The sequence below is a fragment of the Pseudomonas vranovensis DSM 16006 genome (genome assembly GCF_000425805.1).
Lineage (GTDB): Bacteria > Pseudomonadota > Gammaproteobacteria > Pseudomonadales > Pseudomonadaceae > Aquipseudomonas > Aquipseudomonas vranovensis.
The window spans coordinates 283,788-338,765 of sequence record NZ_AUED01000002.1 but is presented as its reverse complement, the minus strand read 5'-3'; the positions used below and the strand labels follow the sequence as shown (position 1 = coordinate 338,765).

Here is a 54,978-nt window from a genome sequence, read left to right as displayed (position 1 = left end):
GTTCTCTTTAAGGCCGGTGGAGATGTACGGGTGGGTACCGGCATCGACGTCCGGGTTGACCCGCAGCGAAATTGGCGCACGCACTCCCATTTCGGCAGCGACCACCTGGAGGCGTTCCAACTCGTCGGTGGATTCGACGTTGAAGCAGTGCACACCGACTTCCAGCGCGCGGCGCATGTCTTCGCGGGTCTTGCCGACACCGGAGAAAACCACGCGATCGGCACGTCCACCGGCGGCCAGAACACGCTCCAGCTCGCCGCCGGAAACGATGTCGAAACCTGCACCCAGGCGGGCCAGCAGGTTCAGCACGCCAAGGTTGGAGTTGGCCTTGACGGCGAAGCAGACCAGGTGCGAAACGCCCTGCAGGGCGTCGGTGTAGCTACGGTACTGGGCCTCGATGTGGGCGCGCGAGTAGACGTAGGTAGGTGTGCCGAAACGATCGGCGATGGCCGACAAGGCCACACCTTCCGCGAACAGTTCACCGTCGCGGTAGTTGAAAGCGTCCATGGTTTACCCTTACTGATGCTGGTGCGATTGCGATTTCTTGCCGTCTTTGCTGTCGTCTGGCAGGTACAGCGGGCCCTTCTGGCCACAGGCGGAAACGAGGCAGGCAACCGCGACGAGCGCCGCGAGGGTGGAGATCAGGCGCTTCATGGCGTAATCCTTTGAAATAAGCAGTATTGCGCCCGAGTATACCGAGCACCTGGCGCCTTGCCTATGCAGGCGCCCCGCCGTCGGGCGGGGGGAGCTGCGGGGGTAGGGGCGGGGCGTTATCCTTTGCATTCGGTGCGCGGCACTCGTATCTTGCCCGGCTTGCGTGTGTGCAGACATTTTTGAGGTTCTTGCAATGAGTTTGACCGAAGCGCGTTTTCACGACCTGGTCGATGCGACCCAACAGGCACTGGAAGATCTGTTCGATGACACTGACCTGGATCTGGATATGGAGAACTCCGCTGGGGTCCTGACTATCAAGTTCGACAACGGCAGCCAATTGATCTTCAGCCGCCAGGAGCCGCTGCGCCAGCTGTGGCTGGCCGACAAGTCCGGTGGTTTCCACTTCGACTACGACGAACAGAACGGCAAGTGGACCTGCGAGAAGACCGAAGAGCTGCTGGGCGAGATGCTCGAGCGCATCGTCTGGGAGCGGGTGGGTGAGAAGCTCGATTTCGAAGAGATCTGAGATGAGTACCCCGCCGAAGCCGGCCAAGCCGCTCTACAGCAATGCCAGCCCGGCCGTGCCGTCGCCTTGCATCAGCACCTGCCGGCTGGATGAGCACAAGGTCTGTATCGGCTGTTATCGCCATGTCGAAGACATTCGCCAGTGGCGCTCTGCCGATGACCAGCGCCGCCGGCAGATCTGCCAGGAGGCCCAGGCCCGTCGAGAACTGGCCGAATTGGCGTAGACCCTTCAGCTATTGTGTATTTAATTGGCTGTGGTAGTGTCGATCTTGCTTCGGCAGTGCCGAATTCCTGCAAACCCCGCCCTTGGGCGGGGTTTTGCTTTATATCGCTCAAAAAAAGGAGTCTGACTGGATCATGAGCACCAAGCCTTCCATTATCGTCACCCGATTGGACGTACAGCGTCTCGAGCGTCTGATCGACAGCCTCGATGAAAAGACGCAGGAGTCGCCGGGTGTGCTCGCCTTGCAGGACGAGCTGGACCGCGCCGATCAGGTCGGTCACGAGGAGGTTCCGGCCGGTGTCGTGACCATGAACTCCCGGGTTCATTGCCGCGAAGAAGCCAGCGGCAAGGACTATCACCTGACGTTGGTGTACCCGAAAGACGCCAATGCCGACGAAGGCAAGATCTCGATCCTTGCACCGATCGGCAGCGCGCTGCTGGGCTTGTCGGTGGGCGAGCAGATCGACTGGCCTGCGCCGGGCGGCAAGACCCTCAAGCTCAAATTGCTGGAAGTCGAATACCAGCCAGAAGCTGCCGGCAACTTCGACCTCTGAGCTTCAGACCTGCGCCAGGGCTTCGTTGAGCGAACGCTCCAGTTCGCCCTTGTAGCGCAGGTAGAGCAAGCTCGATCCTTGCCCATCGGCGAGCAGGCCGGATAGGTCAAGGTCGGTGATATAGCAACGATAGCGCTCGGTTTCCCGGCGCTGCTCGATGATCTCCCGGGCGACCATGACATACAGCTGGTCGCCATGCTCGAGCGCTGAAAACTCCCGCTGGTTGCAGTACAGCGTAACCTGGACAGCGTCGCCGATGCCGGGTTGCACGATGGCCTGCACGTCATAGAACCGCGTCTCGACGCCCAAGCTCGGCACTGGCCGGGAGGTGGCAGTTCGAGCTTTGCCCGGGCCTGCAGGCGTCAGCTGATAGTAGAGAACCTCCAGCGAGCCCTGGCTGTGCAGGTTGGCCAGCGGCAGGCGAGCGTCACGGCGAAAGATGATCGACTGCAAGAAGCGCTGCAAGGGCAGCAGCAAGCTGCTCTCGTGATGAAACGGCAGGCGCTGTTGCCACAGGGCGTTGTGTTCATCCAGCACATAGAGATCTGCCCAGGCATCCTGAACCCGATAGAACACTTGAATGCAGTGGGGTAAACCCAGGGGCAGAACCTGCGCCAGTTCCAGCTCCTGAAGGGCGTTGGCATCCAGGTGCAACGGGCTGTAGTCGACACGCTCTTCGCACAGGTAGCCCAGCAGGGCCCTGTGGTCGTCCAGGGTTACCAGCTCGACTGCACCGGCTTGCAGTTCCAGCACGTGGGTGTGGTGCTGGACCTGCAACAGGTATCGGTGGTTCTGGCCCTGGCCGAGCAGCGCCTGGGCAGTGGTGAATACCTCTTCGACCCGCTGGGCGATGGCCTGGGCCCGGTTATGACAGAAGCAGCGCACCCGCAACAGAGGCCGATGTGCTGTGTTGTCCAGGCTGTTGAGGTAGTCGCGCAGGCAGCGCATCAGCGCATGTTCGCCGTCGTAGCGCTGGACCTGTACTTCGTTCCAGCTGTTGAGCGTGACCTGATCGAGCGTCAGCACCAGGTTTTCGCGCACCCCGGCATAACTGAGCGAATCGGTGCGTTCGGTGGTCATCAGGATATTCAGGTCGCGGTGCTGCTGCAGTGGGTCGACCCCGACGTTGACCAGCAGCAGCATCTCATCGGCTACGCTCGGTTGCAGCAGGCGCTGATCGCTGACCGCGGGCAATGGCAGGGCCAGGCTCTGTTGCAGGCTGCCGAGCAGGTTGAACAGCTCGTATTCACTCAGGTCGCTGGCACCTGGGTGCAGGGCCAGGCGAGTGCTGCTGTCAATGACGCCGTTGCGGTGGGCCCAGGTCAGTAGCTCGAGTAATTGATGGCAGCGTTTGATCGGTGTGAAGTGCTCCCACTCATGGATGCCCAGGTTGCCATTGTACAAACCCCAGTGCTGCTGCCCGGGCTGTTTGCGATTGGGCGCCTGCACCAGGGTCAGGGTGTCTTCGGCCAGGTCCGGGGCTACACCGGGATTGATGAATTCGATTTTGCCGGCACGGCGCTCGAAGGCTGCATACAAACGCCGGCCCAGCACGCTGAGGTCGCGCTGGTCGATACGGTTGATGGCGTTGCGGGTGCGGGCGAACTGGCAGAGAAAGCGGTAGCTGTAGTTCAGCTCGGCGACCAGTGCCCGCCGTTCAACGGCGACTTGGCGCACTTTCCACTGGCTGCGGCTGTCGAGCAGGGCCAACTGGCGTTCATCCCATCCCCATTCCTGGCTCAGACGCTGCAGCAGCGTGCGCTGCCAGCTGTTGGTGCGAACTGGCGCCAGGCTGCTGAGCTTTTTGTTGACCTTCAGGTACAGGCTGCGTCGTACCAGCTCCAATCGCTCATTTTCACCGCGCCCAAGCAGGTACTGCTCGATACGTCGATACACCATCATGTAAGGGTCGAGTTCATCAAGGTCCAGGCGGTTGGCAAATACCGCCTGTTTGAAGTGCAGGCTCAGGCACTGCCCTTGGGGATACTCGCTGGCATAGACCTCGATCAGCAGCAGCTTGAGCACAGACTTGTAGGGGGATTCGATGCCCTTGAACAGTTGCCACAGCCCGGCGCCGACGAACTCGCCAGGCGGAATGTGTGCCAGGTGGCCCAGGTCCAGGTTGTCTTCGGCGCGCACGAAGCGCTTTGAAAGCAGGGTCTGGATGTAATCCCGGTAGCGTGTCTCTTCATACACAGGGACCAGCCACCACAGCGGGGTGCGCCCGGCCAGCCAGATGGCGGTGCGGTAGAACTCATCGAGCAGCAGGTAATGCTGGGTAGTGCCGCAGTCGTCGGAACTGAGCTGGCTGTCGCGCTCACCTTGCACGAAGCTCTGTGGCTCGATCAGAAACAGGTGCGCTTCAGCGCCCTGGTTGGCGGCCCAGGCCTCCAGCAGCTGGCATTTTTTGCGCAGTTCGGCCAAGCCGTTTTCGTCGAGTGCGGCGTCATGGCAGACCCACACGTCCATATCGCTCTGCTCGGCCTGGGCGAGGGTGCCCAGGCTGCCCATCAGGAACAGGCCGAGGATCGGCTGTGGTGGCTTGCCGCGCCGCGCCTTGTAAGAGAACGAGCGAGTCAGGCGCTGGGCTTCGGCAAGCACCTGTGCGTCCGGCTCAAAACCCGAGACGCCCGCAGGCGTAGCACTGGAAACATAGCCGGGCAGCAGCGGGTGGTTGACGTGAAGGAACAGCGGTAGCAGCGTCAGGACCAGTTGCTGGCGGCTGGACAAGCCCTCCCTGGCACGCTCCAGGCGCCCTTGATTGAGCGTGAGGAAGCGCGTGCGCAGTTGGCTGAGCACTTTGCGGTCGATGCCCTCGTCGAGGTCGGGGCGGATTTCATGGGGGTGGTTCATGCGCGCTGGAACTGGCCGTCAGGGAAGCACCGGCGAGTTTAGCTGTTGTGGCAGGGTTTTTGACGCCATTTTACTAGCGCCGGACGCATCGCGGGGCAAGCCCGCTCCTATCGATAGGAGCGGGCTTGCCCCGCGATCTACGAATATCAGGCCGGCTGGGCGACTTTCAGGATGGTCAGCAATTGTTGTGCGTGCTCTGCCGCATCATGCCCCAGGCTGGTCAGGTAGCCGCCATCGGGCTGGTCGGTCAGTTGTTTGTCGTACAGGCGCTTGGCTGCAGCAATGAGCTCTTTGGAGGCAGTGTTATGGACCTTGATTCCTTCCTGGCTGCTATCCAGGTTGAACAGGGCAAGGACTTCAAGCTCGGCAATCAGATCGGGGGTAAACGACATAGTGACTCCGACTTCCAGACAAGGAGGGCAGCACCGTCGCCGGTGCCTGGCTTTGCAGTGTAGTCAGGGAAATCCGCTTTTGCTTCAGTCCTTTTCCGGCGGCAGCTCGGGCAGGGCGCGCAGGGCGGTTTCGTACCATTCGGTATTGAACGCTCGGTCCTCATCGAGCATGGCGTCGATCTCGATCGCCAGCACGTGGGCCATCAGGTTGAGAATGTCGTCACGTTCGTAACCCACCAGGGTCAGCTTGTTGAAGGTGGCCTTGGCCGCAGGCGGGTTGTCGCTTTCGATCTGGTTTTCGATGGCCTGGATCAGGGTCGACTCGGCGAATTCTTCTTCATCGTTGTCGATTTCGTTGTGCTCGCTCATGGGCGGACTCCTCGGGATGGATGCTCAGTTTGCCACGGCGTTATCGGCAATGCCTGGCTATCGACAATCGCCATGATGCTGGTCAGTACCTCTGGCTGGGGCTATAACTGCCCCGCCAACCCCCTTTACGGCCTGGAGGCTGTTTTCATGCTCAAGCTTCATGGATTCGCAGTCAGCAACTACTACAACATGGTCAAACTGGCGCTGCTGGAAAAGGGCATCCCGTTCGAAGAGGTGCTGTTTTTTGGCGGCCAGAGCCCGGAAGCCTTTAAGGTAAGCCCGCGAGGCAAGGTGCCGGTGCTGGAAACCGAGCACGGCTTTCTCAGCGAAACCAACCTGATCCTTGAGTACATCGAGCAGACCCAGGTGGGCAAGGCCCTGCTGCCGGCGAACCATTTCGAACAGTTCAAGGTGCGTGAGCTGGCAAAGGAGATCGAGTTGTACATCGAGCTGCCTGCCCGGGCTTGCTTCCCCGAGGCGTTTTTTGGCGCCAAGGTCGATCCGGCGATAAAGGAAAAAGCGAAGGCCGAGTTGTTGGCCGGTGTGGCAACGCTCAAGCGCAACGGCAAGTTCGCGCCGTATGTGGCGGGCAGCGAAATGACCATCGCCGACATGCTGTTCTGCTTCAGCGTCGATCTGGCCAGTGCAGTGGGCAAGGATGTCTTCGATCTGGATCTGCTGGCGGACTTCCCGGAGGCCAAGGCCCTGCTCAAGCACTTCAGGCAGAATCCCAACGTGCAGAAAATCATCGCAGACAAGGACGCGCAGATGCCCGCATTCCTTGAGATGGTGCGCAGCGGCAAGCGCTGACGGCTGATGCAACAGGCTCGCGGCAGGATGCCGACGAGCCTGGGCATGGGGCTTAGCGGCTGGCCAGCAGTGCCTGGCCGCGCGCCACGGCAGCGCGCACCTGGGCCGGTGCGGTACCGCCGATATGGTCACGTGCGTTGACCGAGCCTTCGAGGGTCAGCACGGCAAAGACGTCCTGCTCGATCTGGTCGCTGAACTGGCGCAGTTCGTCCAGGCTCATTTCGGCCAGGTCCTTGCCGGTATCGACACCATACTTGACCGCGTGACCGACGATTTCGTGGCAATCACGGAACGGCAGGCCGCGGCGCACCAGGTAGTCGGCAAGGTCGGTGGCGGTGGAGAAACCACGCAGCGCTGCTTCGCGCATGATGGCATGACGCGGCTTGATTGCCGGGATCATGTCGGCAAAGGCCCGCAGCGAGTCGCGCAGGGTGTCGGCGGCGTCGAAAAGCGGTTCCTTGTCTTCCTGGTTGTCCTTGTTGTAGGCCAGGGGCTGGCCTTTCATCAGGGTCAGCAGGCCGGTGAGGGCGCCGAACACGCGGCCGGTCTTGCCGCGAACCAGCTCCGGGACGTCCGGGTTCTTTTTCTGCGGCATGATCGAGCTGCCGGTGCAGAAGCGATCAGGCAGGTCGATGAACTGGAACTGGGCGCTGGTCCACAGCACCAGCTCTTCGGAGAAGCGCGACAGGTGCATCATCGCGACGCTGGCAGCAGCGCAGAATTCGATGGCGAAATCGCGGTCGGAAACGCCGTCCAGCGAGTTGCCGCCCACGGCTTCGAAACCCAGCAGCTGGCAGGTCAGTTCACGGTCGATCGGGTAGGTGGTGCCAGCCAGCGCAGCGCTGCCCAGGGGCATGCGGTTGGTGCGCTTGCGGCAGTCGACCAGGCGCTCGTAGTCGCGGCTGAGCATCTCGAACCAGGCCAGCAGGTGGTGACCGAAGGTGACCGGCTGAGCGGTCTGCAAGTGGGTGAAGCCGGGCATGATGGTCTCGGCTTCACGCTCGGCCTGCTCCAGCAGGCCCTGCTGCAGGCGCGTGATTTCGGCCAGGATCTGGTCGATCTCGTCACGCAGCCACAGGCGGATATCGGTGGCGACCTGGTCGTTGCGGCTGCGGCCGGTGTGCAGCTTTTTACCGGTGATGCCGATGCGGTCGGTCAGGCGTGCTTCGATGTTCATGTGCACGTCTTCGAGGTCGACGCGCCAGTCGAAGTTGCCGGCCTCGATTTCAGCCTGGATGGTCTTGAGGCCGTCGATGATAGTGTCGCGCTCGGCGTCTGTGAGCACGCCGACCTTCGCCAGCATGGTGGCGTGGGCGATCGAACCCATGATGTCGTGGCGGTACAGGCGCTGGTCGAAGTTGACGGAGGCGGTGAAACGGGCGACGAAGGCGTCGACGGGCTCACTGAAGCGGCCGCCCCAGGACTGATTGGTCTTGTCGGTGCTCATGGATTCACTCGTTGAAGGCGTGAACGGAAAAGTGGTGCCGATAATAGCAGGGTTGGCACCCGCACCGCAGGACTGCGGTCGGGGCAAATACGGGTTAATGCGGGTTTGTGTCGCAGGGGGTGGCGGGTAACAGGATATTTAACGATTGAACGGCAGCGTTCCGGCAACCGTCTACAGTTGGACAGAGGCGTGGCATGTTTCCTGCCGCGCCAGTGAATCTTTAGCCATCGTGCGAGTCTGAGCGTGGATCGCCGTGACGGTCGTCACCTCACCTGTCTACGCTATCCTTGTGCGAGACTCACGCAGGAATCCAGCGCAATATGAATGTCCTGATCGTTGATGACGAACCCCAAGCCCGGGAACGCTTGAGCCGACTGCTCGGTGAACTGGAGGGCTATACCGTGCTGGAGCCCAGCGCCACCAATGGCGAAGAGGCCCTGGCCCTGATTGACAGCCTCAAGCCCGAGGTGGTCTTGCTGGACATCCGCATGCCGGGCCTTGATGGCCTTCAGGTCGCTGCTCGTCTGTGTGAGCGCGAAGCCCCGCCTGCCGTGGTGTTCTGTACCGGGGATGATGAATTCACCCTGGAGTCGTTCAAGGACAGTACCTTGGGCTATGTGTTGAAGCCGGTGCAGCCGGACAACCTGCGCGAAGCCTTGAAAAAGGCCGAGCGCCCGAGTCGGGTACAGCTGGCGGCGCTGACACGTCCTGCCGCCGAAAGCGGCAGCGGTCCGCGCAGCCATATCAGCGCCCGGACCCGCAAGGGCATTGAGTTGATTCCACTGGACCAGGTGATCTATTTCATCGCCGACCACAAGTACGTGACCCTGCGTCACGAAGGTGGCGAAGTCCTGCTGGATGAACCGCTCAAGGCCCTTGAAGACGAGTTTGGCGAGCGATTCGTGCGTATTCACCGCAATGCACTGGTTGCCCGCAGTCGCATCGAGCGCCTGCAGCGCACGCCCCTTGGGCATTTTCAGTTGTTTCTCAAGGGCCTCAATGGCGACGCCCTGATTGTCAGCCGCCGCCATGTTGCGGGCGTGCGCAAGATGATGCAGCAGCTTTGAGGTTGCCGCGTGCGGCCAGGGACGGCCGGCTGCTCTCGTGATTTAGATCTGCAAGCGGGTTGGGTTGAACTGTTATCATCGGGCGAATCTATCTCGTACGGATCGTTCCATGTCCACTCGCGAAATCCGCATTGCCACCCGCAAAAGTGCCTTGGCCCTGTGGCAGGCCGAATATGTCAAATCCCGTCTGGTGCAGGCGCATCCTGGTCTGATCGTGACCTTGGTACCGATGGTCAGCCGTGGCGACAAGCTGCTGGACTCGCCCCTGTCGAAAATCGGCGGCAAAGGCTTGTTCGTCAAGGAGCTTGAAACCGCGCTGCTGGACAACCAGGCCGACATTGCCGTGCACTCGATGAAAGACGTGCCGATGGACTTCCCGCAGGGCCTGGGCCTGTACTGCATCTGCGAGCGTGAAGACCCGCGTGACGCCTTCGTTTCCAATACCTTCAAGAGCCTAGACGACCTGCCCGCCGGCAGCGTGGTAGGCACCTCCAGCCTGCGCCGCCAGGCCCAGCTGCTGACTCGCCGCCCGGATCTCGAGATCCGCTTTCTGCGCGGCAACGTCAACACCCGCCTGGCCAAGCTCGACGCGGGTGAATATGACGCGATCATCCTCGCGGCCGCAGGCCTCATTCGTCTTGGCTTTGAAGATCGCATCACCTCCGGCATCAGCGTTGACGACAGCCTGCCCGCTGGTGGCCAGGGTGCCGTGGGTATCGAATGCCGTAGCGCCGATACCGAGATCCACGCGCTGCTGGCGCCGCTGCACCACCAGGACACCGCAGACCGCGTGGTAGCAGAGCGCGCGCTGAACAAGCACCTCAATGGCGGCTGCCAGGTGCCGATTGCCTGTTACGCCGTGCTCGAAGGCGATCAATTGTGGCTGCGTGGCCTGGTGGGCGAACCTAGCGGCGGCAAGCTGCTGACAGCCCAGGCGCGCGCATCGCGCGCCGATGCAGAAGCCTTGGGTGTTCAGGTCGCTGAAGACCTGCTCAAGCAAGGTGCCGAAGATATTCTGAAGGCGGTGTACGGCGAGGCCGGCCACCCGTGAGGACCTGGCGCCTGCTCCTTACCCGGCCGGCTGAAGAATGTACTGCGCTGGCCCAGATACTCGCTGAACAGGGAGTGGCCAGCAGCAGCCTGCCGTTGCTCGATATCGAGCCGCTGCCGCTGGATCAACCCGAGCTCGACACGCTACGCCATCTTGATCGGTATGCCGCGATCATCGTGGTCAGCAAGCCAGCGGCCCGCCTCGGGCTGGCCGCGCTTTCGCCGTTCTGGCCGCAACTGCCGGCCCAGGCCTGGTTCACGGTGGGAGCTGCGTCTGCACAAATTCTGCAGGACCATGGCTGTCAGGTCAGTTATCCCCAGGCTGGTGACGATAGCGAGGCACTGCTAGCGCTACCGGCGCTGCACCAGGCCATTGCCTGCACAGCACCGCGGGTGCTGATCATGCGGGGCGAAGGGGGGCGTGAATTGCTCGCCGAGCGTCTCGCTGAACTAGGTGCTAGTGTCGAATATCTGCAACTCTATCGCCGATTCCTGCCGGTTTACCCGAGCAATGCGCTGTCTGCGCGCGTTAGCGGGGAACGCCTGAATGGCCTGGTGGTCAGCAGTGGGCAGGGTCTTGAACACTTGCAGCAACTGGCTGCCGGTGATTGGCCGCAGTTGGCGCAGTTGCCGCTGTTCGTGCCCAGCCCTCGTGTTGCGGCGCAGGCCCGCGATGCCGGGGCCCGGAATGTAGTGGATTGTCGCGGTGCCAGCGCCGCGGCTTTGTTGGCAGCGCTGCAGCAAACACCTGCACCTGCCCCCTGAGGCGCTAAGCTGATTGGCGACGAGCCCAATGCAAAGGATGGATACGTGAGCGAAACTGTCTTGCCCAACGATGACCTGCAATCGACGCCTGAGGCGTCTGAACCTACCGCCGCCACGCCGGGCAAGCGCTCGGGCAACGGCTTGGCGATCCTGGCCTTGCTGCTCGGTGCAGCGGGTGTTGCTGTAGGAGGGTGGGGTGTTTGGCAGGTGCGCCAGCTTCAGGGCACCGAACAGGGTCAGGGTCAGTACCTGCAAGGTCTGAGTGAGAAGACTCAGGCACTGCAGTTGCGCGAGCAGCAAATCTCTGCGCAGCTTGCCAGCCTGCCTGCTGCCACCGAACTGGAAGATCGCCGCCGCCTGGTGGCGCAACTGCAGGGCGACCAGCAGCGGTTGAGCCAGCGCCTGGAGACTATCCTGGGTGCCAGCCGCAAGGACTGGCGCCTGGCTGAAGCCGAACACCTGTTGCGTCTGGCCAGCCTGCGTTTGTCGGCCTTGCAGGACATCGTCAGCGCCCGTGCGCTGGTCCAGGGCGCCGATGATATTCTGCGTGAGCAGAGCGACCCGGGAGCATTTGCCGCCCGTGAGCAGCTGGCCAAGAGCCTGGCGACCCTCAACAGCGTCCAGCAGCCGGATCGCACCGGGTTGTTCCTCAAGCTCGCCGCCCAACGTGAGCAAGTGCAGCAACTCAGTGCCCTGTCCCCGGAATTTGAAAGCAATGCCGATGCCCTGGGTGCATTGACTGCCGACGGTGACGGTGCCAGTCGCTGGTCGCAATGGTGGGCGGAGCTGTCGAAGTACTTCCAGATCGACTTCAATGCCGACGATAACATCCGCCCACTGCTTGCTGGGCAGTCGCTCAACCAACTGCGCCTGGCCCTGAGCCTGACCCTCGAGCAGGCCCAGTGGGCGGCGCTCAACGGAGAGGCCAAGGTCTACACCCAGGCACTGGATGATGCACGCAGCGTGCTGCTGGCCAACTTCAATCCGGACAACCCGCAAAGCAAGGCAATGCTCGACAGCCTCAACGCCTTGGCCAACGAGCCGGTCTCGGTGGTGGTGCCTGACCTGGCCGACAGCCTCAGTGCGGTCCAGGCCTACCTGGAGCGTCGGCACCTGCCGGTCGAGGAGGCCAAGCCATGAAGCGCGTGTACCTGCTGATGGTGGTGGCCATTGCAGCCGCTGCCGCACTCGGGGTCGCGATCGCCAAACATAGCGGTTACGTACTGATTTCCTATGGCAACTTTCGCTATCAATCGGGCCTGTGGGCCGCGCTGGCGGCGCTGGCGGCAATCCTGTTGCTGGTATTGCTGGTGCGCTACCTGGTTGGCCTGGTGCTGACCTCCAGCGGTGTGGTCAATCCCTGGTCACGGCGCAACCGCAGCCGTCGCACCCGGTTGGCCATAGAGCAGGGGCAGCTGGACCTTGCCGAAGGGCGCTGGTCCAGTGCCCAGCGTCACCTCCATCGTGCTGCCGAGGCCGAGCGCCAACCGCTGTTGTACTACCTTGGGGCGGCGCGGGCAGCCAATGAACTGGGGCGTATCGAAGACCGCGACAAGCTGCTTGAGCGCGCACTGGAGCGCCAGCCAGAAGCAGAACTGGCCATCGCGCTGAGCCATGCGCAAATGCAGATGGACAACGGTGAAAGCGAGGCAGCGCTGGAAACCTTGCAAGCGATGCAGGAGCGTCACCCGCATAACGCCCAGGTACTGCGGCTGCTGCAGCGCTTGTACCGCGAACGGGGTGACTGGTCGGCGCTCATCCGTTTGTTGCCGGAGCTGCGCAAGGGGAAAGTGCTTCCGACTGCCGAGCTGGAAGAGCTGGAGCGGCGTTCCTGGGGGGAAAACCTCTCCCTTGCCGCCAGCCGTGAAGGGGAGGAGCACAGTGCGCGGCAGTCCCTGGAGCGCGCCTGGCAGCAATTGACGGCTGCCCAGCGCCAGGAGCCGCAACTGGTGCTGGCCTATGCCGAGCAACTGCGCCAGCTGGGCGCCGAGAGTGAGGCAGAAGAGGCGCTGCGCACGGCGCTCAAGCGTCAGTATGAAAGCCACCTTGCCAGGCTCTACGGCCTGGTGCGCGGCGCCGATCTGGCGCGCCAGCTGCAGACGGCCGAGGGATGGCTCAAGCAACATGGTGATGATCCCAGCTTGTTGCTCACGCTAGGTCGGTTGAGCCTGCAGAACCGTCTGTGGGGCAAGGCCCGTGATTATCTGGAAAGCAGTTTGCGATTGCAGCGTAATCCCGAGGCGTGTGCCGAACTGGCCCGTTTGTTGGCCGGGCTAGGTGATACGGACCGGAGTAACCAACTGTTCCAGGAAGGCCTTGGCCTGCTCGATGATCGCCTGTTGGCATTGCCGTTGCCAGACACGGTACGCGCTTGAGTAACCCTTGGGCTCGCGCCAAGCCGCGAGCCCAAGCTGTTATCGAAATATCCTACATGCACGTGAGTTTTTTCTTTAGGCGCTCAAAGAAAACTCATATCTAACATGGGATTATTCCCTTACTAATCAGTGATTTGTCTCAGTTGTAGTAGCTTGAAACAAGGCACGGACATCCTCTACCGTTGACGCCTGTCTTTCTACCCCTCCGGACTACTCATGCCGTCGGTCTCCCTGCGCTCAATGTTCCTTCTGGCCTTCGTGGTCTCGGTGCTGATGCTGGCGGCTGCGTTCTACCTTGAGTGGGAAGTGGGGTTGGAGCCTTGCCTGTTGTGCTACAGCCAGCGGTTGTTCCTGGGAGCTTTCGCGTTGGTGAGCGTGTGTGCGGTGCTCCATGGCCCTGGGTGCCTGGGGGCGCGAATCTATGCGGCGCTGGCGCTGCTGTGCGCTACCTGCGGTGCCCTCCTCGCCGGCAGGCATGTGTGGCTTCAGGGCATGCATTGGCCCGTTGCCAGCGATTGCCCGCCTGCCGTCGACAGCATGCCGCTGGCCCATCAGTTCAAGCTGATGCTGATCGGTAGCCCTGACTGCGTGCGCTTGAACTGGAGCTTTCTTGATCTGACGATTCCCGAGTGGAGCCTGTTGGCATTTGTCTTCTTGGCAGTGTTGGCTTTAGTGCGCCTGTTCGGGGGGAGGGCTGCAGTGTTCAATCGTCCGGCGAAAAACTGAGGCGGTCACTTCTGTCTGCAAACGACCGGCGGCAGGTCAGGCAGGGATTAAACACTTGTATGAACTTTGTCGCCTGCGTACCTTGAAGCCTAGGGCGCACGGGAATAATCTCCCTGCACGCATACCGAAAATACAGCTGCTCGATGCTGCCCTGCTGACGTCACCTTTGCTTGCACACTTGCGAGCGAGGAGCGGGGGCATTACCCAGAAGGGATGAGATCGCCATGCTAGATAGTTGTCAGAATGCTCAGGAACGCTGGGGTGGGGTTCATAAGCTCATTGACCGCTGGTTGGATGAGCGTGCAGAGCTGGTGACAGCCTTTCGTGAGTTACGCGATGCCAAGCCGGCCTTTGCCGACAAGGACAAGAGTCGCGACTTTTGTGCCGTGCTGATCGACTATGTATCGGCCTGGCATTTTGAAGTCAGCGAGCAGCTGGTCAGCGAAGCCAAGGCCTTTGGTGATACGCGAGGCCTGGAACTGGCTACACAGATCAGCCCGCGGATCGATGCGATCACCGAGATAGCCTCTGCCTTCAATGATCATTGCGACAAAGGCGACTGCAACGACCCGGAGCGCTTCGCAAAGAAGCTCAACGAACTGGGCAGCTTGTTGCATGAGCGCTTCGAGCTTGAAGACTGCCTGATCGAAGTGCTGCACAACGCACATAGCGAAGAAGCTGCCGTTCAGGCTTGATGGGTGTGCCGACGGTTTATTCGGCGACACCCAGCAATTCGATCTCGAACACCAATGGCGTATAGGGCGCAATCAGGTCGCCCGCGCCTTCGGCACCATAGGCCAGGGCTGAAGGAATCACCAGGCGCCATTTCGACCCTGTCGTCATCTCTGGCAATGTCAGTTGCCATCCCTCGATCACACTGCCCAGATTGAACCACTGCGCTTGCTGGTTCTGATCGAAAACGGTTCCGTCAGGCAACTTGCCGACATACCGGACCTGGACTTTTCCCTGCGCTGAAGGTTTGGCGCCAGTACCGTTGACCTGTTCGGCCACCAGAATACCTGCGGCTAATTCGCGCACGCCTGCACGTGCCCGCTCTGTGGCCATGAAGCGTTTTTCCGCAGTCTGCAACTGTTCGCTGTGTGCCTGTAACGCAGCTTGGTTGGCCTGGATTTCATGTTCGCCGAGTATTGCCGTCATACGTTCTTTGCTCAGGGCCAGGGGCTTGTTCTGGTAGGCCTGTCGCAACCCTTCCAGCAAGGCATCCAACTGCAGGTTTGGAACTTCCGTGCGCAGCCGCTCACCCAGGCTGGCGCCCAGGCTGTAGGCCAGGTCGTGATTGCTTTCAGGGGTGTTCGCAGGCGCTGCCATGAGCGACACCGGCAATAGAAAAAGAGCTAATACTAGATAACGCGACACTGGCTCACTCCTGCTTCAGCGGAAATAAAGTATGCCAGCCTTCACTCGTTACTTCGTGCAAATATCAGCAACACTTTGTGCAGCATCTACACTTGCTTCCAGCTGCAGCGATAACAACTTTGCCCAGGCATGCAACGCGGCGCCTTTAATACTGTCAACATGCCCTAGCGGCGGTAGCAGCAGAAGCATAGTATGAGCCGCACTCTCGTCAGCCAGGAGGTAAACCATGTCGGCCAATAAGAAGCCAGTAAGTACGCCGTTGCACCTGCTCCAGCAACTCTCGGGCAGCCTGCTCGACCATTTGGAAAATGCCTGCTCGCAAGCGCTGGCTGATGCTGAAAAACTGCTCGCCAAGTTGGAAAAACAACGTGGCAAGGCTCAAGAGAAACTGCACAAGTCCCGCCTCAAACTGCAGGACGCTGCCAAGTCCGGCAAAGCCAAGGCGCAAGGCAAGGCCAAGTCGGCAGTTGGTGAACTCGAAACGCTGCTCGACTCGCTCAAGGAGCGTCAGTCGCAGACACGCACCTACATTCTGCAACTCAAGCGTGATGCCCAGGAAAGCCTGAAACTGGCCCAGGGTGTTGGCAAGGTCAGGGAAGCGGCTGCCAAGGCGCTGACCCAGCGTGCAGCAAAACCTGCACCTGTCGCTACTGCCAAGCCAGCTGCCAAGGCTGCCAGCAAACCTGCCGCCAAGCCTGCTGTTAAAGCGGCTGCGGCAAAACCCGCTGCCAAGCCGGCTGCTAAAACCGCAGCTGCAAAACCTGCGGCCAAGCCAGCGACCAGAACGGCTGCTGCAAAACCTGCGGCCAAACCTGCAGCGGCAAAATCGCCTGCCAAGCCAGCGGCTAAAACCGCCGCCGCCAAACCAGCTGCCAGAACGGTAGCCGCCAAACCTGCAGCCAAACCTGCAGTTGCCAAGGCCCCGGCAAAACCTGCCGCCAGGCCTGCTGCAGCAAAAGCACCTGCCAGGCCTGCAGCCAAACCTGCCGCCGCCAAGGCTCCGGCCAAACCTGCCGCCAAGCCTGCTGCAGCAAAAGCACCTGCCAGGCCAGCAGCCAAACCTGCTGCCGCCAAGGCCCCGGCAAAACCTGCGGCCAAGCCTGTTGCGGCAAAGGCGCCTGTCAAGCCAGCAGCCAAACCCGCTGCCGCCAAAGCACCGGCCAAGCCAGCCGCAAAACCGGCTGCCAAACCTGCGGCGCAGCCCGTAGCGGCCAAGCCTGCAACCCCTGCGGCGCCCGTCGCCCCAGCCACAACGCCAGCCGCGACTACGCCACCGGCAACTACGCCGTCGACGGCCACCGCATCGTCGGTAACGACTTCTCAGACGCCGTCTTCGGCATCCTGAGTGGTCAGCATCACGGCGCGCAGCTTTTGCAGCGCGTCGTGATGCAAGCGGGCGCCTGAGGGCAGCGCCCATTGCAGCCAGTCTGCATGAGATGGGCTCTCTGCTTCCCCGCCTTCGCTGACTGCCTCCAGGCGTTCCAGCAACACGCGCTCTGCCGCCAGCTCCAAGCCCTTCACTTGATCACGCAAGCTCGCCAGTTGCGCATCGTGTGCCGATGCCATTCGCCATTGCTGGCGCAAACTGCGCAGCGGCTTTACCACCTCTGCCTGCCAGCTTCGAGCCTGTGCATGCAATGCGCGGGCACGCTGCTCGTTCGGAATTCTGCCGCGCTCGCGAAGCCAGGCTGCACACAGCAGCAAGCAGACATCACCGCCCTGGTCCTGCCATTGCAGGCAGGCCGCTTCGACGCCTGGGCGGGCGTACAGTTTCAAGGCAAAATTCCACAGGTCGGTGTGCATGGTCCTACTCGCGCCAGTTGCCGACGAAGCTGGTAGACTCCGCGGCCATTATGATCAGACTATCGAACCTCACTTTACAGCGTGGTCCCCAGCGCCTGCTAGAAGGCGCCGAGATGACCCTGCACGCCGGTCAGAAGGCCGGCTTGATCGGTGCCAACGGCGCCGGTAAATCCAGCCTGTTCGCCTTGCTGCGCGGTGAGCTGACGCCCGATTCGGGCGACTGCCAGCTGCCCGCCGACTGGCGTATCGCGCACATGCGCCAGGAGGTCGATACCCTCGATCGCCTGGCGGTCGACTATGTGCTCGATGGCGACGCGCGCCTGCGCAAGGTTCAAGCCGACCTGGCGGCGGCCGAGGCAGCCCACGACGGCACGGCCCTGGCGCGCCTGCATATCGAGCTCGACAGCGCCGATGGCTACACCGCCGATGCGCGTGCGCGCAAATTGTTGGCCGGCCTGGGCTTCACCAACGAACAGATGGATCGCCGCGTAGGGGACTTCTCCGGTGGCTGGCGGATGCGCCTTAACCTGGCCCAGGCACTGATGTGCCCCTCCGACCTGTTGTTGCTCGACGAACCCACCAACCACCTGGACCTCGATGCCATCCTCTGGCTGGAAGACTGGCTCAAGGGTTATCCGGGCACGCTGTTGCTGATCTCCCACGATCGCGATTTTCTCGATGCGGTGGTCGACCATGTGGCGCATGTCGAGCAGTGCAAGCTGACGCTGTACCGTGGCGGTTACTCCGCCTTCGAGCGCACCCGTGCCGAACGCCTGGCCCAGCAGCAACAGGCCTACGAGAAGCAGCAGGCCCAGCGCGCGCACATGGAAAAGTACATCGCCCGCTTCAAGGCGCAGGCTACCAAGGCACGTCAGGCCCAGAGCCGGATCAAGGCACTGGAGCGCATGGAGGAGCTGTCGGCGGCGCATGTCGATTCGCCATTCGACTTCACGTTCCGTGAGTCGGAGAAAATCTCCAGCCCCTTGCTCGACCTGTCCGAAGGCCGCCTGGGCTATGGCGACAAGACCATCCTGGAGAAGGTCAAGTTGCAGCTCACCCCGGGTGCGCGTATTGGCTTGCTGGGCCCGAACGGCGCTGGCAAGTCGACCCTGATCAAGAACCTCGCGGGTGAGCTGGAGCCGCTAGGCGGGCGTCTGGTACGTGGAGAAAACCTGTCGGTGGGTTACTTCGCCCAGCACCAGCTCGACTCGCTGGACAACAAGGCCAGCCCGTTGCTGCACCTGCAGCGTCTGGCACCGACCGAGCGCGAGCAAACCCTGCGCGACTTCCTCGGCGGCTTCGACTTCCGTGGCGCTCGTATCGATGAACCGGTGCTGAATTTCTCCGGCGGTGAAAAGGCTCGCCTGGCACTGGCACTGATCGCCTGGGAGCGGCCGAACCTGCTGCTGCTCGATGAGCCGACCAACCACCTGGACCTGGAAATGCGCCTGGCGCTGACCATGGCCCTGCAAGAGTTCAGCGGTGCTGTGTTGGTCGTCTCTCACGACCGTCACTTGCTCAAGAGCACCACCGACGATTTCCTGTTGGTCGCCGATGGCAAAGTCGAGACGTTTGACGGCGACCTGGATGACTACACCCGCTGGCTGGTCGAATACCGTCAGCGCAACGCGCCTGTCAGCACTGCGCCGGTCAATGCCGACAAGACCGACAAGAAAGCCCAGCGCCAGGCAGCGGCAGCCCTGCGTCAGCAGTTGGCCCCGCACAAGCGTGAAGCCGACAAGCTTGAGCGCGAACTGGGCACCGTGCATGAGCAGTTGGCCAAGATCGACGCCAGCCTGGGCGATAGTGCCCTCTATGAAGTCGCGCGCAAGGACGAGCTGCGTGACCTACTGGCCAAGCAGGCCAAGCTGAAAGTGCGCGAAGCGGAACTGGAAGAAGCCTGGATGGCAGCCCTTGAGCAGCTAGAGACTATGCAGGCGGAGCTGGAGGCGTTGTCTTGATGGCGTCGTTGCAACTGCCAGTACCACCGGAGTGGATTGCACCGTTCTGGCTGGGTTTGCAGATTTTGTTGATTCTCTGCGCGGCCTTTGTACTGCAGCGCCTGGTAGGGCGATGTCTCAAGCGCCTCGGTGAGCGCTATCCATTGCCGCCGGAGCTGATGATGCCGGTGCGCGGCGGTTTGCGCTGGTTGATCATGGGCAGTGCACTGGTGTTCGTGCTGGAGCGCCTCGGGGTTTCCGCCACGGTGCTATGGACGGCGCTGTCCGGCTTCGTTGCGGTAGCGGCTGTCGCGTTCTTTGCCATGTGGAGCGTGTTGTCCAACCTGTTGTGTGCGGTACTGATCTTCACCGTCGGGCCGTTTCGTATCGGTGACGTGGTGGAGCTGGTCGAGACTATCGACAAGCCAGGCGTGAAGGGGCGGGTGGTCGCAATCAACTTGTTGTTCACCACCTTGATCGAGATGCCGGAGGCCGGTGGCGCACTGGTTCAAGTACCCAATAGCCAGTTTTTCCAGAAGTCGGTCCGACGCTGGCGCGGCGCCGAGGTCGTGCCGCTGGTGGGCGACGACAAGGTCATCGGCAAGTGATCGACGGTTGAAAATAATCGTGGTTATTTTTTCGCCAGCGCACTAGCTTAAGGTTTTGTAAAAATCCCGGGCCGAGGTGCGCGATGTCATTGGAAACATGGTTGGCATTTTTTGCCGCTTGCTGGGTCATCAGTCTGTCGCCGGGCGCCGGGGCCATTGCCTCGATGTCGTGCGGCCTGCAGTACGGTTTCTGGCGCGGTTACTGGAACGCCCTTGGCCTGCAGCTGGGCCTGGTGTTGCAGATTGCGATCATTGCGGCGGGCGTCGGTGCCATCCTCGCGGCATCAGCCACCGCGTTCCAGGTGATCAAGTGGTTCGGTGTTGCGTACCTGGTGTACCTGGCGGTCAAGCAGTGGCGTGCGTTGCCTGCCGATCTCAGCGACGAATCCGCGGTTCGTCCCATCGGCAAGCCCCTTGCCCTGGTGTTTCGTGGTTTTCTGGTCAACGTCAGCAACCCCAAGGCGCTGATCTTCATGCTTGCGGTGCTGCCGCAGTTCATCAACCCGCATGCGCCGTTGTTGCCACAGTACCTGATCATTTCGGCGACCATGGTGATCGTGGACCTGCTGGTCATGGCGGGGTACACCGGGCTGGCCGCGCGGGTTCTGCGTCTGCTGCGTACACCCAGACAGCAGCGGCGAATGAACCGGACCTTTGCCGGCCTGTTCCTGGGCGCAGCAACGTTGTTGGCGACGATTCGACGCGCGCCGGTTTGAGACCCGCACCGACAAAAAAAGAAGGCGACCTCAGAGTCGTCTTTTTTTGTCGGTGATTAAATTGTCACTAAATTTTGCCGGATTCCTTGAGCGATCGTCATTGGAAGTGAACAATGCAATACCTCGTATTGCTATTTGAGATTACCTGATGATTTCCCGTTCCCGCTTGTTTGCCTGGCTGCTGTGGCCGGTGCTGGCGCTGAGCAGCTCGATGGTGTGGGCCGACACCGTCGATGACGCCGCCAAGGCTTTGCACCTGCTCGGCTACATTGGTGCCGACTATCCGGCGACCGTGGCGGCCGGCAAGGTGGTAGACGACGGGGAATACCGCGAGCAGCTGGAGTTCACCGACGTACTGCAAGGTGTCATTGGCGCTTTGCCGGCTCGCGCCGAGCGCCAGGCGCTGGAGCAAGGCGTTGTCGACCTGCGCCAGGCGATCAACCAGCGCCAGGACGGTGCCAGTGTCGCCCGCCTGGCTCGCCAACTCGGTGCGCAACTGGCGGTGGCCTATGAGGTCAGCCAGGCCCCGGTCATCACCCCCGACCCGGCCCGTGGCGCTCCGCTCTACGCTCAGCATTGCTCGGTGTGCCATGGCGATACTGGTGCAGGTGACGGCCCGGCAGGTGTCGGGCTGACTCCGCCACCGGCGAATCTGCGCAGCAGTGAGCGTGTGGATCGCTTGAGCCTGTATGACCTGTACAACACCTTGGGCCAGGGCATCGAAGGCACCGACATGCCGTCGTTCGCCGACCAGCTCGACGATCGTCAACGTTGGGACCTGGCGACCTATATCGCCAGTTTCACCGCTGACCCTGCGCACGCTAAAAATGACACCCCCTACAACCTTGCCGACCTGGCCCGCCAGACGCCCCTGGAGGTTGAAGCGTCCCAGGGCGCCGAGTCTGCAGCTATGTTCCGTGCCCAGCGCGCCCAGCCGCCACAGGTCCAGCGTGGCCCGGCGCAGTTGCTCGACTACACCGCCAGCACCCTCGACAAGAGCCTGGCGGCCTATCAGGCCGGTGACCATGAACAGGCCTATGACCTGTCAGTGGCGGCCTACCTGGAAGGCTTCGAGCTGGTTGAAAGCTCGCTGGACAATGTCGACGCCAATGTACGCAAGGACACTGAAAAGTCGCTGATGGCCTACCGACAATCCTTGCAGGACGGCCTGCCGCTCGAGCAGGTCAACCAGCGTCTGGATGCGGCCAAGGCCAAGCTCAAGGAGGCTGCAGGCCTGCTGGGCGGGGATGGCCTGAGCTGGTCGCTGAGCTATATCTCCGGTTTGTTGATCCTGCTGCGCGAAGGCCTGGAGGCGATTCTGGTGCTGGCGGCGATCCTGGCGTTCCTGCGCAACACCGGCCAGCAGTCCGCGGTGCGCAGCGTCAACGTCGGCTGGGGGTTGGCGCTTTTGGCCGGCCTGGGAACATGGGCCCTGGCGGCCTACGTGATCGATGTCAGCGGTGCGCAACGTGAGTTGCTCGAAGGCTGCACGGCGTTGTTTGCCAGCGTCATGGTGCTGTGGCTCGGGGTGTGGATGCATGACCGCCGGCACGCGGCGGCCTGGCAGGACTACATCAAGAGCAGCCTGCTCAGTGGCGGTGGTCGCTTCGGCTTTGCCATCCTGGCGTTTTTCTCGGTGTACCGCGAACTGTTCGAGGTGATCCTGTTCTACGAAACCCTCTGGCTGCAGGCCGGGCCCGCAGGGCACAACGCGGTGCTGGCCGGGGGCGCAACGGCACTGGTGTTGTTGGTGGGCTTGGCCTGGGTGATTCTGCGCGGTTCGGCAAAGTTGCCGCTGGCACTGTTCTTCAGTATCAACGCTGCCTTGCTGTGCGCGCTGTCGGTGGTGTTCGCCGGGCACGGGGTCAAGGCGCTGCAAGAAGCCGGCGTGTTCGGCACCCGCCCGGTGGCGTTCTTCGAGTTCGACTGGCTGGGTATTCATGCCGATGCGTACTCATTGGCGGCGCAAGTGGTTGCCTTGCTGGCAATTGCCGTGCTCTACGGGCGCAGCCGACTGGCTGAGAAGCGTCGCCTGCCGGCGGGTTGATTTGAAGCCAGACGGGTGAGCGGGGATACTGTTCACCCGATTTTGTTGGAATGTTCTGTCATGCGTGTGTGGATCGATGCCGATGCCTGCCCCAAGGCGGCCAAGGATCAGGTCGTCAAGTTCGCCCTCAAGCGCCAGCTGGAGGTGGTGTTGGTGGCCGGCCAGAGCCAGATCAAGCCTGCGTTTGCCTGTGTCAGGCTGATCGTGGTGCCCAGTGGACCGGATGCGGCCGACGATTACCTGGTCGAGCATGCCGTGCCAGGTGAGCTGGTGATCTGCAGCGATGTGCCACTGGCCGATCGCCTGGTCAAGAAGGGTGTCGCCTGTCTCGATCCGCGCGGTCGCGAATTCGATGAACGCAACATGGGGGAGCGGCTGGCCGTGCGTAACCTGTTCACCGACCTGCGCGAGCAGGGGCAGGTCGGTGGTGGTCAGGCGCCGTATGGTGATCGCGAGAAGCAGGCGTTTGCCAATTCGCTGGATCGCATTCTGACGCGGCTGGCGTCATCGCGGGGCTAGCCCGCTCCTACCTGATTGCCGTGGGAGCCGGTATGCCCCGCGATCAGCGTCAGTCGTTCTCGTGGGTCAGCTCGAGCACCCGGTCAACCAGCTTGTAGATACCGCCCGCGGCTTCGCTGATGCTTTTGGCGAGCATGTAGGCCGGGGTGCTGACCAGTTTGCGCTGGGTATCTTCGACGATGTCATGCACATCGCATTCTTCATGGGTGCCACCCATCTTGACGATAGCTGCGCTGGTGTCGGCATCGCTGCCGATGGTGCAGACCACGCCCGGGCCGTAGATCTTTGCCGCCAGGGCCGGCGAGATGCAGATCAGGCCGACCGGTTTGCCGGCTTCGGCAAAGGCCTCGGCCAGGGCCAGCACGTCCGGGTTGACGGTGCAGCCGGTGCCTTCAACGGCAAAGTTGGACAGGTTTTTTGCCGCGCCGAAGCCGCCCGGCACGATCAGGGCGTCGAAATCCTTGGCGTCGGCTTCGCGCAAGTCCTTGATGTCGCCACGGGCGATGCGAGCCGACTCCACCAGCACGTTGCGTGCTTCAGGCACTTCTTCGCCGGTCAGGTGGTTGATCACGTGCATCTGCGCAATATTGGGCGCAAAGCACTGCACCTTGGCGCCGCGCTGGTCGAGGCGCAGCAGGGTGATCACGCTTTCGTGGATTTCGGCGCCGTCATAGACACCACAGCCGGAAAGAATCACTGCAACTTTTTTGGTCATGCTCACTACTCCCGAGTCGAGGCGCTAAATGTCCTCTAAATTGGCAGATGTCGCCATAGGGTCTGAGGCATTCCGGGCCTAATCTTATGCAATAGCCTGGAGATGGATGACCCATGGATCTGATCCTGTTGGCGGTACCGTTCTTCTTTGTCCTGATTGTGGTCGAGTTGCTCGCCGATCGCCTGCGCGGGATGCGTACCTATCGCCTCGCCGACGCCATCAACAGCCTCAGCACCGGAGTGTTGTCGACTACCACAGGGCTGCTGACCAAAGGGGTAGGGTTGGTCACCTACGCGCTGGCCTGGGAGCACCTGGCGCTGTTTTCGTTGCCGGGGGATGGGGTGTGGGTCTGGGTGCTTGCCTTTGTGCTGTATGACCTGTGCTACTACTGGCTGCACCGCTTCGGGCACGAGCGCAACATTCTGTGGGCTGCGCATTCGGTGCATCACCAGAGCGAGGACTACAACCTGTCCACCGCCCTGCGTCAGACCAGTAGCGGCTTCTTGCTGTCGTGGATCTTTTACTTGCCGCTGGCGGTCGTGGGCGTGCCGCCGCTGGTGTTCATCACCGTCGCGGCGCTGAACCTGCTGTACCAGTTCTGGGTACACACCCGGCACATTCCCAAACTGGGTTGGTTCGAGTGGCTGTTCATCACGCCGTCCAATCATCGTGTCCACCATGCGCAGAATCCTTTGTATTTGGATCGCAACTACGGCGGAGTGTTCATTGTGTGGGACCGGCTGTTTGGCACCTTTCAGGAGGAAGACGAAAACGAGCCAGTCATTTTCGGTGTCACCACGCCCCTGGCGAGCTGGAATCCGTTGTGGGCCAACCTGCAGTTCTATGCCCAGTTGTGGCACGACGCCCGTCATGCCGAGCGCTGGCGGGACAAGTTGCGGATCTGGTTCATGCCCACCGGCTGGCGTCCGGAGGACGTGGCGCGGCGCTTCCCGCAGGCCAAGCAGGACCTGAGCCGCTTTCGCAAATTCGAAGTGCCGCTCGGCTGGTCGCAGCAGCTGTATGTGACGCTGCAGTTCGCGGTGTATGTGGGCTTGGGCAGCTACTTGATGGAGCACGCCGACAGGCTTTCGGTGGCCTCCCTGGTGCTGGGGTGGGGGGGGATGGCGTTCGGCTTGTTCGTCTTCGGCACTGCACTGGAGAACCGGCCCTGGGCCTTCCGGCTGGAGCTGGCGCGGCTGGGGTTGAACATCCCGGCCATGCTGCTGGCCGGGATCACCGGCTTATGGCCGGTCACTGCCCTGGTCTGGGTCGGGCTGCTTGCCTACAGCCTGATCAGTTTGCTCGGCCTGTATGGCAGCCGCTTCCTTGCGGGCAACGCGCGCAGCACGGAAGCGTCGACGCAGCCACAGGCAGCCGCCGAGGGCCAGCAGGCCGCCGAGCACCCATAGCTCGTACTTTTTGACGTTGCCCAGCATGCCTTCGAGAATGGCGCCGAAGTGGTAGGCAGCGGCGCCAAGGGCCAGGGCCCATACAGCGGCGCCAATACCATTGAGCAACAGGTAGCGACGCGGCGGGTAGCCCGACAGGCCGATGGCCACCGGCATCACGGTCCGCAAGCCGTACACAAAGCGGAAGCTCAACACCCAGATATCCGGGTGGCGGCGAATGTGCTCCAGGGCGCGGTCACCCATCAACTGCCAGCGCGGTTTACGTGCCAGCAACTTGCGCCCATGCTTGCGCCCCATGAAGTACCAGAGCTGGTCCCCGGCATAGCTGCCGAAGAAGGCCACCAGGACCACCATGTTGATATCCATGTATCCGCGGAACGCAAGGAAGCCTGCGAGAACCAGGATGGTCTCACCTTCGAAAAACGTGCCGAGAAAAAGGGCAAAGTAGCCAAAATCCTGCAGGAATTGTTGGAGCATTTTCTGGGTGCTGGCGAAATGAACGCGCAGCCTAACCCTTCGTGGCCGTTGGGGAAAGTATCCAAATGTGTCTCGACGTTAACATTTCCTACAAGGACAATGACTGCGTCCTCAAGTCGCAGGGTTGTCCCAGGCTGTCATTCAAGCGTCATAATGGCCGCTTATAACTGTCGCGCCCGCCCGCCTGCGCGGGCTCAGGAGTCTGCCGTGAGCTTTACCCCCGCTAACCGTTTGTTTCCTGCCACTCGTCTGCGTCGCAACCGTCGTGACGATTTTTCCCGTCGTCTGGTTCGCGAAAACGTACTGACTGTCGATGACCTGATCCTGCCGGTGTTTGTGCTGGATGGCGAGAACCGCCGCGAAGAAGTTGCCTCGATGCCGGGTGTCGAGCGTCTGAGCATCGACCTGCTGCTGGAAGCTGCGCAAGAGTGGGTGAACCTGGGTATTCCGGCCCTGGCGCTGTTCCCGGTCACGCCGACCGAGAAGAAGTCGCTGGACGGCGCCGAAGCCTGGAATCCGGACGGTATCGCCCAGCGCGCCACCCGTGCCCTGCGTGAGCGATTCCCTGAGCTGGGTGTGATCACCGACGTCGCCCTCGACCCGTTCACCACTCACGGCCAGGACGGTATCCTCGACGAGGAAGGCTACGTACAGAACGACATTACCGTCGACGCGCTGGTGCGTCAGGCGCTGTCTCATGCTGAAGCTGGCGCCCAGGTGGTGGCTCCTTCGGACATGATGGACGGCCGCATCCAGGCCATCCGTGAAGCCCTGGAGCTGGCCGGTCACGTCAACGTGCGTATCATGGCGTACTCGGCCAAGTACGCCAGCGCCTATTACGGCCCGTTCCGCGACGCGGTCGGCTCGGCCCTGAACCTGGGCAAGGCCAACAAAGCCTCCTACCAGATGGACCCGGCCAACAGCAACGAAGCCCTGCATGAAGTGGCTGCAGACCTGGCCGAGGGCGCCGATATGGTCATGGTCAAGCCAGGTATGCCGTACCTGGACATCCTTTATCGGGTCAAAGATGAATTCAAGGTCCCGACCTTTGTCTATCAGGTCAGTGGCGAGTACGCCATGCACATGGCCGCGATCCAGAACGGCTGGCTCAGTGAAGGGGTGATCCTTGAATCCCTTACGGCCTTCAAACGGGCAGGAGCTGATGGCATCCTGACCTATTTCGCTGTTCGCGCTGCTCAATTGATGAGAGGGCAGTAACGCCCTTCAGGAACGCCAGATGAATAACGAAGTACTGAGTGATGTCGACATGAAGCAAGCCCAGCCCGTGCCCGAGCAACTGCTCGAAACCCCGCCTGAGCCTGCTGCGCTGCCTGTGGCCGAGGTCGAGGCGCCTACGCCTGCCCCGGCACCCGCGGCGCCGGCCATCGCTATCCCTGGCCTGGATGACAGCAGCCTGTACATTCACCGCGAGCTGTCCCAGCTTCAGTTCAACATCCGCGTGCTTGAGCAGGCGCTGGATGAGAGCTATCCATTGCTGGAGCGGTTGAAGTTTCTGCTGATCTTCTCCAGCAACCTGGATGAGTTCTTCGAGATTCGTGTGGCGGGCCTGAAGAAGCAGATCACCTTCGCACGTGAACAGGCCGGAGCCGATGGCCTGCAGCCGCACCAGGCCCTGGCACGAATCAGCGAAGTGGTACACAGCGAAGTGGATCGCCAATACGCGATCCTCAACGACGTGCTGTTGCCGGAACTGGAAAAACACCAGATTCGCTTCATTCGCCGTCGTCACTGGAACACCAAGATCAAAACCTGGGTGCGACGCTTCTTCCGTGACGAGATCGCGCCGATCATTACCCCGATCGGCCTTGACCCGACGCACCCGTTCCCGTTGCTGGTGAACAAGAGCCTGAACTTCATCGTCGAGCTTGAGGGTGTGGATGCCTTCGGCCGCGATTCGGGCCTGGCGATCATTCCCGCTCCGCGCTTGTTGCCGCGGGTGATCAAGGTGCCGGAGGATGTGGGCGGCACTGGCGACAACTATGTGTTCCTGTCGTCGATGATCCATGCGCACGCCGATGACCTGTTCCAGGGCATGAAGGTCAAGGGGTGCTACCAGTTCCGCCTGACCCGTAACGCCGACCTGGCGCTGGACTCCGAGGATGTCGAGGACCTCGCCCGGGCCCTGCGCGGTGAGCTGTTCTCGCGCCGTTATGGCGATGCGGTGCGCCTGGAAGTGGCCGACACCTGCCCCAAGCATCTGTCGGACTACCTGCTCAAGCAGTTCAGCCTTAGCGAAAGCGAGCTTTACCAGGTCAACGGCCCGGTCAACCTGACCCGGTTGTTCAGCATTACCAGCCTGGATAGCCATCCCGAATTGCAGTACACCCCGTTCACGCCAGCCATCCCCAAGCTGCTGCAGAACGCCGAGAACATTTTCAGCGTGGTCGGCAAGCAGGACATCCTGCTCATGCACCCCTTCGAGTCGTTCACCCCGGTGGTCGATCTGCTGCGCCAGGCCGCCAAGGACCCGCACGTCCTGGCCGTGCGCCAGACCCTGTACCGCAGCGGTGCCAACTCGGAGATCGTCGACGCGCTGGTCGACGCGGCGCGTAACGGCAAGGAGGTCACTGCGGTGATCGAATTGCGTGCGCGCTTCGACGAAGAGTCCAACCTGCAGATGGCCAGCCGGCTGCAGGCTGCCGGTGCGGTAGTGATCTACGGTGTGGTGGGTTTCAAGACCCACGCCAAGATGATGCTGATCCTGCGTCGCGAGGCCGGCGAGATCGTTCGCTACGCGCACCTGGGTACCGGTAACTATCACGCCGGTAACGCCCGCCTGTATACCGACTACAGCCTGCTGACCTCCGACGATGCCTTGTGCGAAGACGTCGGCAAACTGTTCAGCCAGTTGATTGGCATGGGCAAGACCCTGCGCATGAAAAAGCTGCTGCATGCGCCGTTCACCCTGAAGAAGGGCATGCTCGACATGATCGCGCGAGAAACCCAGTTTGCCCTCGACGGCAAGCCTGCGCACATCATCGCCAAGTTCAACTCGCTGACCGATCCGAAGATCATTCGCGCGCTGTACAAGGCCAGTCAGTCGGGTGTGCGTATCGATCTGGTCGTGCGCGGTATGTGCTGCCTGCGTCCGGGGATTGCCGGGGTATCGCACAACATCCATGTGCGCTCGATCATCGGCCGCTTCCTGGAGCACACCCGGGTGTTCTACTTCCTCAACGGTGGCGAGGAGCAGATGTTCCTGTCGAGCGCGGACTGGATGGAGCGCAACCTCGACAAACGCGTCGAGACCTGCTTCCCGGTCGAGGGCAAGAAGTTGATCCTGCGGGTGAAAAAGGAACTGGAAGGGTACCTGACCGACAATACCCACGCCTGGATCCTGCAGCCGGACGGCCGCTACGTGCGTAGCACACCGACCGGCAACCAGAACCCTCGCAGTGCCCAGGCGACCTTGCTGGAACGCCTGAGCAACCCGGTCCTCAGCGTACGCTGAGGACGAAGCCGACCCGGGTCAGCCACTCAGCCTCCAGGCCGAAGTCGGCCTGGGTCAGCTGGTTCTGTTCAAGCCAGCCTGCCGGAAATTCCACGTCCAGGCTTTCACCGGCCGCATGCAGCGTAACTTTCGGCATTTGCTGGGTGCCGCGGATGTGGTGGAAGAGGATCGCAAAGCGCAGCAGCACGCACAGGCGTATCAGCTTGACGCCTTCATCACCGAACTCGGCGAACTTGTCCTTGGGGATATTGCGACGGTGACCGCGCACCAGCAGCGCGAGCATCTGCTGGTCTTCCCGGGAAAAACCGGCCAGATCCGAGTGCTCGATCAGGTAGGCGCCGTGCTTGTGGTAATGGTAGTGGGCGATATCCAGGCCCACTTCATGCACCTTGGCGGCCCAGCCGAGCAGTTCGCGCCAGATCCCGTCTTCCAGGTCCCAGGCCTTGGCCACCTGGTCGAAGGCGTGCAGGGCCTTGCGTTCGACCCGGGCTGCTTGCCCCTGGTCGACGTGGTAGCGCTCCATCAGCGAGCTCAGGGTGCGCTCGCGCACGTCTTCATGGTGATGACGGCCTAGCAGGTCATAGAGCACGCCTTCGCGCAGGGCGCCGTCGCAGTGGTCCATGCGCTGCAGCTCCAGGGCGTCGAAAATCGCCTCCATGATAGCCAGGCCCGCGGGGAAGATCGCCCGGCGGTCCGGCTTGACGCCCTCGAAGTCGATCTTGTCGGTTTCACCCAGTTTGAACAGCTTGCGCTTGAGCCAGGCCAGGCCTTCGGCGTTGACTTCGCCATTGCCCATGCCGCCGGACTTGAGCGCCAGGCCAATGGCGCGGATGGTCCCGGAAGAGCCGATGGCCTCATCCCAGGTCAGGCGGTGCAGGGCGTTTTCGATGCTCATCAGCTCCAGGCGTGCCGCGGTGTAGGCCTGGGCGTAGCGTGCCGGGGTGATCTTGCCGTCGCGGAAATAGCGCTGGGTGTAGCTGACGCAGCCCATCTGCAGGCTTTCGCGCAGCAGTGGCTCGAAGCGCTGGCCAATGATGAATTCGGTACTGCCACCGCCGATGTCGGCGACCAGGCGTTTGCCGGGGGTGTCGGCCAGGGTGTGGGACACGCCCAGGTAGATCAGGCGGGCCTCTTCACGCCCGGAGATCACTTCTACCGGGTGCCCCAGGATCGCTTCGGCGCGGCGGATGAATTCGCCGCGGTTGCGCGCTTCGCGCAGGGCGTTGGTGCCGACGATTCGAACTGCGCCGTCAGGCATGCCACTGATCAGTTGGGCGAAACGCTTGAGGCAGTCCAGGCCGCGCTGCATGGACTCTTCGTTGAGCTGGCGCTCCTCGTTGATACCGGCGGCCAGCTGAACCTTCTCCCCGAGGCGCTCGAGGATGCGGATCTCGGTATGGTGGGCCTTGGCTACCACCATGTGGAAACTGTTGGAGCCCAGGTCTATAGCAGCGATCAAGGACAGATTCTTGGCTGTGGTTTGCGGCATGGTCATGGGGTCTCGGTCGATAACCCGGCAATCCTGCCACGATCCACGGCTGACGCCAACGCGCAGCGTATCAAGGCTTGATATGGGGCAGGTGGAACAGGAAATATGACCTTCCTGTGACAGGGTCGATATGAACCGTCATGCACAACTATAGTTACACTCAATCGTCCGCGACTTCCTGTCCGTCGCCGGTGCGGCTATGATGGGCCACGTTTTTTTTGCTTACGACCTTGGAGACTTCCATGAGCAGCGATCTTATCAAACACGTCACCGACGCCAGCTTCGAAGCCGACGTACTGAAGGCTGAAGGCCCGGTGCTGGTCGACTACTGGGCTGAATGGTGCGGCCCATGCAAAATGATCGCTCCGGTTCTGGACGACATCGCCACTACCTACCAGGGCAAACTGACCGTCGCCAAGCTGAACATCGACGAAAACCAGGAAACCCCGGCCAAGCACGGCGTGCGTGGCATCCCGACGCTGATGCTGTTCAAGAACGGCAACGTCGAGGCCACCAAGGTCGGCGCACTGTCCAAGTCTCAGCTGGCAGCCTTCCTGGACGCCAATATCTGAGTCAAAAAAGCCCCGCATTCGTCGGGGCTTTTCTTTATCTGGTGACTAGACGCCAGAAAATGCAGGTGTTACATTCGGCCTCGCACTGTTTCTTCGGTGCCCTCTGCACGCCGTCGCCGACGCATCCCTAATTCGAATCAGTACGCGATCCTGTCGCCATCTCTGCGGCGCGGCTTCATTAAGCCAGAAGCTTAATTCCCCCTTCTTACATGATTACGTCACTCCCCTTATGAACCTGACTGAACTCAAGCAAAAGCCGATTACCGATCTGCTCGAAATGGCCGAACAGATGGGCATAGAAAATATGGCCCGTTCGCGCAAGCAAGATGTGATTTTCTCCCTGTTGAAAAAGCATGCGAAAAGCGGCGAGGAAATCTCCGGTGACGGCGTGCTGGAGATTCTCCAGGACGGCTTCGGCTTCCTGCGTTCGGCTGATGCCTCTTACTTGGCCGGCCCGGACGATATCTATGTATCGCCAAGCCAGATCCGTCGCTTCAACCTGCGTACCGGCGACACCATCGTCGGCAAGATCCGCCCGCCAAAAGAAGGCGAGCGTTACTTCGCCCTGCTGAAAGTCGATACCATCAACTTCGACCGGCCGGAAAACGCGAAGAACAAGATCCTGTTCGAAAACCTGACGCCGCTGTTCCCCAACGAGCGCCTGAAGATGGAAGCCGGCAACGGCTCCACCGAAGACCTCACCGGCCGTGTTATCGACCTCTGCGCCCCGATCGGCAAAGGCCAGCGCGGCCTGATCGTCGCCCCGCCAAAAGCGGGCAAGACCATCATGCTGCAGAACATCGCGGCGAACATCACCCGTAACAACCCCGAGTGCCACCTGATCGTTCTGCTGATCGACGAGCGCCCGGAAGAAGTGACCGAAATGCAGCGCACCGTGCGCGGCGAAGTGGTCGCCTCCACCTTCGACGAGCCACCAACCCGCCACGTGCAGGTTGCCGAAATGGTCATCGAGAAGGCCAAGCGCCTGGTTGAGCACAAGAAAGACGTGGTCATCCTGCTCGACTCGATCACCCGTCTGGCCCGTGCCTACAACACCGTGATCCCGAGCTCCGGCAAGGTCCTGACCGGTGGTGTCGATGCCCACGCCCTGGAGAAGCCGAAGCGTTTCTTCGGTGCCGCGCGTAACATCGAAGAGGGCGGCTCGCTGACCATCATCGCCACCGCGCTGGTTGAAACCGGCTCGAAGATGGACGAAGTGATCTACGAGGAGTTCAAGGGCACCGGCAACATGGAGCTGCCTCTGGACCGCAAGATCGCCGAGAAGCGCGTCTTCCCGGCCATCAACATCAACCGTTCGGGTACCCGTCGCGAAGAGCTGCTGACCGCTGACGACGAACTGCAGCGCATGTGGATCCTGCGCAAGCTGCTGCACCCGATGGATGAAGTTGCCGCTATCGAGTTCCTGATCGACAAGCTCAAGCAGACCAAGACCAACGACGAGTTCTTCTTGTCGATGAAGCGCAAGTAAAACAGTTGCGGTACGCAAGAGCCGGGGCAACCCGGCTTTTTGCTATCTGTACTTTGGCTATTCTGGCCGGCCGGGTTAGGCGATACACTTTGCACCCCGACCGGTACGGCGAATACGAGGCTTTTGCATGCAGTATCGCGATTTGCGCGACTTTATCCGTGGCCTGGAACAGCGCGGCGAACTCAAGCGCATCCAGGTTCCGATCTCTCCAGTTCTGGAAATGACCGAAGTCTGCGACCGCACCCTGCGCGCCAAAGGCCCGGCCCTGCTGTTCGAGAAGCCAACGGGCTTCGACATTCCAGTGCTGGGCAACTTGTTCGGCACCCCGGAGCGGGTGGCCATGGGCATGGGCGCCGAGTCGGTCAGTGAGCTGCGCGAGATCGGCAAGCTGCTGGCCTTCCTCAAGGAACCTGAGCCGCCCAAAGGCCTCAAGGATGCCTGGTCGAAACTGCCCATCTTCAAGAAAGTCGTGTCTATGGCGCCGAAGGTGGTCAAGGATGCGGCCTGCCATGACGTCATCATCGAAGGCGACGATGTCGATCTGGGCATGCTGCCGGTGCAGCATTGCTGGCCGGGTGATGTGGCGCCGCTGATTACCTGGGGCCTCACGGTGACCCGCGGGCCGAACAAGGACCGCCAGAACCTGGGCATCTACCGTCAGCAGGTGATTGGCCGCAACAAGGTCATCATGCGCTGGCTCAGCCACCGGGGCGGCGCCCTGGACTATCGCGAATGGTGCGAGAAACACCCGGGCCAGCCGTTCCCGGTCTCCGTGGCCCTGGGGGCGGACCCGGCCACCATCCTTGGTGCAGTGACGCCGGTGCCCGACTCCCTGTCGGAGTATGCCTTCGCCGGGCTACTGCGCGGTAACCGGACCGAGCTGGTCAAATGCCGTGGCAACGATCTGCAAGTGCCGGCCACCGCCGAAATCATCCTCGAAGGGGTGATTCACCCAGGCGAGATGGCCCCGGAAGGTCCGTACGGCGACCATACCGGCTACTACAATGAAGTCGACAGCTTCCCGGTGTTTACGGTCGAGCGCATCACCCATCGACAAAAGCCTATCTACCACAGCACCTACACTGGCCGTCCACCTGATGAGCCGGCGATTCTCGGTGTGGCGTTGAACGAAGTGTTCGTGCCGATCCTGCAAAAGCAGTTCCCGGAGATCACCGACTTCTACCTGCCGCCTGAAGGCTGCTCCTACCGCATGGCGGTAGTGACCATGAAGAAGCAGTATCCGGGGCACGCCAAGCGCGTCATGCTCGGTGTCTGGTCGTTTTTGCGACAGTTCATGTACACCAAATTCGTTATCGTCACCGACGACGACATCAATGCCCGCGACTGGAATGATGTGATCTGGGCCATCACCACGCGCATGGACCCCAAGCGCGATACGGTGATGATCGACAACACCCCGATCGACTACCTGGACTTCGCCTCGCCGATCTCGGGCCTGGGGTCGAAGATGGGGCTGGATGCCACCCATAAATGGGCAGGTGAAACCACCCGTGAATGGGGACGGGTCATCGTCAAGGATGAAGCTGTCACCCGGCGGATCGATGAGCTGTGGAACCAGTTGGGAATAGACTAAATGCAGGTAACCTTGCAGCCGTCCGGGGCCGTGTTGGCACTCAAGCCCGGGGAAAGGATTCTGGATGCGGCGCGCCGACTCGGCTATGACTGCCCGCAGAGCTGTCGCAATGGCAACTGCCATGTCTGTGCCGCGTTGCTGGTTGAAGGCCGGGTGCGCCAAGAGGGCCAGGTGCGCGATCACGGTGAGCTGTTCACCTGTATCGCCGAGCCACTGGAGGATTGCGTCTTGTTGTGGGATGGCGTGCTCGCCCTGGGCGAGTTGCCGGTAAGGACACTGGCCTGTCAGCTGAGTGAGTGCGTCGAGGTCGGTGGCGACGTCTGGCGTGTGCGCCTGCGTGCGCCTGCCGGCAAGCCGCCGCGCTACCACGCTGGGCAGTACCTGATGATCGAACGCGAAGGCGGTGACAAGGCCGCCTTCTCACTGGCCTCGGCGCCCCATCGTGGGCGCGATCTGGAAATGCATGTGCTGGCCCGCGAGAACAGCGCCCAACAGCTGATCGAGCAATTGCAGCGTACGCGCATGGCACGGATCGAGATGCCGTTTGGCGATACCCACCTTGCCGAACTGCCCGAGGGGCCGCTGGTGTTGATCGCTGCTGGTACCGGCATGGCACAGATGCACAGCCTGCTCGAGCATTGCCGGGCCCAGGGCTTCAAGCACCCGGTCCATCTCTATTGGGGGGTTCGCCGTCCTGAAGATTTCTACGAGATCGAGCACTGGGACGAATGGGAGCGCTTGCCCAACCTGTTCCTGCACAAGGTCGTCAGTGACCTGTGTGGCTGGGAAGGGCGCTGCGGGATGCTGCATGAGGCGGTTTGTGAAGATTTGAGCGATCTGGCGGGTGTGCATGTTTATGCCAGCGGCTCGCCCAATATGATCTATGCCACCCTCGATGCGCTGGTTGACGCGGGAATGGACGCTCACCAGATGCGCGCCGATGTATTCGCTTATGCGCCGCGCGGTTGAATGAAGGAATAAGGCGCGCGGCAATAGCGTGCCGGATTTAATAGCCGCCGTTGTTGATGTCCGGCAGAAGGCTGATAATTATTGCCGGCAATGCAAATAACGTTCGCTACACTTGAAACAACACCCGGTTGTTAGCTCAAAGCCCTATTGCAGGGCGCTTCCGGGGCGAAGTGAGGCGTGTGTTGAATTCGCAATCTGCTGTACGGTAAGTACGCGGATAACGTATTCGTTTAGCGTGACTCACTCCAGTAGTTCACGAGGAGTTCTGGCGGCAGCTATGTCGGCGATCGAAACTGCATCTTTGAATGTGGCCTATCCTCCGTTGCTCGACTTTGGACAGCAACTGTCCCAGGAGCAACTTAGACTTTCGGTTCATCACACCATGTCCCGTCACCAGGGTGGCCCGGTCTGGTTGTTTGCCTATGGGTCGCTGATCTGGCGCCCGGAATGCAATGCAGCCGAGCGTCGGCGCGCCAGGGTACATGGTTACCATCGGGGTCTTTACTTGTGGTCCCACGCGCATCGGGGCACCCCGGAGTGCCCAGGCCTGGTCTTCGGCTTGGACCGTGGCGGTTCCTGCAGTGGTTTCGCCTACCGCTTGCCAGACGACTGCCTTGAAGAGTCCCTGCTGGCCCTGTGGCAGCGTGAAATGCCCTACCCGGCGTATCGGCCGCACTGGCTCAATTGCCGCCTTGATGACGGTACCAAGGTCCAGGCCCTGGGCTTTGTGCTGGAGCGACACCTGCCGTGTTACGCCGGCAACTTGCCAGACAACTTGCTCAGCATGATTTTCGCCAACGCCAAGGGGCGTTATGGCAGTACCCGCGACTATGTCGAACAAACGCTCAATGCCCTGCGCAGCCATGCCATGCCTGATCGCAATCTGGAGGCCCGGTTCAAGCGGTTGTGACTGACGGATCGGGATCGCGGGGCAAGCCCTCCATACAAGATAATGAGAATTGTTACTTCGTCTGGAGGGCTCTGGCACGCTATTATCGCGCCTTTCGTATTTTTCGGACAGGCTAGGATCAAGGATGAAATGGTTTGCGGTTTTGCTATTGATGGCAGCAGGAATAGCGCAGGCGGATGTAGGGCTGGAGTTTGAAAAGAAGGTCGTTCCGGTCTATCCCGCCGAGATGCGCAAGGCGACTATTACCGGTTCCGTCAAAGTCGGTTTTCGGGTCATGGCCGATGGTACGGTCACTGATGTGAAGGTCATTCGAAGCAGTGAACCCGCCTTTGCCAATGCTGCCCTGGAAGCCGTTCGCCAATGGCGCTTCAAACCCTGGACTGTCTCCAAAGAGAACCCGGCATTTCTCGATGTGCGCAACGATCTGCATTTTCGTCTGAACGACAAGAAAGAGTGGTGGGACATCTATGAGCGCGCCGGCTTGGTGCTCAAGACCTGCAAGCAGTTCAACGAGGAAGTGGCGCTGTACCGCAAGGATGATCCGACCCGGTCGCTCGACGACATGGAAACCACGCTGGTATCGGTTCGCATGATGTCGAGCTTCAACGTCGATGGTGTCACCAGCTACAAAGAGTCGCGGGCCACCGCCGAGTCCTTCCAGAAGGCACTTCCCGGCATCATGAAGAAGTGCGAGACCTACCCAGGTGTCGACTTTGTCGATGTCTGGCCGGCCGCCTTGCGTGAACGCCTGATCCAGCGGCTGTAACGCCGCTGGAAGGCCACGGGTCAGCGAGTGGTGACGACCAGCTTGCCGACGGCCCGGCGCTGGCCCAGCGTATCGATGGCAGCCCCGGCTTCGGCCAACGGAAACGTGTGCGATACCAGCGGCTTGAGTTTGCCCTCGGCGAACCAGGCAAACAGTTGCTTGAAGTTCGCCGCATTGTCTGCAGGCTGGCGCTGGGCAAACGCACCCCAGAACACGCCGATCACCGCCGCTCCCTTGAGCAGTACCAGGTTCACCGGCAGCTCGGGGATGCGGCCGCTGGCAAAGCCCACCACCAGCAAGCGGCCGCTCCAGGCAATACCACGCACCGCCTGGTCGAACAGGTCGCCGCCGACCGGGTCGTAGATCACATCGGCGCCGTTGCCCCCGGTCAGGCGTTTGATTTCGTCCTTGAGGCTGTGCTCGCTGTAGTTGATCAGCTCATCGGCACCTGCTGCCTTGGCCACGGCAAGCTTCTCGGCGCTGCTCGCTGCTGCAATGACTCGCGCGCCCATGGCCTTGCCGATCTCCACTGCCGCAAGTCCCACACCCCCCGAGGCACCCAGCACCAGCAAGGTTTCGCCGGCCTGGAGCTGACCGCGCTGCTGCAAGGCATGCATCGAGGTGCCGTAGGTCATGCCGAAGGCGGCGGCCTGGGTGAAGTTCATCTGAGGCGGAATGGGCAGCACGTTGTAGGCCGGTACCGCCACCTGCTCGGCAAAACTGCCCCAGCCCGTGAGGGCCATGACCCGGTCACCAACCTTGAGATCGCTGACTTTTTCGCCCACCGCACTGACTACCCCCGCGGCTTCGCCTCCCGGAGAGAAAGGCAGCGGCGGTTGGAACTGGTACTTGCCCTCGATGATCAGGGTGTCGGGAAAGTTGACCCCGGCCGCATGCACATCCAACAGGATTTCGTTCTTCTTCGGGACGGGACTGGCAACCTCTTCCAGGACCAGGTTCTGCGCCGGGCCGAGGGTTTTGCACAACACTGCTTTCATCGGGACTATTCCTTTGCGCGTAGTGGCCGATAAGTGTAGGTGGGTCAGTTGCCGGGTCAACGAGCATGGCCCGCCCTGATAGGCCGGCATAAGCCCGGGCTTGGGATTGACCGGTGCGCTGGGTATGCTGGCGCCAACTGTTTGAGGAGCGAATTCGTGAAAGCGTGGATCTTGATGGTACTGGCCCTGATGCTGCCGATGGTGGCCATGGCCGAAGAAGCCAAGGAAGGAGTGCCGAAGGTCTCCTACATCTCGCTGAGCCCACCCTTTGTCGGCAACTACGCCCTTGATGGCAGCCCGAAGCTGCGCGTGTACAAGGCTGACGTGGCCCTGCGGGTCAACAGTGATGCGGCGGCCGCTGCGGTGCGCCACCACGAGCCATTGATCCGCAACCAGTTGGTGGCACTGTTCACCCAGCAGAACCTGGAAAGCCTGAGCAATGTCGAGTCCAAGGAAAAGCTGCGCCAGGAAGCTTTGAAGCAGGTTCAACAGGTGCTCGAGACCGAAGAAGGCAAGCCGCTGGTGGATGACCTGCTGTTCAACAACCTGATCGTCCAGTAGGCCGCTTCAGGTCTAGGACGTCAGGCTGCGGCGGAAGCGTCCCAGGGCAACTGCGAAAAACGCCAGGCCGATGGCGGCCAGGGCCAGTATGTCGGGCCAGACTACGCTCAGTCCGGCGTCACGGAACAAAATGGCGGCGCTCAGGCTGACGAAGTGGGTCGAAGGCGAGAGCTGCATGACCCATTGCAGCCATTGCGGCATGCTGTCCAGCGGTGTGCTGCCACCCGACAGCAACAGCATGGGGATGATCACCGGAATGGCCAGCAGGCCGAACTGCGGGGTCGAGCGGGCCAGTGTGGCGAGGAAGATGCCTAGCGACGTGCTGGCAAACAGATAGAGCGCCGTGACCGCCAGGAACAACCCCAGGGACCCTGCCAGCGGCACGCCCAGGGCACCTTTTACCACCACCTCCAACGACACCCAGGTACACAGCACCACCACCAGGGCGTTGCTGCCGATCTTCGCCAGCATGATTTCCAGCGCCGTCAGCGGCAGCACCAGCAGGTGATCGAGTGTGCCGTGTTCGCGTTCGCGCAGTAGCGCCGTGCCGGTCAGGACTATGGCCAGGATGGTGATGTTGTTGACGATCTGGATCACTGCCAGGAACCAGCCGCCTTCCAGGTTTGGGTTGAACAGTGCTCGGGGACTGATCAGCGCCGGGGTGTTGCTGGTGGCTGAACCCTGGTTGGCATAGTCGAGTAGCTCGCGTTCGAAAATCCGCCCGATGTACCCGGCGCCCATGAAGGCCTGGCTCATTGCCGTGGCGTCGACATTGACCTGCAACTCCGGGGAACGCCCTGCCAGCAGGTCAGTCTGGAAATTCACCGGGACGTTGATCACGAAGGTGTACAGGCCACTGTCCATGGCGTTGTCGAGCTGGTCGTAGGCCAGGGTTGCGGCCGGTTGGAACTCCGGAGGCTGAAGTGCCTCGGCAAGCTTGCGGGAAAGCTGGCTGTGATCTTCGTCCACGACGGCAACACTGGCGTTGTGTACGCCGATGATCGAGCCGGCCGCTGGCATATAGATCGCCACGCTGAAGGCATAGAGCAGAAACAGCAGCAGTACGCTGTCGTGGCGCAGGCTGGTCAGCTCCTTGAGGCCCAGGCGCAGAGTGTGTGCCAATCGATGCATCAGGCCTCCTGCTTCTTGAGCATAGCCAGGCTCAAGCCGGTAAAGCCGAGGAAGAACCCCAGCAGTGCCAGGCACTGTGGCCACAGCTCACGTAGGCTCAGGGCCTTGGTGAAGGTGCCGACGGCGATGTCGAGAAAGTAGCCGGCCGGAAAGAGCTGCCCCATCAGCGCCGCCGAGCCGTCGAGCGACGAGCGCGGGACGATCAGGCCGGAGAACTGGATGGTCGGCAGGCTGGTGATGATCATGGTGCCGAGAATCGCGGCGATCTGGGTGCGGGTGAACGCCGAGATCAGCAAGCCCAGGCTGGTGGTCGCCAGCAGGTACAGGAACCCGCCCAGGGCCAGGGTCAGGGCACTGCCTTTGAACGGCACGCCGAACAACCAGCGGTTCATGGCCACCAGTAACGCCAGGTTGACCAGGCTGATCGCCAGGTATGGCGCTTGCTTGCCGAGCAGGAACTCCAGGCGGGTCAAGGGTGTTGCGTAGAAGTTGGTGATCGACCCGAGCTCTTTTTCGCGCACGATGCCCAGGGCCGTGAGCATGGCCGGAATGAACGCCAGGATCAGCGCCATGACCCCGGGGCCGATGGCGTTGACGCTGACCACGTCCTGGTTGTAGCGAAAGCGGGTTTCCAGGCGTACCGGGGATTGTCCGGGCACGGCGTTGCTGCTCAGGGCGGCGAGTTGTTCAAGGTTGGCCTGATGCACGGCCTCGACATAGTTGCGGCTGGTCTCGGCGCGAAACGGCATGCCGCCATCGAGCCAGGCGGCTACCACCGGTTGCCGCCCTGCGTGCAGGTCGCGGCCAAAGCCGGGGGGAATCTCCAGGGCCAGTTTGATTTCCGAGCGCTGCAGGCGCTTGTGCAATTGTGCCGAGTCGCGAATAGGTGGTTGCTCTTCAAAGTAGCGCGAGCCGCGGAACGCCTCCAGGTAGGCCCGGCTTTGCGGGCTTTGATCCTGGTCGTAGACGGCGAAGGCGAGGTTCTCGACGTCCAGTGAAATGCCGTAGCCGAAAATCACCATCATGAACAATGCACCTGCCAGGGCGAACGCCAGGCGCACTTTGTCGCGCAGCAGTTCCTTGCCTTCGCGGGTGGCCACGGCGAACAGGCGCTTGATGCTGAAGCCCTGGCGCAGCGCTGAGGGCACTGCGCCAGGTGGGGTTTCGAGCGGGGTGGTTGTGTCGGGCGTACTGCTCGCGCCTTGTGCGTGCTCAAGACAGGTGACGAAAGCGTCTTCCAGCGTGGCGCCGGCAAACTGCTGTTGCAGGGCGGCGGGGGTGTCACAGGCCAGCACCTTGCCGGCGTGCATCAGGGAGATGCGGTCGCAGCGCAAGGCTTCGTTCATGAAGTGGGTGGACAGGAAGATAGTCACGCCCTGGTCCCGCGATAATTCGATCAGCAAGCGCCAGAAGTCGTCGCGGGCAGCTGGGTCGACGCCTGATGTCGGTTCGTCGAGGATCAGCACTTCAGGCCGGTGCAGCACTGCCACTGCCAGCGACAGGCGCTGGCGCAACCCCAAAGGCAGGGCGCCGGATTGCTGGTCGGCGATTTCGCCCAGGTCGAAGCGCTCGATCAGTTCGGCGATGCGCGGCGCGCTTTCGGCCTTGGGCAGATCGAACAGGCGCGCGTGCAGCTCCAGGTTCTGGCGCACGCTGAGTTCGCCATACAGCGAGAAACTCTGGGACATGAAGCCGACACGCTTGCGCGTGGCCAGGTCCTTGGCATCGACCGGACGGCCCAACAACGTGGCGCTGCCTTCGCTGGCGGGCATCAGGCCGGTGAGCACTTTCATGGTGGTGGTCTTGCCGCATCCGTTGGAACCGAGAAAGCCGAAGATTTCACCGCGACCGATGGCAAAGCTGACCTTGTTCACCGCAGTGAAGTCGCCAAAGCGCAAGGTCAGTTCGTGCGCTTCGATGGCAATGGTGGCATCGCCTTCGGGCCGGGGTGGGATTTGCAGGGGTTGTGCGTTGTGGGCGCTGTCGCCCTGGAAGTGGGTGAAGGCATCATCCAGCTTGCCGCTGGGGGTGACGCTGGCAAGGGTCTGGCTCAGGCCCGAGGCGATCAGCTTGCCGCGATCGAGCATCAGGCAGTGTTCGAATTGCTCGGCCTCTTCCATGTAGGCGGTGGCGACCAGCAGCGTGAGTTGCGGTCGCTCCTCGCGAACCTGCTCGACCAGCTCCCAGAAGCGTCGACGTGACAACGGGTCTACCCCGGTGGTCGGTTCGTCGAGGATCAACAGATCCGGCTCGTGGATCAGGGCACAACACAAACCGAGCTTTTGTTTCATGCCGCCCGATAGTTTCCCCGCCGGGCGGTCGGCAAAGCGCGCAAGGTCGGTTGCCAGCAGCAGGCCGTGCATGCGCTGCTCGCACTCGGCCGTGCTCAGTCCGAACAGGGTGGCAAAGAAGCGGATGTTTTCGCTGATCGAAAGCTCAGGGTAGAGGTTGCCACCCAGGCCCTGGGGCATGAAGGCGATGCGTGGGTACAGGCTGTTGCGATGGCGCCGTTTGCGAATCGAGCCGCCCAGCACCGAGAGCTCGCCGTCTTGCAGCTTTTTCACCCCGGCGATCAGGCCGAGCAGGCTGGACTTGCCAGCACCGTCCGGGCCGATCAGGCCGCAGCGGGTGCCGGCGGGAAGATCGAAGGTGATATCCAGCAGGGCATCCAGCTTGCCGTAGCGGTGGCTGATGCCCGCGGCTTGAAGCGCAAGCGCATTCATTGCAGATTGGCCGGCCAGTCCACTTCAGCGGTGCGCACATAACCTGCCCCGGGCATGCCGGGCTTGGCTTGCGGCACGGCGCTGGGCTCGGTCAGGCGCAGCTTGACCCGGAACACCAGTTTTTGCCGCTCGTCGCGGGTTTCCACCTGCTTGGGAGTGAACTGGGCCTTGGCAGCTACAAAGGTTATTTTGGCCGGCAGGGCTTTTTCCGGCAGGGCGTCGAGCACCACGCGGGCCTGGTCGCCTACGGTCAGGCGACCTGTGGTGGACGCGGGCAGGTAGAGGTTCATGTACTGATCGTTCGGGTCGATCAGCATCAGCACGCGACCACCGGCACCGAGTACTTCGCCAGGTTCGGCCAGGCGCAGCTGAATGACGCCATCAATGGGGGCGCGCAGGCTGGCGTCGTCGATCTCGCTGGTGAGTTGGGCTACCTGGGCTTGGGCAGCACCGATGGCTGCCTTGATTGCGGCCAGCTGGGCGCGTGCTGCAACCACGGCGGAATTGGCGGTGTCGTAGCGAGCCTGTTGTTGATCGAGCAACTGCTGGCTAGCGTATTTGCGCTGGAAGATTTCCCGAACCCGCTTGAGTTCCTGGCTGGCCAGCAACAGCTCGCTCTGGCGCAGTTGCACGTTGGCCTGGGCGGCGGAGTAGTTTTCCTGGGCGCGCAGCACTTCGGCCTCGGCCTGGTTGCGTTGCGCTTCGAGGGTGCGGGTATCGATACGTGCCAGCAACTGGCCCTTGCCGACTGTGTCGCCTTCGTCGACCAGCACTTCGGCCAGGCGGCCGGGAATCTTGCTGGCAATCTGCACTTCGGTGGCTTCGAGTCGGCCGTTGCCCATGCTCAGGCCGTCGGGCAGGCGATCATGCAACGACTTCCAGTAGCCCAGGCCACCAGCGGCCAGGAGCAAGGCGATCAAGGCGCCGGCGAAGAGTTTCGGGGTATGTTGGCTCATCAGTCTGCATCCTGCTGCATTCGCGTCAGATTGTGACGCGGCACCGGTCCTGGTGCGTTGATGTTCGTCAAATGTGCGGCAATCCTACCCGGTTTAACGCAAAGCGAGTACTGCGGCCCATTGTTCAGGGGTAACAGGCATCACCGACAGGCGGCTGCCTTTTTGTACCAGGGGCAGTTCAGCCAGGGCGGCCTGCTGTTTCAGGTAACCGAGACCGAGGACTTTGCTGAAGGTTTCGACGTGGGCTACATCGACGGCGCTCCAAGGGTTCTTCTCGTCATTGGCCTTGGCGTCGAAATAATGGCTTTGCGGATCCAGCGCGGTCGGGTCGGGGTAGGCTGCCGCGCTGATGCGGGCAATGCCGGCGATACCCGGCTCGGGGCAGCTGGAGTGGTAGAAGAAAAACTGGTCACCCACTGCCATGCTGCGCAAGAAGTTACGCGCCTGGTAGTTGCGAACGCCGTCCCAGCGCGCTTCTTTCAGGCGCGCCAGATCCTTGATCGACAGTTCATCTGGCTCGGATTTCATCAGCCAATAGGCCATGGATGTTGCTCCTGACAAAATTTGTAATAACCTCTTTTCTCAAACCGACGGTCGGTTGGCGTCAAGGTTTGCGTGTTGCCGCAGGTTGTCGGAGAATGCGCCCATTTTAAGCTTGACGCTGCTGCAACCATTAAAAAACGTTGCTGACAACGTGATCAGTTTGCCTTAGGGGGGCAATCGATGAATCGCAAACCGGACTTGCTCTGGATTCTGGTATTTCTGTTCGGTTTGGGTGTTGTCACTACCGGTTATGCGCAAAGCCTTTGGGAACGCAAGCTCGACGCCCCTTACGAAATGCCGGTCAATCCGCAACAGCGTTAATCGCCTTGCTGGCGCCTTCAGGAAGGCGCCAGGTACCAGGCACGGTCCGATACCGTGCCTTGCAACGGTACATCCCAACTGGCCTGGGCCAGCTTTTCGACCTTCTGACACTCATGGGCCAGGCCCAGCAGCAACGGCTTTTTCCAGGCCTTGCGGCGTGCCTGATAGGCCAGGCTTCGATCATAGAAGCCACCGCCCATGCCCAGTCGTCCTCCCACTTCATCAAATCCCACCAGCGGTAGCAGGATCAGGTCCAGCGCCCAGATCGGACGCTGCCGAGCCAGGCTGATGTGCGGTTCCGGAATGTGGAAGCGGTTCGGTCGCAGCTTTTCACCGGGCTCGATACGCTGGAAGACCATTTTGCTCTTCGGCCAGGCGTGCAGAACCGGCAGATAAGTACGCTTGCCACGACGCTGTGCTTCGCGCAGCAGCAGGCGCGGGTCGATCTCGCAGTCGTTGGGCAGGTAGAGGGCGATGTGCCGGGCGCGGCGGAAGAGGGGGTGCTGGGCCAGTTGACGATACAGGCCTTGCGCGGCCTGACGTTGCTGGGCCGGGCTCAAGGCTCGACGGGCATCACGTAGTAGGCGGCGAAGCTGGGGGCGGGTGAGCGGCGCGGTGTCGGTCATGGCACAGGCGTTCCCAGAGAGGGCTGTCACGCTTGGGTGACAGCTCGGTTGCCCGCTGGATGGCGCGAGCAGAGGTAATTCAGGCTCCCCGACGAACCGCTGTCGGTGTAGCCCTTGAACCCGAAAGTTCAAGGTGGAGATTGCAGGAGGCGTTAAGGCTTTCCGTCAAGCGGACATGCACACCGGCCCCACGTGCAACCCCCGTGGTTGTGCGTATCGGCTCAGGGACATGACCGACTGGCAAGCACTCCAGGGAGTGGCGCCAGTATACTGAAACTCAACTGGTTTTTGTATCCGCATCGTCGGTCAGCGCCTGGTCGACACGATCGAGCAGGTCACGCACCTGTTCACGGGTCGCGCCACCGGCGGGTGCTTCGGGGCGTTCCTGGTTGTGCAGCAGGTCGTGGGTAATGTTCAACGCCGCCATCACGGCGATACGGTCGGCGCCGATCACCTTGCCGCTGCTGCGGATCTCGCGCATCTTGCCATCGAGGTAGCGGGCTGCACTGACCAGGTTGCTGCGCTCTTCGGGCGGGCAGATGATCGAATACTCTTTGTCGAGGATCTGAACGGTGACGCTATTGCTTGAACTCATGAGTCTTGCTCCAGGGCCTTGAGCCGCGAAATCATCGATTCGACCTTACGCCGGGCGATTTCGTTTTTTTCGATGAGGTGGGCGCGCTCCTCGCGCCAGGACTTTTCCTGAGCTAATAGGAGTGCATTTTGCCGTTTTAGTTGCTCGACTCGCTCAATCAGCAGTTCGAATCGGCCCATCAGCGTTTGCAGATCGTTCTCTTGCATTGGTTGCCACTCGATTCGGTCTGGCGGGTGGTTACCCGGATTATGCCCCGGCCTGCCCCGAGTTGGCCGCGTCGATGGTCTTGGCGCGCCTGCCGGTGCTAGGATACAAGGTCTTCATTCTAGTCATTGCGCCGTCTGGCGCCTAGTTGCCCATGCCCAATACCAATTCGCCGTACACCGCCTTCGCCACCTTGCTCAACAACAATGGGCATCCTGTTTCCCCTGCCGAACTGCACGGGCTGTTGCTCGGGCGCAGCTGTGCAGGGGCGGGCTTCGATGCCGAGGGCTGGTTGGCTGACGCCGCTCAGCTGCTCGAGGTCGAACCTTCTGACAACGTTCGTAACGCTTTGATCGGCCTGCAGGAAATGGTCAAGGGCGAACTCACCAGCGACGATATCACTGTCGTGCTGTTGTTGCCCGGTGACGAGTTGCCCCTGACCGATCGTGCTGCCGCGCTGGGCCAATGGTGCCAGGGGTTCATTTCCGGATTCGGCCTGAACGCCGGCGGCAAGGAACTGAGCACTGAGGCGAAGGAAGTGCTGCAGGACCTGGTCGCTATTTCCCAGGTGCAAGACGCCCTGGAAGAATCCGAAGACGGCGAAAACGACTATATGGAAGTAATGGAGTACCTGCGCGTCGCTCCCCTGCTGCTGTACACGGAGCTGGCCAAGCCAGTCGAGCCTGCAGCCAAACCGTCGCTGCACTGATTCTACAGAGGGGCCCACCTGCCCATGAGCCATATCCCCAAGTCGGAATACGCCCGTCGACGCAAGGCGCTGATGGCGCAGATGGAGCCCAACAGCATTGCCATATTGCCTGCCGCCGCAGTTGCCATTCGCAACCGTGACGTTGAGCATGTATATCGACAGGACAGCGATTTCCAGTACCTGAGCGGCTTTCCCGAGCCTGAAGCGGTAATTGCCCTGATCCCCGGCCGTGAGCACGGTGAATATGTACTGTTCTGCCGCGAGCGCAATCCGGAGCGCGAACTCTGGGATGGCCTGCGCGCGGGCCAGGAAGGCGCGATCCGCGACTTCGGCGCCGATGACGCCTTTCCCATTACCGATATCGACGACATCCTGCCCGGCCTGATCGAAGGCCGCGACCGGGTCTATTCGGCCATGGGCAGCAACCCCGAGTTCGATCGCCACCTGATGGAGTGGATCAACGTGATCCGCTCCAAGGCCCGGCTCGGTGCCCAGCCGCCGAACGAATTCGTTGCCCTGGATCATTTGCTTCACGACATGCGCCTGTATAAATCGGCAACTGAAGTGAAAGTGATGCGCGAGGCCGCCGAGATCTCCTCCCGCGCCCATGTGCGGGCCATGCAGGCCTGTCGCGCGGGCTTGCGCGAGTACAGCCTGGAGGCAGAGCTGGACTACGAGTTTCGCAAGGGCGGGGCGAAGATGCCGGCCTATGGTTCGATCGTTGCTGCCGGACGCAACAGTTGCATTCTTCACTATCAGGAGAACGATGCACTGCTCAAGGACGGCGACCTGGTGTTGATCGACGCCGGGTGCGAGATCGATTGCTACGCCAGCGACATCACCCGCACCTTCCCGGTCAGCGGGCGGTTTTCGCCGGAGCAGAAGGCAATCTACGAGCTCGTGCTCAAGGCTCAGGAAGCAGCATTCGCGGTCATCGCCCCAGGCAAGCACTGGAACCACGCCCATGAGGCTACGGTCCAGGTGATCACCGAAGGGCTGGTGGAGCTTGGCCTGCTCAAGGGCAAGGTCGAGGAACTGATCGAGAGCGAGGCCTATCGGGCCTTCTATATGCACCGCGCCGGGCACTGGCTGGGCATGGATGTACATGATGTCGGCGAATACAAGGTGGGTGGTCAGTGGCGGGTGCTTGAACCCGGCATGGCCCTGACCGTGGAACCGGGCATCTACATCGGTGCCGACAACCAGAGTGTCGCAAAGAAGTGGCGTGGCATTGGTGTACGTATCGAGGATGACGTAGTGGTAACCAAGCAGGGCTGTGAAATCCTGACCTCCGGCGTGCCGAAAGCGGTCGCCGAAATCGAAGCCTTGATGGCTGCCGCGCGTAGTGTCGCGGCATGAATCGAGTAAACCTGGCAATTATCGGTGGTGGCCTGGTTGGCGCAAGCCTGGCCCTGGCCTTGCAGGCCGGTGCCAAGGCGCGTGGCTGGAGCATTCTGCTGATCGAACCCTTCGCGCCGGGCGATACCTACCAGCCAAGTTATGACGCACGCTCCTCGGCGTTGTCCTTTGGTACTCGCCAGATCTACGAACGCCTGGGCCTTTGGCAGCAGATCAGCCGCCGCGCCGAACCGATCCGGCAGATCCAGGTGTCCGACCGTGGCCGCTTCGGCTCCACACGCCTCGATGCGCTGGAAGAGGGCGTCCCGGCCCTGGGTTACGTGGTAGAGAACGCCTGGCTCGGCCAGTGCCTGTGGAAAGGCCTGGATGCCGACGTGGTCAGTTGGCGTTGCCCGGCGCAAGTAACGGCCATGCAGGCCCTCGAAGATGGCTATCGGCTGTCGCTCGATGATGACACCACCGTTGAGTGCGACCTGGCAGTCCTGGCCGATGGCGGCCGCTCCGGTCTGCGTGAACAACTGGGCATTCATGTCAGCCAGCGCCCGTACAACCAGAGCGCGCTGATCGCCAATATCACCCCGAGCGAAGCCCATTGCGGGCAGGCGTTCGAGCGCTTCACCGATGAAGGCCCGATGGCCCTTCTGCCGTTGCCGGAAAACCGCTGTGCGTTGGTCTGGACCCGCGCCGGCATGGACGCAAAGCGCCTGGCAGAGCTGGACGAGCGCAGCTTCTTGTCCGAGTTGCAGGACGTGTTTGGCTATCGCCTGGGCACGTTGCGCCAGGTCGGTGCGCGGCATTTGTATCCCTTGTCGCTGGTTGAAGCACAGGAACAGGTGCGCTCGCACCTGGTCGTGCTGGGCAATGCCGCTCACAGCCTGCACCCGATCGCCGGGCAAGGCTTCAACCTGTCGCTGCGCGATGTGCAGTCGCTGGCTGAAGGGCTGTTGGCAGGCCCGGCGGTCCCCGGTGATTTCGCCACCCTGCAGGCTTACCGCGAGCGTCAGCGTCTGGACCAGGACCTGACGGTGGGCTTCTCCGACCGCGTTACCCGGTTGTTCGGCAGCGCGCAGCCGTTGGTGGCTGCCGGACGTAACCTGGGGCTGCTGGGGCTTGATCTGTTGCCGCCGGCCAAACGCTGGTTCGCCCGTCAGGCCATGGGCCTGGGAACTCGTCCGGACCCGCGGAGCTAAGCATGAGCGATTCGCGAAAACTGGCACGGCGTGCGCGCATGCTGCGCTGGCTGCTGAATGTGTACCCGCCCTACATTGGCGCCGGTATCCGCGTGCAGAGCATCAGCCCTGACCTGCGCCAGGTGAAGGTGCGCATGGGCTTGCACTGGTTCAACCGCAACTATGTCCATACCCAGTTCGGCGGCAGCCTGTATTCGATGGTCGATCCGTTCTACATGCTGATGCTGATGGAACTCCTGGGCCGCGAGTACATCGTCTGGGACAAGGCCGCCAGCATCGACTTCATTTCACCGGGCAAAGGCCCGGTATTTGCCGAGCTGTGTATTGATGACGACTTGCTGACCGATATTCGCGAACACACCGCAGGCGGCAAGAAATACCTGCCACGACTTCAGGTCGATATCCGAGATGCTGCCGGCGAGCTGGTGGCACGGGTCGACAAAACCCTTTATGTGCGGCTCAAGCCGCAAGCGAGACAGGCTTAAGGCATGGAAATGCGCGCAGATCTGTTGATTGTCGGTGCCGGTATGGTCGGCAGCGCCCTGGCCCTGGCATTGCAGCACAGCGGCCTGGAGATACTCCTGCTTGATGGCAGCCCGCTGTCGATCAAACCCTTCGATGATCAGTCTGCCTTCGAACCGCGCGTCAGCGCCCTGTCGATGGCCAGCCAGCGCATCCTCGAGCGGGTGGGGGCCTGGCAGGGCATCAGCGACCGACGCTTGAGCCCCTACTCGGACATGCGTGTATGGGATGGCAGTGGCACCGGCCAGATCCATTTTTCGGCCGCCAGTGTGCATGCCGAAGTACTGGGGCACATTGTCGAGAACCGGGTGGTGCAGGACGGATTGCTCGAACGCCTGCACGACAGCGAGATCGGTTTGCTGGCCAACGCGCGCCTGGAGCAGATGCGTCGTTCGGGTGACGAGTGGCTGCTGACACTCGCCGATGGCCGCACCTTGCGTGCGCCACTGGTCATCGCCGCCGATGGTGCCAACTCTGCAGTGCGGCGCCTGACCGGTTGCGAAACCCGCGAGTGGGATTATCTGCATCATGCCATCGTCACCAGCGTGCGCTGCGCCGAGCCGCACCAGGCCACGGCCTGGCAGCGTTTCACTGATGACGGTCCGCTGGCCTTCTTGCCGCTGCTGCGCGATGGCCAGCAAGACTGGTGCTCGATTGTCTGGTCGACCACGCCGGAGCAGGCCGAACACCTAATGGGCCTGCCCGACGAAGCTTTCTGTGCCGAACTCGAGCGCGCCTTCGAAGGCCGACTCGGCGCTGTGTTGCAGGCCGACCCTCGGGTCTGCGTGCCGTTGCGCCAGCGTCATGCCAAGCGTTACGTGGCCGAGGGCCTGGCCCTGATCGGCGATGCCGCCCACACTATCCATCCGCTGGCCGGGCAGGGCGTCAACCTGGGCTTTCTCGATGCCGCGGTGCTGGCCGAGGAACTGCAGCATGCCTATGAGCGTGGCGAGCGGTTGGCCGACGTACGTGTGCTGAGCCGCTACGAGCGCCGTCGCATGCCACACAACCTCGCACTGATGGCAGCCATGGAAGGTTTTGAGCGCCTGTTCCAGGCTGACCCGCTGCCGTTGCGCTGGTTGCGCAACAGTGGTCTGAAATGGGTGGAGCAACTGCCCGAGGCCAAGGCACTGTTCGTTCGCCAGGCCATGGGCTTGACCGGTGATCTGCCGGATCTGGCACGCGCTTGAGGCCTGGTAACATCTGGTAACTCCTCCCCGGTGAGTTCGGTTGAGAAGGCAAATGGGATTAACTACCATTTGCGCCTCTATTTATCTCCGAGGACTGCACCATGTTGCCACGCAAGCACGTATTGGCCGCCCTGGCTCTGACCCTGTTGGGCGGCACTGCCCAGGCGGCAGACGAGGTGGTGGTGTATTCCTCGCGCATCGACGAGTTGATCAAGCCGGTGTTCGATGCCTACACCGCCAAGACGGGCGTGAAGGTGAAGTTCATCACCGACAAGGAAGCGCCGCTGATGCAGCGCATCAAGGCTGAAGGCCAGAATGCCACAGCCGACCTGCTGCTCACCGTCGACGCCGGCAACCTCTGGCAGGCCGAGCAGATGGGCATTCTGCAGCCGATCAAGTCCGATGTTATCGACGCCAACATTCCCAAGCAGTACCGTGCCTCGTCCCACGACTGGACCGGCCTGAGCCTGCGCGCCCGGACCATCGCCTACTCCACCGAACGGGTCAAGCCAGAAGAGCTGAGCACCTATGAAGCCCTGGCCGACAAGAACTGGGAAGGTCGCCTGTGCCTGCGTACGGCGAAGAAGGTCTACAACCAGTCGTTGACTGCCACCCTGATCGAAACCCACGGTGAGAAGAAAACCGAGGAAATCATCAAGGGCTGGGTCAACAACCTGTCCACCGATGTGTTCTCCGACGATACCGCGCTGTTGCAGGCCATCAATGCCGGCCAGTGCGATGTCGGTATCGTCAACACCTACTACTACGGTCGCCTGCACAAACAAGACCCGAAGCTGGCGGTCAAGCTGTTCTGGCCCAACCAGGCTGACCGCGGTGTCCACGTAAACCTCTCGGGTATCGGCCTGACCAAGTACGCCCCGCATCCGGAAGCCGCCAAGAAGCTGGTGGAGTGGATGACCGGTGAAGAAGCCCAGAAGCTTTTCGCCGATGTGAACCAGGAATTCCCGGCCAATCCGAAAGTGAAGCCCTCGGAAGAAGTTGCCGCCTGGGGTTCGTTCAAGGCCGACTCCATTCCGGTGGAAATCGCTGGCAAGCGCCAGGCTGAAGCGATTCGCTTGATGGATCGGGCTGGCTGGAACTAAGCGCAAGGCTTTATCCTTCATGAGGCCGCTCCTGCATCTGCAGGAGCGGCCTTGTGCCGCCTGATGGGATCGCGGGGCAAGCCCGCTCCTACAACCGAGATTTTTGTTTTGGCTCACCCCGCCCAACGTCGCTGGTATCCCCTGGTTTTTGTCATTGCTGCCCTGGTGCTGCTGCCCCTGAGCGTGCTGCTGTTGTCCTGGCAGTCGGTCGACATGCAGATCTGGTCGCACCTGCTGGACACCCAGATGAGCCGCCTGTTGGGCAACACCCTGACCCTGATTGTCGGTGTGGGCATGGGCGTTACCGTGCTCGGCGTGAGCCTGGCCTGGCTCACCAGCCTCTGCGAATTCCCCGGGAGACGCTGGTTGGACTGGGCGCTGATGCTGCCGTTTGCCATCCCTGCGTACGTGCTGGCGTTCGTTTTTGTCGGACTGCTGGATTTTGCCGGACCGGTGCAGACCCTGATGCGCGAGTGGTTCGGCCCCATGCGCTTGCCACGGGTGCGCTCCACCGGTGGGGTGATCATTGTCCTGGTGCTGGTGTTCTACCCCTACGTCTACTTGCTGGCACGCACCGCGTTCATGGCCCAGGGTAAAGGCTTGATGGAGGCGGCGCGGGTGCTGGGGCACTCGCCCTTGCAGGCGTTCTGGCGGGTGGCAATGCCCATGGCCCGCCCTGCCATCGGTGCGGGTGTTGCCTTGGCATTGATGGAGACGCTGGCGGATTTCGGCGCCGTCTCGGTGTTCAACTTCGACACCTTCACCACCGCGATCTACAAGACCTGGTATGGCTTCTTCAGCCTTTCCAGTGCGGCTCAACTTGCCAGTCTGTTGCTGTTGGTGGTGATGCTGGTGCTGTATGGCGAGCGTCGCGCGCGTGGCGCGGTGCGTGGCAGTAATGAGCGGCCAAGGGGCAAGGCGTTGTACCACCTGCGTGGTGTCAAGGCGCTGGCTGCCAGTGGCTGGTGCTTGCTGGTGTTCGCCTGCGCGTTTGTCATTCCGGTCATCCAGTTGCTGGTGTGGTTCTGGCAGCGGGGGCGGTTTGACCTGGATGAGCGGTATGCCGCCCTGATCCTGCATACCCTCTACCTGGGGGCGATGGCGGCGTTGATCACCGTGTGTGTGGCGCTGGTGCTGGCCTTTGCCCGGCGCCAGGCGCCGACCACGGCCATCGGCGCCGGTGTCGGCCTGGCCAACCTCGGGTATGCGCTGCCAGGCTCGGTACTGGCTGTGTCGATCATGTTGGCGTTCAGCTACCTCGACAACCACTTGGTCGTCCCGCTCTCGAATTGGCTGGGCGGCGCAGGCAGGCCATTGCTGCTGGGGAGTCTGTTCGCGCTGTTGCTGGCCTACCTGGTGCGCTTCATTGCTGTCGCCTACGGCCCGCTGGAAAACAGCCTGGACCGGATCAGGCCGTCGCTGCCCGAGGCTTCCCGCAGCCTTGGTGTCAGTGGTCCAAGATTGTTTTTCAAGGTGTATCTGCCGTTGCTGGTACCCGGGGCCTTGAGTGCAGCCTTGCTGGTGTTCGTCGATGTGCTGAAGGAAATGCCCGCGACTTTGCTGATGCGCCCGTTCGGCTGGGATACCCTGGCGGTGCGTGTGTTTGAAATGACCAGCGAAGGCGAGTGGGCGCGGGCTTCGCTGCCTGCCCTGACGCTGATCCTGGTCGGTCTGTTGCCGGTCATCGGTCTGATTCGACGTTCAGCCAGGCACATCGGTCAAACGCGCTGAAGGGTGTAAGCCTTCCAGCTTGCAGCTACAATGCGCGGCATTCGCTGCGGTCGGTCCTACAGACCAGGTAGCTGCAATGCTGCCTTCAGCCGCTAGCTTCGCCACGCCCGGAAGGAGAAACCCATGGGACAGCGTACGCCTCTTTATGACCTGCACTTGGCGCTAGGCGCCAAGATGGTCGATTTTGGCGGTTGGGACATGCCCCTGCATTATGGCTCGCAAGTCGAGGAGCACCATCAGGTGCGCCGTGACTGTGGGGTGTTCGATGTCTCCCATATGACCGTGATCGATGTTCAAGGCGCGCAGGCCGAAGTCTGGTTGCAGCACCTGCTGGCCAACGATGTCGGTCGTCTGAACGAACCTGGCAAAGCCCTGTACAGCACCATGCTCGACGAACAAGGCTTTGTGATCGATGACATGATTGTCTACCGCTGCGATGACGGTTATCGCCTGGTGGTCAACGCCTCGACCCGCGACCAGGACATGGCTTGGCTCAATGCCTGCAAAGGCAGCTACGAGGTCGAGCTGCATGAGCGTCCGGAGCTGGCCATTCTTGCTATCCAGGGGCCCGAAGCCAGGACCAGGGTCGCTGAACTGGTCAGCGCGGCGCGCTCCGCGCTGATCCGCGATCTCAAGCCCTTTGAAGGTCGTGCCGAAGGTGACTGGTTTGTCGCTCGCACCGGCTACACCGGTGAAGATGGCCTGGAAATAATCCTGCCCGCCTTGCAGGCGCCGGCGTTCTTCAACGACCTGGTGGGCGCGGGCATTGCCCCCAGCGGCCTGGGCGCGCGCGATACCTTGCGTCTCGAAGCGGGCATGAACCTGTACGGCCAGGACATTGACCAGGCCCATACCCCCCTGACCTCCAACCTTGGCTGGAGCATCGCCTGGGAGCCGGCCGGTCGTGACTTCATTGGCCGCAATGGTTTACTGGCGGAAATCGAGCACGGCGTCGAGCAGAAACTCGTCGGCCTGGTGCTCGAGGAGCGTGGCGTACTGCGTGCCCATCAAGTGGTGCGCGTGAACGGTATTGGCGAAGGAGAGATCACCAGTGGTAGTTTCTCCCCTACGCTGAGCAAATCGATCGCGCTGGCGCGGGTGCCGATGGCAACCGCCGATCGTGCCGAGGTGGAAATTCGCGGCAAGTGGTACCCGGTGCGGGTGGTCAAGCCGACCTTCGTGCGCCATGGCAAGATTCTGATCTGAACCTATTCTGGCGGGCTTACCGCTGACCCTATCGAGGACAACAAGATGAGCAATATCCCCGCCGACCTGCGTTTTGCCGAGAGCCACGAGTGGGCCAAGCTGGAAGCCGATGGCAGCGTGACCGTCGGCATCAGCGACCACGCCCAGGAAGCCCTGGGTGACGTGGTGTTCGTCGAACTGGCGGAAATCGGCAAGGTGTTCGCCGCAGGGGATGCAGCCGGCGTGGTCGAGTCGGTCAAGGCAGCCTCGGATATCTACGCGCCGGTCAGCGGCGAAGTGATCGCGGTGAACGAGGCGCTGGCCGACAGCCCCGAGTCGCTGAACAGCGACCCCTATGCCAGCTGGATCTTCAAGCTCAAGCCGAGCGACAAGGCCGAACTGGACAAACTGCTCGACGCCGCCGGCTACAAAGCTGCCATCGGCGAATAGTTTTCACACAAAGCGGCAATCTCTTCCTAGACTCAATATGCCTCGACTGGTCGGGGCTTGGTCTAGGAAGAGAGAGCCGCTATGTCCCAGTCGCCGTCCCTGAGCCAACTGCACGACCCCAATCCTTTCCTGCGTCGCCACCTGGGCCCCGATGCCCCGGAGCAGCAGGCCATGCTCGAGGCTCTTGGCCTGGGCAGCC

56 protein-coding genes, 1 other RNA gene and 2 pseudogenes (2 of these 59 running past the window's edge) are annotated in these 54,978 nt (G+C 61.7%); 39 read left to right on the top strand and 20 right to left on the bottom strand.

Annotation, left to right across the window (positions count from 1 at the left end; genetic code table 11):
- Positions 1-507, bottom strand: partial view of a diaminopimelate decarboxylase gene (gene lysA, locus H621_RS0105535; protein WP_028942411.1) — the 5' portion only. It extends 741 nt beyond the left edge of the window; the window shows 507 of its 1,248 coding nt (coding positions 1-507); the start codon lies at positions 505-507; the stop codon falls past the left edge of the window.
- A gap of 9 nt (positions 508-516) precedes the next feature.
- Positions 517-654: an LPS translocon maturation chaperone LptM gene (lptM, locus tag H621_RS27965; RefSeq protein WP_036989509.1), complete on the bottom strand. Its 138-nt coding sequence runs from the start codon at positions 652-654 to the stop codon at positions 517-519.
- Positions 655-847: 193 nt separating this feature from the next.
- On the opposite strand from lptM, the gene cyaY reads away from it, so the two are divergent.
- The 3 genes from cyaY to rnk all read left to right on the top strand — a co-directional run bounded on the left by cyaY (position 848) and on the right by rnk (position 1,956).
- On the top strand, positions 848-1,180 hold the full coding sequence (gene cyaY / locus H621_RS0105525) for an iron donor protein CyaY (RefSeq protein ID WP_028942410.1): 333 nt from the start codon (positions 848-850) through the stop codon (positions 1,178-1,180).
- A gap of 1 nt (position 1,181) precedes the next feature.
- Positions 1,182-1,403: a DUF1289 domain-containing protein gene (locus tag H621_RS0105520; RefSeq protein ID WP_028942409.1), complete on the top strand. Its 222-nt coding sequence runs from the start codon at positions 1,182-1,184 to the stop codon at positions 1,401-1,403.
- A 133-nt stretch (positions 1,404-1,536) separates the two neighbouring features.
- A complete protein-coding gene (gene rnk, locus H621_RS0105515) occupies positions 1,537-1,956 on the top strand; it encodes a nucleoside diphosphate kinase regulator (protein ID WP_028942408.1) in 420 nt (139 codons plus the stop codon).
- A gap of 3 nt (positions 1,957-1,959) precedes the next feature.
- Here rnk and H621_RS0105510 read toward each other — a convergent pair whose 3' ends face one another.
- From H621_RS0105510 to H621_RS0105500, 3 genes are all read right to left on the bottom strand, one after another.
- Positions 1,960-4,809, bottom strand: coding sequence for a class I adenylate cyclase (locus H621_RS0105510; protein WP_028942407.1), 2,850 nt, complete (start codon positions 4,807-4,809; stop codon positions 1,960-1,962).
- A gap of 146 nt (positions 4,810-4,955) precedes the next feature.
- On the bottom strand, positions 4,956-5,201 hold the full coding sequence (locus H621_RS0105505; RefSeq protein ID WP_028942406.1) for a TIGR02647 family protein: 246 nt from the start codon (positions 5,199-5,201) through the stop codon (positions 4,956-4,958).
- Positions 5,202-5,285: 84 nt separating this feature from the next.
- Positions 5,286-5,570 carry a hypothetical protein gene (locus H621_RS0105500; protein WP_028942405.1) on the bottom strand — a complete coding sequence of 95 codons (285 nt, stop codon included), beginning with the start codon at positions 5,568-5,570 and terminating at the stop codon, positions 5,286-5,288.
- A gap of 147 nt (positions 5,571-5,717) precedes the next feature.
- Here H621_RS0105500 and H621_RS0105495 point away from each other — a divergent pair, with 147 nt between their 5' ends.
- On the top strand, positions 5,718-6,380 hold the full coding sequence (locus H621_RS0105495; RefSeq protein ID WP_028942404.1) for a glutathione S-transferase family protein: 663 nt from the start codon (positions 5,718-5,720) through the stop codon (positions 6,378-6,380).
- 52 nt (positions 6,381-6,432) lie between these two features.
- Here the strand turns inward: H621_RS0105495 and argH are convergent, their stop codons facing one another.
- Entirely contained in the window at positions 6,433-7,827 is a 1,395-nt protein-coding gene (argH, locus tag H621_RS0105490) for an argininosuccinate lyase (protein ID WP_028942403.1), read from the bottom strand.
- Between the two features lie 216 nt (positions 7,828-8,043).
- Between argH and H621_RS28450 the strand changes: the two are divergent.
- From H621_RS28450 to H621_RS0105455, 8 genes and pseudogenes are all read left to right on the top strand, one after another.
- Positions 8,044-8,151, top strand: a pseudogene (locus H621_RS28450) (sensor histidine kinase); the annotation flags it as partial.
- Positions 8,148-8,894: a LytR/AlgR family response regulator transcription factor gene (locus H621_RS0105485; RefSeq protein ID WP_028942402.1), complete on the top strand. Its 747-nt coding sequence runs from the start codon at positions 8,148-8,150 to the stop codon at positions 8,892-8,894. The pseudogene H621_RS28450 and the gene H621_RS0105485, both read left to right, overlap by 4 nt.
- A 109-nt stretch (positions 8,895-9,003) precedes the next feature.
- Entirely contained in the window at positions 9,004-9,945 is a 942-nt protein-coding gene (gene hemC, locus H621_RS0105480; protein ID WP_028942401.1) for a hydroxymethylbilane synthase, read from the top strand.
- On the top strand, positions 9,942-10,709 hold the full coding sequence (locus H621_RS28945) for a uroporphyrinogen-III synthase (protein WP_028942400.1): 768 nt from the start codon (positions 9,942-9,944) through the stop codon (positions 10,707-10,709). The genes hemC and H621_RS28945 overlap by 4 nt, the downstream gene beginning before the upstream one ends.
- 45 nt (positions 10,710-10,754) lie before the next feature.
- The gene (locus tag H621_RS28940; protein ID WP_028942399.1) at positions 10,755-11,849 is read left to right on the top strand and encodes a uroporphyrinogen-III C-methyltransferase; all 1,095 of its coding nucleotides are present in this window, start codon (positions 10,755-10,757) and stop codon (positions 11,847-11,849) included.
- Entirely contained in the window at positions 11,846-13,084 is a 1,239-nt protein-coding gene (locus H621_RS0105465; protein ID WP_028942398.1) for a heme biosynthesis HemY N-terminal domain-containing protein, read from the top strand. Before H621_RS28940 ends, H621_RS0105465 begins: the two co-directional genes overlap by 4 nt.
- A 216-nt stretch (positions 13,085-13,300) precedes the next feature.
- Positions 13,301-13,810 (top strand): disulfide bond formation protein B, encoded by a 510-nt coding sequence (locus H621_RS0105460; RefSeq protein WP_028942397.1) that lies wholly within the window; start codon positions 13,301-13,303, stop codon positions 13,808-13,810.
- A 224-nt stretch (positions 13,811-14,034) separates the two neighbouring features.
- Positions 14,035-14,505: an Rsd/AlgQ family anti-sigma factor gene (locus H621_RS0105455; protein ID WP_028942396.1), complete on the top strand. Its 471-nt coding sequence runs from the start codon at positions 14,035-14,037 to the stop codon at positions 14,503-14,505.
- A 16-nt stretch (positions 14,506-14,521) separates the two neighbouring features.
- Here H621_RS0105455 and H621_RS0105450 read toward each other — a convergent pair whose 3' ends face one another.
- Complete coding sequence (locus H621_RS0105450; RefSeq protein WP_028942395.1) at positions 14,522-15,187, bottom strand: FKBP-type peptidyl-prolyl cis-trans isomerase; 666 nt, start codon at positions 15,185-15,187, stop codon at positions 14,522-14,524.
- A gap of 226 nt (positions 15,188-15,413) precedes the next feature.
- Here H621_RS0105450 and H621_RS0105445 point away from each other — a divergent pair, with 226 nt between their 5' ends.
- On the top strand, positions 15,414-16,532 hold the full coding sequence (locus H621_RS0105445) for an AlgP family protein (protein ID WP_028942394.1): 1,119 nt from the start codon (positions 15,414-15,416) through the stop codon (positions 16,530-16,532).
- Here the strand turns inward: H621_RS0105445 and H621_RS0105440 are convergent.
- A complete protein-coding gene (locus tag H621_RS0105440; RefSeq protein ID WP_028942393.1) occupies positions 16,508-16,990 on the bottom strand; it encodes a TIGR02444 family protein in 483 nt (160 codons plus the stop codon). The two genes, H621_RS0105445 and H621_RS0105440, sit on opposite strands and share 25 nt — an antisense overlap.
- A 50-nt stretch (positions 16,991-17,040) precedes the next feature.
- On the opposite strand from H621_RS0105440, the gene H621_RS0105435 reads away from it, so the two are divergent.
- The 5 genes from H621_RS0105435 to H621_RS0105415 all read left to right on the top strand — a co-directional run bounded on the left by H621_RS0105435 (position 17,041) and on the right by H621_RS0105415 (position 22,820).
- A complete protein-coding gene (locus H621_RS0105435) occupies positions 17,041-18,951 on the top strand; it encodes an ATP-binding cassette domain-containing protein (protein WP_028942392.1) in 1,911 nt (636 codons plus the stop codon).
- Positions 18,951-19,538, top strand: coding sequence for a mechanosensitive ion channel family protein (locus H621_RS0105430; protein WP_028942391.1), 588 nt, complete (start codon positions 18,951-18,953; stop codon positions 19,536-19,538). The genes H621_RS0105435 and H621_RS0105430 overlap by 1 nt, the downstream gene beginning before the upstream one ends.
- An 83-nt stretch (positions 19,539-19,621) precedes the next feature.
- The gene (locus H621_RS0105425) at positions 19,622-20,254 is read left to right on the top strand and encodes a LysE family transporter (protein ID WP_028942390.1); all 633 of its coding nucleotides are present in this window, start codon (positions 19,622-19,624) and stop codon (positions 20,252-20,254) included.
- Between the two features lie 148 nt (positions 20,255-20,402).
- Positions 20,403-22,301 (top strand): cytochrome c/FTR1 family iron permease, encoded by a 1,899-nt coding sequence (locus tag H621_RS0105420; protein WP_028942389.1) that lies wholly within the window; start codon positions 20,403-20,405, stop codon positions 22,299-22,301.
- 60 nt (positions 22,302-22,361) lie between these two features.
- Positions 22,362-22,820, top strand: a complete 459-nt coding sequence (locus H621_RS0105415) for a YaiI/YqxD family protein (RefSeq protein WP_028942388.1) — start codon at positions 22,362-22,364, stop codon at positions 22,818-22,820.
- Between the two features lie 49 nt (positions 22,821-22,869).
- Here H621_RS0105415 and elbB read toward each other — a convergent pair whose 3' ends face one another.
- Entirely contained in the window at positions 22,870-23,535 is a 666-nt protein-coding gene (gene elbB, locus H621_RS0105410) for an isoprenoid biosynthesis glyoxalase ElbB (protein ID WP_028942387.1), read from the bottom strand.
- Positions 23,536-23,648: 113 nt separating this feature from the next.
- Here elbB and H621_RS28935 point away from each other — a divergent pair.
- Positions 23,649-24,275, top strand: a pseudogene (locus tag H621_RS28935) (sterol desaturase family protein); the annotation flags it as partial.
- Positions 24,276-24,776: 501 nt separating this feature from the next.
- On the opposite strand, the gene H621_RS27950 reads toward H621_RS28935, so the two are convergent.
- Positions 24,777-25,421 carry a DedA family protein gene (locus H621_RS27950; RefSeq protein WP_028942385.1) on the bottom strand — a complete coding sequence of 215 codons (645 nt, stop codon included), beginning with the start codon at positions 25,419-25,421 and terminating at the stop codon, positions 24,777-24,779.
- A 207-nt stretch (positions 25,422-25,628) separates the two neighbouring features.
- On the opposite strand from H621_RS27950, the gene hemB reads away from it, so the two are divergent.
- The gene (gene hemB / locus H621_RS0105395) at positions 25,629-26,639 is read left to right on the top strand and encodes a porphobilinogen synthase (RefSeq protein WP_028942384.1); all 1,011 of its coding nucleotides are present in this window, start codon (positions 25,629-25,631) and stop codon (positions 26,637-26,639) included.
- A gap of 19 nt (positions 26,640-26,658) precedes the next feature.
- Positions 26,659-28,893 carry a polyphosphate kinase 1 gene (gene ppk1 / locus H621_RS0105390; RefSeq protein WP_028942383.1) on the top strand — a complete coding sequence of 745 codons (2,235 nt, stop codon included), beginning with the start codon at positions 26,659-26,661 and terminating at the stop codon, positions 28,891-28,893.
- Here ppk1 and ppx read toward each other — a convergent pair.
- Positions 28,880-30,382, bottom strand: coding sequence for an exopolyphosphatase (ppx, locus tag H621_RS0105385; RefSeq protein ID WP_028942382.1), 1,503 nt, complete (start codon positions 30,380-30,382; stop codon positions 28,880-28,882). The two genes, ppk1 and ppx, sit on opposite strands and share 14 nt — an antisense overlap.
- 242 nt (positions 30,383-30,624) lie before the next feature.
- Between ppx and trxA the strand changes: the two genes are divergently transcribed.
- The 6 genes from trxA (at position 30,625) to H621_RS27735 (ending at position 36,682) form a co-directional block, all read left to right on the top strand.
- Complete coding sequence (gene trxA / locus H621_RS0105380) at positions 30,625-30,954, top strand: thioredoxin TrxA (protein WP_028942381.1); 330 nt, start codon at positions 30,625-30,627, stop codon at positions 30,952-30,954.
- A 229-nt stretch (positions 30,955-31,183) separates the two neighbouring features.
- A complete protein-coding gene (gene rho, locus H621_RS0105375; protein WP_028942380.1) occupies positions 31,184-32,443 on the top strand; it encodes a transcription termination factor Rho in 1,260 nt (419 codons plus the stop codon).
- Between the two features lie 127 nt (positions 32,444-32,570).
- Complete coding sequence (gene ubiD, locus H621_RS0105370) at positions 32,571-34,037, top strand: 4-hydroxy-3-polyprenylbenzoate decarboxylase (protein WP_028942379.1); 1,467 nt, start codon at positions 32,571-32,573, stop codon at positions 34,035-34,037.
- Positions 34,038-35,006, top strand: a complete 969-nt coding sequence (locus tag H621_RS0105365; RefSeq protein ID WP_028942378.1) for a CDP-6-deoxy-delta-3,4-glucoseen reductase — start codon at positions 34,038-34,040, stop codon at positions 35,004-35,006. It begins immediately after the preceding gene.
- Positions 35,007-35,283: 277 nt separating this feature from the next.
- The gene (locus H621_RS0105360) at positions 35,284-35,916 is read left to right on the top strand and encodes a gamma-glutamylcyclotransferase (protein WP_028942377.1); all 633 of its coding nucleotides are present in this window, start codon (positions 35,284-35,286) and stop codon (positions 35,914-35,916) included.
- Between the two features lie 151 nt (positions 35,917-36,067).
- Positions 36,068-36,682, top strand: coding sequence for an energy transducer TonB (locus tag H621_RS27735; protein ID WP_167332093.1), 615 nt, complete (start codon positions 36,068-36,070; stop codon positions 36,680-36,682).
- Between the two features lie 20 nt (positions 36,683-36,702).
- On the opposite strand, the gene H621_RS0105350 is transcribed toward H621_RS27735, so the two are convergent.
- Complete coding sequence (locus H621_RS0105350) at positions 36,703-37,680, bottom strand: NADPH:quinone oxidoreductase family protein (RefSeq protein ID WP_028942376.1); 978 nt, start codon at positions 37,678-37,680, stop codon at positions 36,703-36,705.
- 156 nt (positions 37,681-37,836) lie between these two features.
- Between H621_RS0105350 and H621_RS0105345 the strand changes: the two genes are divergently transcribed.
- Positions 37,837-38,241 carry a flagellar basal body-associated protein FliL gene (locus tag H621_RS0105345; RefSeq protein WP_028942375.1) on the top strand — a complete coding sequence of 135 codons (405 nt, stop codon included), beginning with the start codon at positions 37,837-37,839 and terminating at the stop codon, positions 38,239-38,241.
- Between the two features lie 12 nt (positions 38,242-38,253).
- Here H621_RS0105345 and H621_RS0105340 read toward each other — a convergent pair whose 3' ends face one another.
- From H621_RS0105340 to H621_RS0105325, 4 genes are all read right to left on the bottom strand, one after another.
- On the bottom strand, positions 38,254-39,372 hold the full coding sequence (locus H621_RS0105340) for an ABC transporter permease (RefSeq protein WP_028942374.1): 1,119 nt from the start codon (positions 39,370-39,372) through the stop codon (positions 38,254-38,256).
- Positions 39,372-42,095 carry a ribosome-associated ATPase/putative transporter RbbA gene (gene rbbA / locus H621_RS0105335; protein WP_028942373.1) on the bottom strand — a complete coding sequence of 908 codons (2,724 nt, stop codon included), beginning with the start codon at positions 42,093-42,095 and terminating at the stop codon, positions 39,372-39,374. The genes H621_RS0105340 and rbbA overlap by 1 nt, the downstream gene beginning before the upstream one ends.
- Positions 42,092-43,051, bottom strand: a complete 960-nt coding sequence (locus tag H621_RS0105330; protein WP_028942372.1) for an HlyD family secretion protein — start codon at positions 43,049-43,051, stop codon at positions 42,092-42,094. Before H621_RS0105330 ends, rbbA begins: the two co-directional genes overlap by 4 nt.
- 93 nt (positions 43,052-43,144) lie before the next feature.
- Positions 43,145-43,594 carry an EVE domain-containing protein gene (locus H621_RS0105325; protein WP_028942371.1) on the bottom strand — a complete coding sequence of 150 codons (450 nt, stop codon included), beginning with the start codon at positions 43,592-43,594 and terminating at the stop codon, positions 43,145-43,147.
- A gap of 180 nt (positions 43,595-43,774) precedes the next feature.
- Here H621_RS0105325 and H621_RS28705 point away from each other — a divergent pair, with 180 nt between their 5' ends.
- A complete protein-coding gene (locus H621_RS28705; RefSeq protein WP_165392175.1) occupies positions 43,775-43,915 on the top strand; it encodes a hypothetical protein in 141 nt (46 codons plus the stop codon).
- A gap of 17 nt (positions 43,916-43,932) precedes the next feature.
- On the opposite strand, the gene H621_RS0105315 is transcribed toward H621_RS28705, so the two are convergent.
- From H621_RS0105315 to H621_RS0105305, 4 genes are all read right to left on the bottom strand, one after another.
- The gene (locus H621_RS0105315; RefSeq protein WP_028942370.1) at positions 43,933-44,541 is read right to left on the bottom strand and encodes a 5-formyltetrahydrofolate cyclo-ligase; all 609 of its coding nucleotides are present in this window, start codon (positions 44,539-44,541) and stop codon (positions 43,933-43,935) included.
- Between the two features lie 81 nt (positions 44,542-44,622).
- Positions 44,623-44,800: non-coding RNA, 6S RNA (gene ssrS / locus H621_RS27945), on the bottom strand.
- Between the two features lie 18 nt (positions 44,801-44,818).
- Positions 44,819-45,136, bottom strand: a complete 318-nt coding sequence (locus H621_RS0105310; RefSeq protein ID WP_028942369.1) for a cell division protein ZapA — start codon at positions 45,134-45,136, stop codon at positions 44,819-44,821.
- Positions 45,133-45,342: a TIGR02449 family protein gene (locus H621_RS0105305; protein WP_028942368.1), complete on the bottom strand. Its 210-nt coding sequence runs from the start codon at positions 45,340-45,342 to the stop codon at positions 45,133-45,135. Before H621_RS0105305 ends, H621_RS0105310 begins: the two co-directional genes overlap by 4 nt.
- Before the next feature lie 152 nt (positions 45,343-45,494).
- Between H621_RS0105305 and H621_RS0105300 the strand changes: the two genes are divergently transcribed.
- The 10 genes from H621_RS0105300 to gcvP form a co-directional block, all read left to right on the top strand.
- On the top strand, positions 45,495-46,049 hold the full coding sequence (locus tag H621_RS0105300) for a YecA/YgfB family protein (protein ID WP_028942367.1): 555 nt from the start codon (positions 45,495-45,497) through the stop codon (positions 46,047-46,049).
- A 24-nt stretch (positions 46,050-46,073) separates the two neighbouring features.
- Positions 46,074-47,408 carry a Xaa-Pro aminopeptidase gene (gene pepP, locus H621_RS0105295; RefSeq protein ID WP_028942366.1) on the top strand — a complete coding sequence of 445 codons (1,335 nt, stop codon included), beginning with the start codon at positions 46,074-46,076 and terminating at the stop codon, positions 47,406-47,408.
- Positions 47,405-48,598: a 2-octaprenyl-6-methoxyphenyl hydroxylase gene (gene ubiH, locus H621_RS0105290; protein ID WP_028942365.1), complete on the top strand. Its 1,194-nt coding sequence runs from the start codon at positions 47,405-47,407 to the stop codon at positions 48,596-48,598. Before pepP ends, ubiH begins: the two co-directional genes overlap by 4 nt.
- 2 nt (positions 48,599-48,600) lie before the next feature.
- A complete protein-coding gene (locus H621_RS0105285; protein WP_028942364.1) occupies positions 48,601-49,083 on the top strand; it encodes a DUF4442 domain-containing protein in 483 nt (160 codons plus the stop codon).
- 9 nt (positions 49,084-49,092) lie between these two features.
- Positions 49,093-50,310, top strand: coding sequence for a 2-octaprenyl-3-methyl-6-methoxy-1,4-benzoquinol hydroxylase (locus H621_RS0105280; protein WP_167332094.1), 1,218 nt, complete (start codon positions 49,093-49,095; stop codon positions 50,308-50,310).
- 101 nt (positions 50,311-50,411) lie between these two features.
- Positions 50,412-51,413 (top strand): extracellular solute-binding protein, encoded by a 1,002-nt coding sequence (locus H621_RS0105275; protein WP_028942362.1) that lies wholly within the window; start codon positions 50,412-50,414, stop codon positions 51,411-51,413.
- 108 nt (positions 51,414-51,521) lie between these two features.
- Entirely contained in the window at positions 51,522-53,144 is a 1,623-nt protein-coding gene (locus H621_RS0105270; RefSeq protein ID WP_028942361.1) for an ABC transporter permease, read from the top strand.
- A 123-nt stretch (positions 53,145-53,267) separates the two neighbouring features.
- Positions 53,268-54,350 carry a glycine cleavage system aminomethyltransferase GcvT gene (gene gcvT / locus H621_RS0105265; RefSeq protein WP_028942360.1) on the top strand — a complete coding sequence of 361 codons (1,083 nt, stop codon included), beginning with the start codon at positions 53,268-53,270 and terminating at the stop codon, positions 54,348-54,350.
- Between the two features lie 45 nt (positions 54,351-54,395).
- Positions 54,396-54,779: a glycine cleavage system protein GcvH gene (gcvH, locus tag H621_RS0105260; protein ID WP_028942359.1), complete on the top strand. Its 384-nt coding sequence runs from the start codon at positions 54,396-54,398 to the stop codon at positions 54,777-54,779.
- Positions 54,780-54,860: 81 nt separating this feature from the next.
- Positions 54,861-54,978, top strand: partial view of an aminomethyl-transferring glycine dehydrogenase gene (gene gcvP, locus H621_RS0105255; protein ID WP_028942358.1) — the 5' end (the start) only. Its footprint extends 2,756 nt past the window's final position; only the first 118 of its 2,874 coding nucleotides appear in the window; the start codon lies at positions 54,861-54,863; its stop codon lies off the right edge, out of view.

What these genes read in the sequence shown, in the direction of transcription:
- H621_RS0105415 (WP_028942388.1), top strand. Translation starts at nt 22,362, where the DNA reads ATGCGTGTGTGGATCGATGCCGATGCCTGCCCCAAGGCGGCCAAGGAT.
- H621_RS0105500 (WP_028942405.1), bottom strand. Translation starts at nt 5,570, where the DNA reads ATGAGCGAGCACAACGAAATCGACAACGATGAAGAAGAATTCGCCGAG.
- H621_RS0105455 (WP_028942396.1), top strand. Translation starts at nt 14,035, where the DNA reads ATGCTAGATAGTTGTCAGAATGCTCAGGAACGCTGGGGTGGGGTTCAT.
- H621_RS0105360 (WP_028942377.1), top strand. Translation starts at nt 35,284, where the DNA reads ATGTCGGCGATCGAAACTGCATCTTTGAATGTGGCCTATCCTCCGTTG.
- H621_RS0105350 (WP_028942376.1), bottom strand. Translation starts at nt 37,680, where the DNA reads ATGAAAGCAGTGTTGTGCAAAACCCTCGGCCCGGCGCAGAACCTGGTC.
- H621_RS0105305 (WP_028942368.1), bottom strand. Translation starts at nt 45,342, where the DNA reads ATGCAAGAGAACGATCTGCAAACGCTGATGGGCCGATTCGAACTGCTG.
- ubiD (WP_028942379.1), top strand. Translation starts at nt 32,571, where the DNA reads ATGCAGTATCGCGATTTGCGCGACTTTATCCGTGGCCTGGAACAGCGC.
- H621_RS0105285 (WP_028942364.1), top strand. Translation starts at nt 48,601, where the DNA reads ATGAGCGATTCGCGAAAACTGGCACGGCGTGCGCGCATGCTGCGCTGG.
- ubiH (WP_028942365.1), top strand. Translation starts at nt 47,405, where the DNA reads ATGAATCGAGTAAACCTGGCAATTATCGGTGGTGGCCTGGTTGGCGCA.
- H621_RS0105495 (WP_028942404.1), top strand. Translation starts at nt 5,718, where the DNA reads ATGCTCAAGCTTCATGGATTCGCAGTCAGCAACTACTACAACATGGTC.
- H621_RS0105300 (WP_028942367.1), top strand. Translation starts at nt 45,495, where the DNA reads ATGCCCAATACCAATTCGCCGTACACCGCCTTCGCCACCTTGCTCAAC.
- rnk (WP_028942408.1), top strand. Translation starts at nt 1,537, where the DNA reads ATGAGCACCAAGCCTTCCATTATCGTCACCCGATTGGACGTACAGCGT.
- H621_RS0105275 (WP_028942362.1), top strand. Translation starts at nt 50,412, where the DNA reads ATGTTGCCACGCAAGCACGTATTGGCCGCCCTGGCTCTGACCCTGTTG.
- H621_RS28705 (WP_165392175.1), top strand. Translation starts at nt 43,775, where the DNA reads ATGAATCGCAAACCGGACTTGCTCTGGATTCTGGTATTTCTGTTCGGT.
- H621_RS0105330 (WP_028942372.1), bottom strand. Translation starts at nt 43,051, where the DNA reads ATGAGCCAACATACCCCGAAACTCTTCGCCGGCGCCTTGATCGCCTTG.
- H621_RS0105505 (WP_028942406.1), bottom strand. Translation starts at nt 5,201, where the DNA reads ATGTCGTTTACCCCCGATCTGATTGCCGAGCTTGAAGTCCTTGCCCTG.
- H621_RS27950 (WP_028942385.1), bottom strand. Translation starts at nt 25,421, where the DNA reads ATGCTCCAACAATTCCTGCAGGATTTTGGCTACTTTGCCCTTTTTCTC.
- H621_RS0105280 (WP_167332094.1), top strand. Translation starts at nt 49,093, where the DNA reads ATGCGCGCAGATCTGTTGATTGTCGGTGCCGGTATGGTCGGCAGCGCC.
- rbbA (WP_028942373.1), bottom strand. Translation starts at nt 42,095, where the DNA reads ATGAATGCGCTTGCGCTTCAAGCCGCGGGCATCAGCCACCGCTACGGC.
- argH (WP_028942403.1), bottom strand. Translation starts at nt 7,827, where the DNA reads ATGAGCACCGACAAGACCAATCAGTCCTGGGGCGGCCGCTTCAGTGAG.
- H621_RS0105520 (WP_028942409.1), top strand. Translation starts at nt 1,182, where the DNA reads ATGAGTACCCCGCCGAAGCCGGCCAAGCCGCTCTACAGCAATGCCAGC.
- gcvH (WP_028942359.1), top strand. Translation starts at nt 54,396, where the DNA reads ATGAGCAATATCCCCGCCGACCTGCGTTTTGCCGAGAGCCACGAGTGG.
- rho (WP_028942380.1), top strand. Translation starts at nt 31,184, where the DNA reads ATGAACCTGACTGAACTCAAGCAAAAGCCGATTACCGATCTGCTCGAA.
- H621_RS0105315 (WP_028942370.1), bottom strand. Translation starts at nt 44,541, where the DNA reads ATGACCGACACCGCGCCGCTCACCCGCCCCCAGCTTCGCCGCCTACTA.
- H621_RS0105425 (WP_028942390.1), top strand. Translation starts at nt 19,622, where the DNA reads ATGTCATTGGAAACATGGTTGGCATTTTTTGCCGCTTGCTGGGTCATC.
- H621_RS0105365 (WP_028942378.1), top strand. Translation starts at nt 34,038, where the DNA reads ATGCAGGTAACCTTGCAGCCGTCCGGGGCCGTGTTGGCACTCAAGCCC.
- H621_RS0105440 (WP_028942393.1), bottom strand. Translation starts at nt 16,990, where the DNA reads ATGCACACCGACCTGTGGAATTTTGCCTTGAAACTGTACGCCCGCCCA.
- H621_RS0105465 (WP_028942398.1), top strand. Translation starts at nt 11,846, where the DNA reads ATGAAGCGCGTGTACCTGCTGATGGTGGTGGCCATTGCAGCCGCTGCC.
- H621_RS0105340 (WP_028942374.1), bottom strand. Translation starts at nt 39,372, where the DNA reads ATGCATCGATTGGCACACACTCTGCGCCTGGGCCTCAAGGAGCTGACC.
- cyaY (WP_028942410.1), top strand. Translation starts at nt 848, where the DNA reads ATGAGTTTGACCGAAGCGCGTTTTCACGACCTGGTCGATGCGACCCAA.
- H621_RS0105485 (WP_028942402.1), top strand. Translation starts at nt 8,148, where the DNA reads ATGAATGTCCTGATCGTTGATGACGAACCCCAAGCCCGGGAACGCTTG.
- ppk1 (WP_028942383.1), top strand. Translation starts at nt 26,659, where the DNA reads ATGAATAACGAAGTACTGAGTGATGTCGACATGAAGCAAGCCCAGCCC.
- H621_RS0105460 (WP_028942397.1), top strand. Translation starts at nt 13,301, where the DNA reads ATGCCGTCGGTCTCCCTGCGCTCAATGTTCCTTCTGGCCTTCGTGGTC.
- H621_RS0105445 (WP_028942394.1), top strand. Translation starts at nt 15,414, where the DNA reads ATGTCGGCCAATAAGAAGCCAGTAAGTACGCCGTTGCACCTGCTCCAG.
- H621_RS0105325 (WP_028942371.1), bottom strand. Translation starts at nt 43,594, where the DNA reads ATGGCCTATTGGCTGATGAAATCCGAGCCAGATGAACTGTCGATCAAG.
- hemC (WP_028942401.1), top strand. Translation starts at nt 9,004, where the DNA reads ATGTCCACTCGCGAAATCCGCATTGCCACCCGCAAAAGTGCCTTGGCC.
- trxA (WP_028942381.1), top strand. Translation starts at nt 30,625, where the DNA reads ATGAGCAGCGATCTTATCAAACACGTCACCGACGCCAGCTTCGAAGCC.
- H621_RS0105310 (WP_028942369.1), bottom strand. Translation starts at nt 45,136, where the DNA reads ATGAGTTCAAGCAATAGCGTCACCGTTCAGATCCTCGACAAAGAGTAT.
- H621_RS0105420 (WP_028942389.1), top strand. Translation starts at nt 20,403, where the DNA reads ATGATTTCCCGTTCCCGCTTGTTTGCCTGGCTGCTGTGGCCGGTGCTG.
- gcvT (WP_028942360.1), top strand. Translation starts at nt 53,268, where the DNA reads ATGGGACAGCGTACGCCTCTTTATGACCTGCACTTGGCGCTAGGCGCC.
- H621_RS27735 (WP_167332093.1), top strand. Translation starts at nt 36,068, where the DNA reads ATGGCAGCAGGAATAGCGCAGGCGGATGTAGGGCTGGAGTTTGAAAAG.
- ppx (WP_028942382.1), bottom strand. Translation starts at nt 30,382, where the DNA reads ATGCCGCAAACCACAGCCAAGAATCTGTCCTTGATCGCTGCTATAGAC.
- pepP (WP_028942366.1), top strand. Translation starts at nt 46,074, where the DNA reads ATGAGCCATATCCCCAAGTCGGAATACGCCCGTCGACGCAAGGCGCTG.
- H621_RS0105435 (WP_028942392.1), top strand. Translation starts at nt 17,041, where the DNA reads ATGATCAGACTATCGAACCTCACTTTACAGCGTGGTCCCCAGCGCCTG.
- lptM (WP_036989509.1), bottom strand. Translation starts at nt 654, where the DNA reads ATGAAGCGCCTGATCTCCACCCTCGCGGCGCTCGTCGCGGTTGCCTGC.
- elbB (WP_028942387.1), bottom strand. Translation starts at nt 23,535, where the DNA reads ATGACCAAAAAAGTTGCAGTGATTCTTTCCGGCTGTGGTGTCTATGAC.
- H621_RS0105510 (WP_028942407.1), bottom strand. Translation starts at nt 4,809, where the DNA reads ATGAACCACCCCCATGAAATCCGCCCCGACCTCGACGAGGGCATCGAC.
- H621_RS0105430 (WP_028942391.1), top strand. Translation starts at nt 18,951, where the DNA reads ATGGCGTCGTTGCAACTGCCAGTACCACCGGAGTGGATTGCACCGTTC.